We start from the raw sequence: 45,355 nt of genomic DNA, 5'->3' as shown, positions 1-45,355 counted from the left end.
TCTGCCCGCTCTGCCCGCTCTGCCCGCTCTGCCCGGTCTGCCCGGTCTGCCCGGATTGCCCGGTGATCTCGTCCCGGGCTTCAGCGACGTCGGCCGGCACGAGTCCGGCACGCTGAAGGTCGGCCTGGGTGACGATGATCCGCACCGCCGGCTGGCGTCCGCCATACATTTTGGTGGGGTCTGCATCGGTGCCGGTCTTGAGCAGCGCGGTGAAGGAGTCCGCGGCGATCTGGTCCACGGTACGCGGGTCGTTCCGTACCCGGTCCGCCCAGGCCTCCTGCTCCGGATCTACGAAGCGCACGCCTCCGCGCTGGCGCGGGCTGGTGACACAGTCGTAGGCACTGAGCCAGTACTCGCCCTGTTCGGGGGCGAACAGCCCGCTGAGCACGACCATGCCGTCCTGGCGGCGAAACAGCTTGAACTTGGTATCGTCGCGGGCCTGCTTCTCCCGAGCCCGAATGCCAGCCTCGTCGAGCTGGTCCCGCAACCGGCGCGCCCGGCGGAATATCAGCTCAACGTTGAGCCCGATCACCTCCGGCACCAGCTCCGTGAGCGCGGCGCGCAAAATATCGGCGGACACGGCCAGATCGATCTCGCCCAAACCTCGGCGCAGCGCGTCGGCCTGGTCCACCGTGAGGGTGCCGGCGGCAACGGCATGCACGATCGGCGCCTGCCACGGCACTACCGGCCGGCCCGCCAGTCCACCGGCATCGACGTCACCCGTGCCGATGCCATCCGCACCGTCGTCATCGCCTTCCGCGGCCAACTTTTCGGCAGCATCCGTTTCACCGATCAAAATGCCCGAGGCGACCAGCTTCTCCGCCTCCCCACGGCTGGAGCCGTTGATGTGTTGCACCATCGCCACCGGCGTCGCGAACCCCTGCCGCGCAGCCAAACCCTCGCTTCCCAGCTCGGGCCGGGACCGGCGCGCGACCGTACCGGCCATCCACGCCGCAAACACGTCGAGCAATCGCCGGGCCTCAGCCAGTGACCGCTGCCCGGCCAGCACATCGGCCTCACCCAAAGCATCAAACGCTGCGCTGCAATCGCCGAGAGCGGCGACCCGATCGGCCGCCCGGCGAAGCTCATCAGCGAGGTTGTGCATACCCCAATTCTCCCACCGACCCCCCGAAACCTCGAGAAAAGCTCATTATCAGTGGATAACGAATCGAAACTATCTCCTGTGGAGAAGCTCCGGAGAAAGTCAGCGCTCGAGCGCCGGAACGCTGCGCGGGCGCACGATTAGCCAGAGGGAGAGCAGCGACACCACCGCGGCGACTCCCATAACGGATGCCATCGGTATCGACGTTCCCACTCCCAGCAGTCCCACAATCGGCGAGATCAGGCCGGCCACACCGAAGTTCGCCGCGCCAAGCAGCGACGCCGCGGTTCCGGCCTCATGCCCGTGCGCGTTGAGGGCAATGACCTGAACGCTCGGCAAAGTGAAGCCGCAGGCGGCGATGAAGAACCACAGCGGAACCAGAGTGCCCCACAGTCCCATGCCAGCAAAGTCCAGGAGCACGATCGCCCCGGCGGTGAGCAGCAGCACAACGGTAGAGACCGACAAAATCCACTGCGGCCCAATGTTGAATCGGTGCATCAGCCGCGAGCTCAACTGCACACCGGTGACGACACCGAGCGAGTTCACGGCAAAGAGCAGGCCGTATTCCTGCGGACTGAACCGGTAGACATCCTGAAAGAGAAACGGCGACGCCGAGAGGTAGGAGAACAGCCCGGTGAAGGTCATCGCCCCGATGATCGCGACGCCGACGAAGGTGCGGTCGCTCAGCACCGCCTTGTAGCGCTGCGCCAGGGTGTTGTGCCCCTTCACGTTGCGTTCACTCTCGGGCAGCGTCTCCACGATCCAGAACGCGACGGCCAGAATCACGATGACGCCGTAGGCGGCGAGCACCCAAAAGATGCCGCGCCAGTTCATCACGAGCAGAAGCTGCGAACCGATGACCGGCGCAAGCACCGGCGCGAGGCCGCTGACCAGGGCCAGCCGGGAGAGCATACGCACGAGCGGCTTGCCGCCGAACAGGTCGCGCACCATGGCCATCGCCACGACCGCACCGGCCGCAGCGCCAAAGCCCTGCAGCACGCGGAACCCCGCGAGCACAATAATGTCGTTCGACATCGCAGCACCGACGCAGGCGAGGATGTGCACGCCGGTCGCCAGCATGAGCGGCAGCCGGCGGCCCACCTTGTCGCTCCACGGACCCACAACGAGCTGCCCGAACCCGAAACCGATCATGGTTCCGGTCAGGGTGAGCTGAATGACCGACGGCAAGACACCGAATTCGCTCTCGAGAGTCGGGAAGGCCGGCAGATAGAGGTCGATCGTGAACGGGCCCAGGGCGGTGAGGGCTCCCAGAATGAGAATGTAGACGATGCGCTGTCGCCGGCTCAGCTTGTCCCCGAGGTGCACGGCAGTCGAGGAAAGTTGCGCGGCACTGATGACGGGGATGCTGGCGGTAATCACGTAGCGGACGTCCTTGGTTGGTTTAGTGAGGATGGTTGGCGGGCGACACGGCCACCCTTGCGCTAAGCGCGGGGAGCGCGAAAGTATTCCCCCGATCCAGCTGCGGGTCGAGCAGCAGCGCCTCGAAGGCCAGCTCGGCCGCCCCGATCAACAGCAGATTCGAGCCGAGCAGCGCGGGCGCGATCTGCACCCCGTCGAACGCTGTCCCGAGTGACAGAGCGGCGACCGCGCGGCTGAGCCGGTCGGGGTCGGCTGCGTGCAGCGCGGCGAGAAAGCCGCCGAGCACGATCACCTGCGGGTTGAGCACGTTCACCGCGCCAGCCAGGGCTACGGCCAGAAAGTCGAGCTGCCGGGCGACCTCGGCGTGCACCGCCGCGGAATCGGAGGCGAGCAGCGCGCGTTCGAGGGTGTCGGCATCCGTTTCGCTCGCGCGCAGGCCCAGCACCTCGAGCAGAGCGTCGCGGGTCACCTCCGCTTCGAGGGTGCCCGCGATGCCCGCCGAGTCTTTCTGCCCGCTCGCGCTGACCCGGATGTGCCCGAATTCTCCGGCGTAGCCCGCTCGACCGCCGGCCGCGACGCCCCCGACGACGAGGCCGCCACCGATTCCGCTCGATCCGCCGTTGAGGTAGATCAAGTCGGTCATACCCTGCCCGGCACCAAAGTAGCGTTCGGCGGTGACGCCGAGGCTCGCGTCGTTGGCCGCGACGACGGGCAGGCCCGTTGCCGCCGCGAGGAGGTCGCCGAGCGGCTCGTCGACCCAGCCGAGGTGTGGGGCGTGGCGCACCAGCCCGTCGAACGCACGCACCAAACCGGGCACAGCAATGCCTATTCCGATTATGGAATATTCGCTCAGGTCATTTCGCAGATCGTCGATGATGCCGGCGGTGATCGCGACGGCCTCGGCGGCCGTCGGCGACGACGACGTTGCGAAGCGGATGCGGCGGTGCACGACGCCGCTCAGAGCGACCACTCCCACGGTAATCGCGTCGATCTCGGGGTTCACCGCGAGGGCCACCACGCGGTCGCTCGCCGCGACGATCGGACTCGGCCTACCGGCCAGTTTGGTCGGGTCGGGCGTGCGTTCCTCAACCAACCCGCGCTCGACGAGTTCGGCAACCAGGGCGCCGATGGTCGACCGGTTCAGGCCGGTCAGTCGGGTGAGCTGGGCGCGCGATGCTGCCCCGCTCCGGTGCACCAGGCGCAGAATGATCGACAGGTTGCGGCGACGCAGATCGTCATGGTTGGTGCCCTGCATGGCGTCCACTGCTCTCGACTCTCATTTTTCGATCAGAATTCAGGTTACCGCTCCGGATGGACATCGTGGGGTGATACGTTGCCAGAGTCAACAAATCATCGACGGCGCTGACGGACACGGGTGCCAGACAGGGACGTCATGGAGTTTCGTTATCTCGGCAACAGCGGATTAAAAGTTTCAGAAATCACCTACGGCAATTGGCTGACCCACGGTTCTCAGATCGAAAACGACACCGCGACGGCGTGCGTGCGCGCGGCCCTCGACGCGGGAATCAGTTCCTTCGACACCGCAGACGTGTACGCCAACACCATGGCAGAGCAGGTGCTCGGCAACGCGCTCAAGGGCGAACGCCGCCAATCTCTCGAGATTTTCACCAAGGTTTTCGGCCCGACCGGCCCCAAGGGCCACAACGACGTCGGACTCTCCCGCAAGCACATCCTCGAGTCGATCGACGGCTCACTAACCCGGCTGCAGACCGACTACGTCGACCTCTACCAGGCGCATCGCTACGACGTGGAGACCCCGCTCGAAGAGACCATGCAGGCCTTCGCCGACGTCGTGCGCCAGGGCAAGGCCCTCTATATCGGGGTGAGCGAGTGGAACGCCGAGCAGCTACGCGTCGGCCACAAGCTTGCTACCGACCTGAATATTCAGCTCATCTCCAACCAGCCGCAGTATTCGATGCTCTGGCGTGTGATCGAATCCGAGGTGGTTCCGGCCGCCGAGGAACTCGGCGTCTCCCAGATCGTCTGGTCCCCGGTTGCGCAGGGCGTGCTTACCGGCAAGTATCTGCCGGGGCAGGCGCTCCTTGAAGGCAGCCGGGCAACGGATGCCAAGGGTGGCGCCAATATGATCCAGCGCTGGATGAGCACCGAGGTTCTCACGGCCGTGCAGAAGCTGCGCCCGATCGCCGATGACCTCGGGCTCACCATGGCTCAGCTCGCGCTCGCCTGGGTGCTCGCGAATAAGAACGTCGCCTCCGCCATCATGGGCGCTTCCCGCCCCGAGCAGGTCGCCGACAATGTGAAGGCCGCCGGAGTGCAGCTCGACTCTGAGGTGCTCACACAAATCGACGCCGCCGTGCGCGACCTGGCCGAGTTCGACCCGCGCAAGACCGTCTCGCCGGAGCAGCGCGAAGCGTAAGCCAGCGGCATCCGTTATTAAAAAAGGAGTACTTAATGAGAATCGCCGTTACCGGCGGCAGTGGCAAGCTCGGACGCAGCGTCGTCGCGCGCCTGACCAGCGAGGGCCACACCATCACCAACCTCGATCAGTCGGGAGTGCGCGGCGCCGGATTCACCCAGATCGACCTGACCGACTACGGCCAGGTGAGTGACGTGATGTTCGGCATCGACGACCGCACCGACGGGTTCGACGCGCTCGTGCACCTCGGCGCCATTCCGGCCCCGGGCATTTTGCCCGACGTGGCCACCTTCCATAACAATATCCTCGCGACCTACAACGTGTTCCAGGCCGCGCGGCGGGCGGGCATCAAGAGCATCGTGTACGCCTCGAGTGAGACGACCCTGGGTCTGCCCTTCGATATCGACCCGCCGTACATTCCCGTCGATGAGGAGTACCCGGCCCGCCCGGAGAGCACGTATTCGCTGGTCAAGCACCTCGAAGAGCAGATGGCCATTCAGCTCGTGCGTTGGGATCCGCTGCTCAGCATCACGGCGCTGCGCTTGTCCAACGTCATGGACGAAGGCGACTACGCGGCCTTCCCCGGCTACGACGCCGACGCCACCCTGCGCAAGTGGAACCTCTGGGGCTACATCGACGGGCGCGACGGCGCCCAGGCCGTGCTGCGGGCGCTCGAGCAGGCGCAGCCGGGCTTCGAGACGTTCATCATCGCGGCCGCCGACACCGTGATGAGTCGGTCGAGTGCAAGCCTGGCGGCCGCGGTCTTTCCAAACGTTTCCGTCACGAAAGAGGTCGGCGAACACGAGACCTTGCTGTCGATCGACAAGGCGAAGCGGATGCTCGGCTTCGCCCCCGAGCACAGCTGGCGGGATCACGTGTAGCGCGTTGAACCCGTGGACAAGGAACGACGTGTTTACTTTCACATAAAGTGCGTCTATCTGTGAATGATTGGGAAACGGGGGATTCGTCCTTCGTGAGCACACTCCAGGCGACCCCTCGTCGATTTGAAGATCGGAGGAACCAACTCATGATCGTTTGTTGGGAACAAGGACGGAGCGTAGTTGATCGCCTGATTGCGGAGCGCCGACTGGATCGGGTGGCACCAAATCGAGAGCTCTCAGACCTCATGATCGACCAGGCAGAGGCGCACCTGGCCACCGCGGAGTTCGCCATGCACCACGACGCACCCGGCGCTTTCCAGCTCGCTTATGACGCAGCACGCAAGTCGCTCGCTGCGGAACTGGCCAACCAGGGGCTCCGAGCCAAAAGGGCCGGGGCCCACCTCACACTCTACGAATCCACCCGCGCCCAGCCCCATCCGCCGCTTGGACCTGTCCTCGATGAACTCGACTGGATGCGGCAACTTGCGCAACAGCACGGAATACCCGAATCTGAACCGACCCATTGCAGGGTTGACCGATGTCCAGGACTCAATTCCCGCTGCCCCAAAAGATTCTTGAATTGGTGAAAACGCTGCTAGACACCATGCCCGTGTATTGACCGAGACGATCGACAGGGCGAGGATGCTCGGCTACGCAAATTCACGCACGATTGCGCTCGCTTCTGATATATGTTTGAGTAATCAACAAATCATCAATGCAGCTGAAATGGAAGTAGTGACATGACCGTGAGCCTGACCCCCACCCGCGACGACAAGTTCTCCTTCGGCCTGTGGACCGTCGGTTACAACGGCAGCGACCCGTTCGGCGGCCCCACCCGGCCCAAGCTAGACGTCGTCGACGCCGTCACCAACCTGGCCGAGCTCGGCGCCTACGGCCTCACCTTTCACGATGATGACCTGTTCGACTTCGGTTCAACGGATGCCGCCCGCCAGCAGCAGATCGACCGCCTCAAGCAGGCCCTCGCCGACACCGGCCTGGTCGTGCCGATGGTTACCACCAACCTGTTCAGCGCTCCGGTGTTCAAGGACGGCGGGTTCACCTCGAACGACCGGGCCGTGCGCCGGTTCGCGCTCCGCAAGGTTTTGCGCAATATCGACCTCGCCGCCGAGCTCGGCGCCCAGACCTTCGTCATGTGGGGCGGCCGCGAGGGCGCCGAGTATGACGCGGCCAAGGACATCCGTTCGGCGCTCGAGCGTTACCGTGAGGCCGTCAACCTGCTCGGCGACTATGTCACCGACAAGGGCTACGACATCTGCTTTGCCATTGAGCCCAAGCCCAACGAACCCCGCGGCGATATTCTGCTGCCGACCGTCGGCCACGCGATGGCCTTCATCGAAACGCTTGAGCGGCCCGAAATGGTCGGCGTGAACCCCGAAGTCGGGCACGAGCAGATGGCCGGCCTCAACTTCGCTGCCGGCATCGCCCAGGCGCTGTACCAGGGCAAGCTGTTCCACATCGACCTGAACGGTCAACGCGGCATCAAGTACGACCAGGACCTGGTCTTCGGGCACGGCGACCTGCAGAACGCGTTCGCCCTCGTCGACCTGCTCGAAAACGGTGGCCCTAACGGTGGCCAGACCTACACCGGGCCCCGCCACTTCGACTACAAGCCTTCACGCACGGAAGACGTCGCCGGAGTGTGGACCTCGGCCGCCGCCAACATGCGCACCTACCTGCTGCTCAAACAGCGCGCCGCCGCCTTCCGCGCCGACCCCGAGGTGCAGGCGGCCCTCGCCGCGTCGAAGGTGCCTGACCTGTCGAACAACACCCTCGCCGCCGGCGAGAGCTACGACGACCTGCTGGCCGACCGCGGCTCCTACGAAGACTTCGACACCGACGCGTACTTCGGCGGCAAGGGCTTCGGCTTCGTGCACCTGCAGCAGCTCGCCCTCGAACACCTGCTCGGCGCCCGCTAGCCCCTGCCCCTGCCCGGCGGGGGCTAATTCAGGGGGTCGGCCGCCATCGCCACTATGTGCCCCGTAAAATCGGGGTCGGGTGCCAACCAGCACCCCCGGTTTCCTGATTTAGCCACCCACCACCGCGCATAACTCCTGCAAATTATCTGCCGCCCGCACCGACACCCACGTCTTTACGCCAAAGTCACTGGGCGGCCGCACAGATTGCAGGAGTTATGCGCACCTGACCTACGAACGGACATGTCATGACACTGGTTGCCGGAGTCGATTCGTCGACACAGAGTTGCAAGGTCGTCATTCGTGACGCCGATACCGGAGCGCTGGTGCGGTCCGGTCGGGCCAGCCACCCCGAAGGCACCGAGGTCGACCCCGCCGCCTGGTGGGACGCCCTGCAGGAGGCCGTCGCTGACGCCGGCGGGCTCGACGACGTCGCCGCCATCTCGATCGGGGCGCAGCAGCACGGCATGGTCGTGCTCGACGTCGACGGCGAAGTCATTCGCCCGGCGCTGCTCTGGAATGACACCCGCAGCGCCCCGGCCGCCCTCGACCTGCTGCGCGAAGTAGGCGCCGCCGAGTACGCCGCCCGCACCGGAGTCGTTCCGGTCGCGTCCTTCACCGCGACCAAACTCCGCTGGCTGCAGGACGCCGAACCGGCCAACGCGGCCCGGGTCGCCGCCGTAGCCCTGCCGCACGACTGGCTCACCTGGCGTCTGCGCGGCTTCGGCCCGGCCGCGACCTCCGTCGTCGCCGATGGCCCGGCCGCCGAAAATCCCCTCGGCCCCGTGCTGACACAGCTCACCACCGACCGTTCCGACGCGAGCGGCACAGCGTATTGGTCACCGAGCACCGGCGACTACGACCTTGACCTGTTCGAACTCGCCCTCGGCCACGCCGCCGTGCTCCCCCGCGTGCTGGATGCCGCCGACCAGGCCGGCGTTACCGCGCGACTCGTCGACAGCAGCAACCACGCCTGGCTCCCAGCCGGCATCGTGGTTGCCGCAGGTGCCGGCGACAATGCAGGTGCCGCCCTCGGCCTCGGCGCGAGCGCCGGCGACGTCATCGTCTCGATCGGCACGAGCGGCACCGTGTTCGCCGTCACCGATCAGCCCACAACGGATGCCTCCGGCTCCGTCGCCGGGTTCGCCTCGGCTTCCGCAGACTTCCTGCCCCTGGTCGCGACCCTCAATGCCGCCCGGGTGCTCGACTCTATCGCGGCCCTGCTCGGTGTCGACTACGACGAGTTAGGGCGCCTCGCCCTCGAAGCCGAGCCGGGAGCAGGCGGCCTCGTGCTGCAGCCTTACTTCGCCGGGGAACGCACGCCGAACCTGCCGGAGGCGACGGCATCCGTTTTCGGAATGACTCTCGCGTCGACGACCCGGCCGAACCTGGCACGCGCCGCGATCGAGGGCATGTTGTGCGGACTGGCCGACGGCCTCGACGCCGTGCAGGCGCTGGGCGTTGCCGTCGGGCGCATTCTGCTGATCGGCGGGGCGGCGCAGAACCCGGCCGTGCGCGCCATCGCCGCCCAGGTGTTCGCCGCTCCGGTCGTGGTACCGGCGCCGGGCGAGTATGTCGCCGACGGCGGGGCAGTGCAGGCGGCCTGGGCTCTGACCGGCACCCGGCCGACCTGGGCTGCGGCCATTGCGGCCGAGCCGGCGCCCGACTTTCAGACGGTCATTCGCGCGCAGTACGCCGCGCACGCCGCGGCCTCATTCCTCTGAACGCTCCTCAAGCGGGACCGTAGGCGCCGACCACTGAATAGCCGGTGCGCAACGACGACCGTTTCAACTGCTCAATTTCCCCCAGCCAGCGCGCATCCACTCCCCGGCGCACGTATGAGCGGTGCCTCGCCCTGCTCGGATGCCGGTCGCCGATTTCTGGAGGGGATCGAGCCAGCTCGCTCAGGCGCCGGACGATCGCATCAGGTGCGAGTATGTGCTGGATGACCCTCCTGGCGTCCTCGAGCACCCGACCGCGTCCATGTCGCTGGACACCACGATGCGTAGACCTCCTCTGACGTTCAGATCACCGCAGCTCCCGAGCGCTCAAGGCCGATACAGTAACTGAGTGAAAGCGTGGAACGACGCCCCCCAAACCATGCATCTGGACCAGAACCCGCAGATCAAATCCTCGAATCCCTTAAACGACTTCCACAGGGGACTTCCGACACGGGGCACCGGTCCGGGCGGAGCTTGTGCGCACCAGCCGACCGGTTTGCACATCGAGGCCACTCTCTTCTATAACACCTTCGGCCACAACCTCCCATTCGTGGAAGTGAACGGATGTCCGGTGTACGTTATAGGCCTCGGCGTCACGGTAGACCTCGTAGACGCCAAACAGCCGGGTCGCTTGATCGAGTTCGATTACGTCGTACTGCAAACAGCCGGTCTCATCGGCGAGGGACCGCTCGGCAAGCCTTCGAAGATGCGTGAGAAACCGTTCGAGCTTCGCTTCACACACCCGAATTTGAGCAAAAACAACGAACGCCGACTCCGCTGGCGTCGTCATTGGTTTGTGAACGCCGCGTCGAATGAGTCGGTCGGCCGTGTCCACAGCTTAGAACGAACGAACTCGATTGCCTCAGCCGCACCGTGGAGCCGGTCCATTCCTGCATCCTCCCACTCGATCGAGATGGGTCCGCTGTAGCCGATCGCCTCCAGGGCTCGGAATGCGTCTTCCCATGGCACATCGCCGTGTCCTGTCGATACGAAATCCCAGCCGCGTCGTGGGTCGCCCCACGCGAGGTGGGAACCCAGAACGCCGGCACGGCCGTTGGTTGGGCGCAGTCGGGTGTCCTTGCAGTCCACGTGGTAAATCCGGTCTTGAAAGTCCCAGATGAATCCGACAGGATCGATGTTTTGCCACATCATGTGACTCGGATCCCAGTTGAAGCCGAACGCCGGGCGATGGCCGATCGCCTCAAGAGTGCGCACGCTTGTCCAGTAGTCGTAGGCGATCTCACCGGGATGTACTTCGTGCGCGAATCGAACGCCCTCGTCGTCGAAGATGTCGAGGATTGGATTCCATCGTGCGGCGAAGTCATCGTAGCCGGCCTCAATGACCGACGGCGGCACTGGCGGGAACATGGCAACGTACGGCCAGATCGATGAACCAGTAAATCCCACAACCGTGTCTACCCCGAGCTTGCGCGCGACGCGCGCGGCACGTTTCATGTCCTCGGCTGCCCGCTGCCGCACACCTTCAGCCTCTCCGTCTCCCCACACATAGGGGCGCAGGATCGCCTGATGGCGAAAGTCGATGGGAGCGTCGCAGACGGACTGCCCTGCGAGGTGGTTCGAGATGGCAAAGACCTTCAGGCCGTGGCGGTCTAAAATCTCGAGCCGGGATGCGAGGTACGCGGCATCTTCATCGGCTCGTTGTAGGTCGAGGTGGTCGCCCGACGCGGCGATCTCAAGACCGTCATAGCCCCACGAGGCGGCCAGGCGCGCTACCTCTTCGAAGGGGAGGTCTGCCCATTGGCCCGTGAACAAGGTGACGGGGTGCGTCGGCTGGCTCATGCCGCCCTCGAGGTCGACTGACGAGTTGGTACGACCTCAACCCAATTACCCGATTTCGATGACTCGATGACTGCATCCGTCAGCTGGGCGGCACGCACTCCATCGGCAAAGGTGGGAAGTCCATGGACGACTTTGCCCTCGATCACGGAATGCACATCCTTCATGAATAGACCGAAGCAATCTTGATAGCCCTGCGGATGCCCGGAGGGCACTGTGACGTAGGGCGCGGTGGCAGCGTGGTTCACCGTCTCAAGGCCCTTCGGAATGATTGAGATTCCTGAGGTCGACCCGATCCACAGACCGTTTGGATTTTCTTGGTCGAAGGCATAGGAGCGGTGTTCGCCATCGAGCGACATCCACAGCTGATTTTTACGTCCGGGGCTGGCTTGGGAGATTACGACAGAGCCTGTGGCGCCGTGATCTGTATGGAACATCATGGTCACTCCGTCTTCTGTGGCGACGGCGACCTCGCCCGCCTCGGACAGGCGAGTGTCATGTAGCCGCGAGCTCTGCGCGAGCAATTTTTGTATGCGGTGACCGGTAGTGAACTCGAAAAGGTCGCACCAGTGCACACCGATGTCGGCGAAGGCACGGGATCCCGCGTCCATCACCCGCCAGTTGTAGCTCGACTGATCGGAGAGCCAGTCTTGTAGGTAGTGACCGTGCGCGAGCCAGATGCGTTCGCCAGAATCGGCGATTCGGGCCTTTGCTTCGCGAACCGTCGGATAGAAGCGGTAGACGAAGGGCACGGCGTTTACGACTCCGGCATCATCGGCGGCGCGCTGGAGCCGTAGGGCGTCGTCGGCGGTGAGGGCTAGTGGTTTCTCACAGATGACGTGTTTGCCCGAGGCAATTGCGGCCAGGGCTAGTGGAACGTGCTGCGCGTTTGGAGTGCAGATGTGTACCAGATCGACATCCGGATGGGCGATCAACTCTTCTGGTGTGAGAGCCAGCGGCACGTTCTCTTCGTCAGCGGCTCGTCGTGTTCGGTCGGCATCGCGGCCGGCGTAGGCGACGACGACGCCGCCTACTGAACGCACAGCGTGTGTGTGCACCCGTCCCATAAAGCCGGTTCCGATAATGCCGCTCCGGAGCGGTCGGGTCGTCACTTTTTCCTCGATAAGGCGACCGCTGCGATGATGATCGCGCCACGCACGACCGACTGTTGGGCGACGTCGAGCCCGGCGAGGATGAGGCCGTTGTTAATGAGACCCATGAAGAGCGACCCGACGAGCGTACCGATGATCGCCCCCCGGCCTCCGAAAAGGCTTGTACCGCCGAGAATTACTGCGGCGATGACTGTGAGCTCGTCACCTTGGCCCCATTGGAAGCGGCCTGATTCGAGCCGGCCCGCGTAAAGCATCCCTGCGATAGCAGCGGCGATACCTGAAAGAAGCAGTACGGTGAATTTAATCCGTGCGGTGCGGATTCCGGTGTACGCGGCTGCGGTGGGATTACCGCCGGTCGCCAACACACGGCGTCCGAAACTTGTTCGGTTCATTGCAATCCATCCGACCGCCACGGCCACGACCGTCCAGACGAGGAGCCCGGGTACAGGGCCGAAATCACCGCCGCCGAAGATCTGCACATACAAGGTGTCGCTGATGGGCTGGGGTGCCGAGGCGGTGATCCACTGCGCGAGCCCGGCCGCGAGGCCGAGCATCCCAAGCGTAACGAGGAAGGACGGGACCTTCAGCAAGGCAACGAGTCCGCCGTTGATCGCGCCGATAATGGCCCCGGAGAGTAGTCCCGCGACGATGCCGGGAACGAGCCCCCACTGGGTCGTCGCCATGGCGGTGACGACGGAGGCGAGACCGGCGATCGAGCCGACGCTGAGGTCGATTTCGGCAGTGGCGATCACGAAGGTCATTGCGACAGCCATTATCGAAATTGTTGCCGTCTGCCGCACGATGTTCAGCATGTTGTTGGCGGAGAGGAATCCGTCGTTGCTAAGGAAGATGGCGAACAGGATGAACACGACCACGAACGCGATGTAAATAACGTTGCTACGCCAGTCGAACCGACTAACAGCTTGGGAGATGAGGGATGGCCTGGTGGCCGTTGTGGGGCTGCTCATGCTGCCTCTCCTTGGATTATGAGTTGAAGCTGTTCCTCGCTCGCGACGTCGTCGCGGTCGAGTTCGCGGTCGGAGCGTCCTTCGCGGAACACGACGATGCGGTCGGCGACCGCGAGGAGTTCTGGTAATTCGGATGAGATGAACAGCACCGCATTGCCCTGCGATGCAAATTCACGCACGATGTCGAGGATTTCCGTCTTCGTGCCAATGTCGACACCGGAGGTAGGCTCGTCCATCACTAATATGCGAGGGCCTGTGTTGATCCACTTCGCCACGACTACCTTCTGCTGGTTGCCGCCTGACAGCAGACTGACCGGCGCATAGGGGTCGGCGACCTTGACGTCGAAGCGGTTGACGAGCTGATTGGTCAGCTCGCGCAACTTGGTCATGGAAAGGAAGACGCCTGACTTCACGCGGTCAAGCACGGGAAGGGCGAGATTCTCCGAGACGGAGTGCTCAAGCACCAGCCCCTGTTCGCGACGGTCCTCAGGAATGAGCGCGATACCCGCCTGCTGAGCCGCCATCGGGGTACTAAAGCGAACGAGTGTGCCATCGATACTCAGCGTTCCTTGAGTCGGACGGTCCATTCCGGCGACCACGCGAGCGAACTCGGTGCGTCCGCTGCCCATCAGCCCGGCGAGACCGACGATCTCTCCAGCACGGATCGTGAGGCTGACTGATTTGAGTACGCGACTGCTCCCAATGTCGGTGGCTTCGAGCACAATGGGAGCATCGGCCAGCAGGTGTCGGTCGCGATATACCAGGTCAGAGGCGAGCCTCCGGCCGATGATCGCTTCGATGATCTCAGCTGCGGTCAGTTGCGCGACGCCGGCTGCGAGCACGACGCGGCCGTCCCGCAAAACCGTGATGCGGTCGGCGACCCTGCGGATCTCGTCCATCCGATGGGAGATGTAGACGATGGCGATGCCACGGGTCTTGAGCTTGTCGATAAGTTCGAAGAGGTTCTCAACCTCGTGTTTGGCGAGACTGGCCGTGGGTTCGTCCATTACCAGGACGCTGGCATTCTTGGCCAAAGCCTTAGCGATCTCCACCAGCTGCCAGTACGCGGTGCCCAGCGTCTCCACCCGCGCCTTGGGGTCGATCTTTACACCCAAACCGTCAAAGATTTCGCGCGCCGCCTTCTCCGCCATACGGTCATCAACCAGTCCGGCTTTACCGCGGATCTCGCGGTTGAGAAAGATGTTCTGCGCTACCGTCATCGAGGGGATGAGGCTGAATTCCTGAAAGACCATGCCGATGCCGGCCCGCTCGGCATCGACGGTGGTTCGGATGACGACCGGCTGTCCCCCGACCTCGATAGTGCCAGAGGTGATCGGATGAACGCCTTGCAGGACCTTCATTAGGGTGGACTTGCCCGCGCCGTTCTCTCCGGCGAGAGCGTGCACCTCACCGGCCACGATGTCCATGTCAACGGATTTCAGGACTTCGACCGGGCCGAAGCTCTTGACGATGCCTCGCATTCTTACCGCTGGAGGGGCGCCAGCAGTCTCAGACATCGGTGGCGTTCGGGTCGGTCACATCCGGAACCCGCACCCACTCACCGGTTCGGCCGGATTCAAGAATGGCGTCGTCGACGAGCGCGGCTTGGTAGCCGTCGGCGAAGTTGGGTTCGACAGTTCCGCCTTCAGCGACTGCCTTGAGGAAGTCGTGGGCTTCGATGATCTTCGTTTCGCTGTAACCGATACCCAGCGCAGGGATAGGCCAGAGCGACTCACCATATGGCGTGTTCGGGCCGGTATATACCGTGCGAAAGCCTCGACGATCGGCGCGGTCATTCTTGAACGCTACCTGGAGCTCGTCACGGTTCTCGTAATTGAAGAAAATAGAGCCTTCGGTTCCATGAATTTCGAAGGTGATGTAGTTGTTGCGGCCCCAGGCGTTGCGCGTTGCCTCAAGGGAGCCGACCGCGCCATTGCGAAACTTGATCAACGACATTGCCTCGTCGTCGACGTCGACCGCGCCACGCGGGCCGTCAGACGTGGAGGAACCGCCGAGGGCGTCAAAACCACCAGACTGGAGCGGACGGTCGGGGATAAAGTTCGAGACCAGCGAGGTAACTTCGGAAATCTCGCCGACCAGATAGCGGGCCAAGTCAACCACGTGCGAGCCGATGTCACCCACGGCGCCCGAGCCGGCGATGTCTTTCTGGAAACGCCAGCTGAGCGGCGAGTTCGGATCTGCGCTCCAATCCTGCAAATAGGTACCGCGAAAGTTCAGAATGGTGCCAATAGCGCCCTCGTCGATGTACTTCTTAGCGAGCGCTACAGCCGGGGTGCGGCGGTAGTTGAAGGCAACTGCTGTAACAACGCCGGCCTTCTGGGCCGCCTCGTACATGCGGCGGGCTTCGCCGGCCGTCGGGGCCAGAGGCTTTTCACAAATGATGTGTTTGCCGGCCTCGGCAGCGGCGATTGCGATCTCGGCGTGCAGATTATTCGGGGTGGCGATATCGATTACATCGATCCCGGGATCGTTGACGACGTCGCGCCACGATGACGAATAACCGTCCCACGAGTACCGCTCGGCGGCAGTGCGAGCAAGATCGTCGGTCACATCGACGATGATCTTCTTGATTGGGCGCGCCGGAGACGGCCAGAAGAACATGGGCATCGCCGCGTAGGCGAGGGAATGGGCTTTACCCATAAATCCGCCACCAATCATGGCGATATTAATCTCTTGCATGACTACCTTTCCTGAGCCACCGGGGCTCGACAGTTCTGTTGATCATCAATTTTCAAAAGTTCTCGTGGGGCGACCGTTTTCGGCCGCCCCACGAGTCGATCATCGGTTATTAGTCGACGTAGGCATCCTTGATGGCAGCCGGCGGAGCCGAGTGGTAAACGGTCTCCCAAGCCTCAAGAACGTTCTTGTGGTCGACGGGCAGCGAGCTCAGCGCGACGTAGGCCGGAACCTCCAGACCGAGCATACTGAGCGCGGCGAGGTCGGCCTCGGCGATTCCCTGGTCATAGGGAAGCTGGGCTCCGAGGCCAACGATCATCTGATTCTTCGCCAGAGCGATCGCCACGTTCGTGCCGAGGTCTTCGGTGGCGATCTTGATGTCGGTGCGACCGGTCTCTCGGGCAGCGGCCATCACGCCCTCCGCTGGCACGTCCCAAACAGCCCAAATACCGTCGAGGTCGGGGTTTTTGGTGAGCATGGCGTTGGCCACGCCTTGGGCATCGCCGGCGAAGTCAGGCCCGGCGATTCCTTGCTCCTGAATGATTTCAATATCGGGGAACTCGTCGGTGATCGTTTTCGTGAAGCCAGCGTATCGCTGCTGGGTGACGAAGAAGTCGGCCTCGTGATAGATCACGCCGATCGTTCCTTGGCCACCGAGGGAGCGGGCGAGGAGGTATGCCGAGGTGACCCCGTTACCGTAGTTGTCGGCTGACACCATCGAGACATAATCTTCACCGGCGACGAAGCCCTGGGGCACATTGTCCATAAAAACTAGTTTGACGCCCTGTTCACTGGCCTTGCGGTAGGCACTAGCCGTTGCCACAGGATCGGTGGGAATGGACACGATGATATCGGGGTCCTGCGCCAGAACCGTCTCGATGTTGGCGACTTGCGTGGCCGGGTTGAAGTTAGCATCCGTGGTTGCGATGACTTCGATGCCGAGACGGTCGAATTCCGCGTTCAGGCCGGCGATTTGGGCGTTCGCCCAGTCGTTTCCACCGTAGTGCATCACAATCGCGGCGGTGAGGCCCATACCCGCGATCTCGGTTGCCTGCTCGTCGGTTACAGTCGTGGTGTCGACCGAGGCGGGCTCTTCGCCGTTGGGGCCGATGCTGAAAACCTTGCCGGTGATGTCCGCGAGGGCCGCATCAATCTGAGCGGTGACCTCGGGTGCAACCTCGGTTGCGGTGGATTGCGCAGACGGGGTGCACCCCGTCAACGCGAATAGACCCGCGGCCGCAACTGCGGCGACAAGCGTTGTTGAAACTTTCATTCTCCATGCTCCTTTGCTATGAGTAACTACTTGGTCGTGCTTAGGATCGTGCGGGGTCGGTAAGCGTTAGGTTCTGCAGAAATGTAAGACTTTTCCTGGCAGCTTCATCGTTGTCACCCTCGTATCCGTCGAGCTCAACGGTGATCCAGTCTTGATAGCCCGCGTCGATGACCGCAGCAAAGATGGCGGTGAGGTCCAGGTCGCCCGCGCCCAGCGGCAGGAAGGCGTTGGTCTTCTGATCGAGGTCTTTCAGGTGCACGTACGCCAGACGGTCGCTGTACTTCTGGATTACGGCTACGGGATCACCGCCGCCTGCGGCGATGTGCGCAACGTCGGCACAAAGACCGATGGAGGTGGCGGCGAAGAGAGCGTCGATTTGGTCCGGTGCTTGGGCGATGCTTCCGAGGTGAGGGTGATAGCTGGGAATGAGGCCGGCCGCGCGAGCGCGCTCGGCGATAATATCCAGGAAGGCACCAGCTACCTCATAGTCCTGCGCCCTAGGGCCGGTGGACCGCACTGCGCCGCCGCCGACTACATAGTGGCGCGCACCCGCGAACGCGGCTAGTCGAATCGAACGATCGAAGCGGACGAGCTCGTCTTCCTGGGCATCAGGGTAGATAAAGTGTCCACCAGTGTAGACGCCAGCGATTTCAAGGCCATTGGCTTGCACGATAGATACGAAGTCGTCGATCGATTCTTCGAAGGGAAGGAGGTTGCCGTCGAACAACTCGATTCCGGAGTAGCCGGCTGCAGCGATCGCCTGGACGGTTTGATGCACGTCTCCCGGCGTCACATAGAAACCCGATCCCAGATCAGTCACTGCGCCGGGCGTACCGACCACGCCGCCCCACGCGTTGGCCTCGTAGGCGAACTTCATCAATTCTACCTCCTTGTAGTTTGTCCTTGCTGGGTTGAAAGTAGCACTTATGACATTAAAATGTCAATAGACAGTTTTTTTGGGCACTCGTTCGGTCCGGTAGTGTTCTTTTTACTCATTGGTCTTTTCATGATTTGGGATACGAGACTATGTTTTCATCCGGTGCCGGCGACCTCTTTCAGCTGTTCCGCGACGGCCGACCGCGAACGCGATCCGAGCTTGTCGACGAGACCGGGTTGGCGAGAACCAGCGTGGTGAACAGGCTGGCTGGGCTCACGGCGATCGGCTTGGTGACTCCGAAAGGCCTGGCATCATCGTCAGGCGGGCGCCCCGCCGCGCGCTTGATGTTCGACCAGACCTCGAGGGTCTGCATAGGAATCGACCTTGGCGCTACCCGCGGTGCGGTGGGCGTTCTCGACCTTTCCGGCCGCGTGCTTTATCAGGAGAGCCGGGTGCTTGACATCGCCGACGGACCGACCGAGATTCTCACATGGGCCGTCGACACCGCGGAGCGCCTACTCGTCGCTAGTGGTCATCAGCAACGGGATCTGTTGGGGATTGGCGTGGGGGTGCCAGGCCCCGTAGAACATTCGACGGGCCGGCCCATCCGCCCCCCGATCATGCCGGGCTGGGACGGCTTTGACATCCCCGCTTTTGTGCGCCAGCGCCTGATGGCCACGGTCCTGGTCGACAACGACGTGAACCTGCTCGCACTCGGCGAGCAAGCGACCCAGTGGCCCGCGGTCGACGATTTGGTCTTCATTAAGGTGTCCACGGGAATTGGCGCGGGCATCATCCTGGGCGGAGTACTGCAGCGCGGTTCCCGGGGCTCAGCAGGCGACATTGGACATGTACTGGTGCCCGGAACGGCCAACGATCGTGACCTTGAGGCGACGGCCAGCGCCCCGGCAATAGCGGCGTACCTGAGTCGGGATGGGGTCGCGATTATCGGGCCCGGTGACGTCACCGGCCGCATCAGAATGGGCGACCCCACAGCGATTGCCGCTGCGCGCGCGGCGGGGCGAGCGATCGGCGAGGTCACGGCGATGTGCGTCAGCGTCCTGAACCCGTCTGTCGTCGTCATTGGGGGACAGCTGGGTATAAACGTGCAGGAGATCATCGCAGGCGTGCGTGAAGTGGTGTACCGGCGATCGATTCCCCTAGCCAATCAGCACCTCAACATCGTGCCCGCTCGGGGTGGTCCCGATGCGGGCATCCGAGGAGCCGGGCTCATGGTGCTCAGCGAGCGCTTGGGTGCGGCCGCCGTGGATGAGATGATCGCCGAGCTCGACTGAATGCAGTTGCACGAGCATCCACCCATCGGTCGGGTTCGGGTTTTGACGCATGGAAAATCTAAAAATACGGTGTTGATCAAGTAAAACACGACTCATAAAGACTCTCGTTTTACCCATCAGAGATGGCATCTCGTCGCTGCTTGTTTCTCAGAGGTGTCAAGCCGTTTCGACATCGTTGGACGACCCAAATTTCATGTCGGCGGACGCGTTGGTCTTGGCGATGTTTTCGGCGGTGAAAGCCAGGCAAACTGAACTCGTCGATGGATAGGCACTACTCCCCGGATACCTCGGCGCGAACGCGAGTCTGAACGCGACCGCCCGGCGTTCGGCCTGAAAGGGGATCCCAGCCATCTCATGTGGCAGCAGATCGATCCGGTCGCGTTCATCAGCGACTTCCAGGACCGCATCTACCACGTGGATTGCAAGGATACGAAGATGCGGATGGGTGGCGGGCGCAACGGCATCCTCTCGTCTCATCTGCCGTGGGGAGACCCGCGACGCGGCTGGGATTTCGTCTCGACGGGCCGCGGTGATGTGCCGTGGGAGGACAGCTTTTGTGCGCTGACCGCGATCGGCTACGACGGCCCCCTCTCGGTGGAGTACGAAGACGCATGGACCGCCTGCAGGGCGCGCCGGAGGCACTCGCTTTCCTGATGAGCTTCGGTTTTGCGCAGCCGAGCACCTCGTTCGATGCGGCCTTCACCCAGTAGGTGCCCACGCGTTAAGCTCGGCTCTCACAGTCGCCTCACAGGCTCCCGGAACCAGACCGTTAGGCAGGGCCGCTAACGTTTTAGGCAACAGCAGCTACAAACGAATGGTGAACTTCCGCATGAGCACTTCCGGCCAGGCCCGCCCGCCCAAGAAAGACCGCCGCGAAGACGCCCGCGAAACCGCCCGCCTCATGCGCGCCGAGCAGGTCAAGCGGGACCAACGCCGTCGACTCTTTCTGCGCGGAGGCATCGGTATCGGCCTGCTCGCCGTGGTCGCCATCGTCGCCGTGGTCATCGTGAACAACGTCACCGCCCCGGCAGCGGCGAGCCCGGCCAACATGGCCAGCGACGGCATCCTGCTCGGTAGCGACGGAACGACGGTTTCCGCCGCCGCGACAGCAGCTCTAGAAGCGGATGCCGACCCGATCGCCACCGACCAGAGCGCGCTTGTCGAGACGGCCAACATCGTGATGTACATCGACTACCTGTGCCCGATCTGCGGCGATTTCGAGGCCACCAATGGCGAGCAGATTACCGAGTGGGTCACCGCCGGAAATGCCACGGTCGAGGTTCACCCGATCTCAATTCTCGATCGGTTGTCGTCGGGCACCGAGTACGCCACCCGCGCCGCAAACGCGGCTGCCTGCGTGGCCAACTATGCTCCCGACAACTTTCTCGATTTCAACGCGGCCATGTTCGCCGATCAGCCCGCCGAGGACACGACCGGCTTGACCAATGCCGAGCTGACCAGCCTGGTTGAGGGGTCCGGGGTGACCTCCAGCGAGGTCGCCAGCTGCATCGCCGATCAGACCTACTCCGACTGGGTCGACGCCTCGACGCAACGTGCGCTCGAGGGACCGATTCCCAACTCCGACATTGATGCAATCGAGGGAACCCCGACGGTGCTGGTGAATGGCGTGAAGTACTCGGGCTCCAACAGCGATGCCGCCACTTTCGAAGCCTTCGTCACTGAGCAGGCGTCCGCTGATGCCGAGTCGGGCGAATAGCATGTTCGGCCCGATTCATCGACCGGGCCCGGGCCCGGAAAGCGGGCCCACGATCGATCATGGGCCCGGCTCCGCAACCTGGGCCCGACGTTCTCAGCCCAGCGCCAACCCCGCCAACAGGGCGAGCGCAGCTCCACCGCCGGATGCCGGCGTAGCATCCGCGAAAACGGATGCCGCGCCGCCCGTGTTCGGGGCGGTTCTCGATTCGGCGACCCGCTGCATCCACTTTCACTCTGAACTGGACATCGTGGCGATCAGGTTCGCCTGCTGCCGGCGCTACTACCCTTGCTACCAGTGCCACGACGAGGCTGTACGGGGCGAACCCGTTCCGCATGCGGCCCGGCGGTGGCCACAGTCCGAGTGGTCGGAGCTCGCGATTCTGTGCGGGGCCTGCCACCGCGAGCTCAGCATCACCGAGTATCGCCAGGTCGAGCGCTGCCCGCACTGCGCGGCCGAATTCAACCCCGGCTGCCGCCTGCACGCCCACCTCTACTTCGAGGAGTCCGACGGGTGACCCGGCCGCGGGCCGATACCTTCAGCCCCCTGAACGCTGGTCATCTCTGGTGAGGTGCCAAAGTTAGCACCTCGCGGCGGCGCACGCACCCCATTCCGCGGGCTCCCATNAAGTTAGCACCTCGCGGCGGCGCACGCACCCCATTCCGCGGGCTCCCATTTCAGGCCCAATCTTTTCCGGGCCCGGGCCCGGGCCCGGAAAGCGGGACCATGATCGATCGTGGGCCCCCGTTCGCAACATGGGCCCGGCCTCGCGGGCGCCCGAGGCAGAGTCAGAGGCAGAGGCAGAGGCAGAGGCAGAGTCAGAGGCAGAGGCAGAGTCAGAGTCAGAGTCAGAGGCAGAGGCAGAGTCAGAGTCAGAGTCAGCCGAGCGCCAGCCCCGCCCAGAGACCGAGTGCTGCGCCGCCAACGGATGCGACGAGCATGCCGATCCCGTTGGCCAGCGCGGCCAGATACCGCCGTTGCTGGGCCAGTCGCACGGTCTCGAAACTCGCCGTGCTGAACGTCGTGTAGCCTCCGAGCAGACCGACGCCGATCACGAGGCTCCACTCTGGCGCGAGCAGGTGGTTCAGGGCGAGGCCGGTGACGAGGCCGAGCAGCAGCGAGCCGCTCACGTTGATAATGGTCGTGCCGAACGGAAACGCCCCGCCGAGGCGGGAGCGCACGAGGCCGTCGAGGTAGAACCGGGCGGCCGCGCCCACGCCGCCGGCGCAGGCGATCCCCAGGAACAGGAGCGGGGTCATCCGTTCGCCCCCGGATGCCGGTGCAGAGCGGCGCCGAGCACGATGCCGAGCCCGGTGGCCACGCCGCCAAGCAGCACGGTGCCGAGAGCATAGGTGAGCGCGAGGCCGACCTCGCCGCCGTGCAGGAGCAGTGCACTGTCGGTCGCGAGCGCGCTGTAGGTCGTGAAACCGCCGAGCAGACCGGTGCCGAGCAGGAGTCGCAGGCTGCGGCGGCCACCGGCATCGTGTCCGCTGCGCACGAGGGCCTCGAGCAGGAGGCCAAGCAACAGGGCACCGAGTAGGTTAATTCCGAGCGTGGTCAGCGGTAGGCGACCGTCAGGAAGCACGAGCGAGAGCGCTTCGCGCAGGGCGGTGCCCGCCGTTCCGCCGAGAAACACCAGGCCGAGGTAGCGCCAGCGCAGATGCGCGGCGCGCGGCGTGATTTCGTCGATGGTGTCCTGCCCGGTGTGATTCCGTCGCAATGAGTAGGAACCATCAGCGCGGGCAGTTTGAGCGGATGCTCCGGCGGGATCCATCGCCGAGGCCAGAATACACGTCTGCGCCCGGGTAGGCCTCCGGCACGTGGCGACTGCGGCACGTAATCGCTGCGGCGCGAAATACCCGCGCGGCTGGACGGCTACCGCTCCGACTCCCACGGCAGCTCGTCGCGGAAGGCTACCGGGGCGAGCGGAACTACGACGACCGGCCGGTGCTGCCGGTGGGCGAGGTGTACGGCCACGGAGCCGCCGAAGAATTCCTGCACGCTGGCCCGCACGCCGGATTCGCGGGTACCGACCACGATCATCGCGGCGTCGAGCGTGTCGGCGAGGTGGGCGAGGGCACGGGCCGGATCGCCCGCCACCGCCCGGGTAGACCAGACCAGGTTGCTGCCATCGAGCAGAGTCGTCAGGTGAGCGCGGAAGGCCACGCTGAATCCGTCGTCATCGGTGTCGTCAAGGTCGGGGTCGATCGGCAGGGAGATAACGCCTCCATCGGCGAACTCATCCACGAAATATCGGCCGGCATCGACCGTGGCGCAGACCAGCTCGGCCTGAAACCGGGCAGCAAAGGCAGCGGCCTCCAGCACAACGGCGTCGGGCTGGCCCGGAATCACGCCGACGATCACATAGGTGCTCACGGATGGCTCCTCTCCCCTGGCGCCAGCTTGCCAGCAATTGCGCCGAGCGCATAGGGCCAGAACAGACCGAACAATTCGAAAAACGACACGCGACACAAACGGATGCCCCGGCGCCGGCCATCAGCACGAACGGCGGCCTGACAGGACGGCTCAGGTCCCGGACGCGATCAGGCGGCCGACCTCAGACGGCGGCCAGCACGCCCGCGACGGAGTCGAGCGAGCCGGGTACCAGGCTGTAATACGACCAGGTTCCCCGCTTGGCCCGACTGAGAAAACCTGCGTCGACGAGCACCTTCAGGTGGTGCGAGATGGTTGGCTGGCTCAGCGTGAGCTGGTCGGTGAGGTCGCAGACGCAGGCCTCGGCGTCGGCGTGGGCCGCCACGATCGAGATGATGCGCAGGCGGGCGGGGTCGGCGAGGGCCTTGAGCGAGCGGGCCAGGGAGTCTGCGTGGTCCGGGGCGATGGCGGCGCGCGCCAGCGGGGAGGAGCAGGCATCCGCTTGAGAAATGTCGGTCAGGGGCAGGGTCCGGGTAAACGTCATCTGAACAGATCCTCCTTAGATTGACATTGGTCAATGTATTGATCTAGCGTGGACATCGACAACGATCAATGTTACCGCGAATCGCTGTCGTCAAGACTTGGAGATTCGTGAGCATTACGGCACCTGCCCCCACCCGACTCGGCGCGATGGACCGGCTGCTGCCGGTCTGGATCCTCGCCGCCATGGGCCTCGGCCTGCTGCTCGCCGTGTTCGTTCCGGCCGTCGGCGATCTGCTGCACGCGTTCACGATCGGCTCGATCAGCGTGCCGATCGCCATCGGGTTACTGATCATGATGTACCCGGTGCTCGCCAAGGTGCGTTACACGGATGCCCGTTCCGTCGCCTCCGACAAGCGCCTGCTGATCTCTTCTCTGCTGCTGAACTGGCTGGTCGGTCCAGCGCTCATGTTCGCCCTGGCCTGGATCTTTCTGCCCGACCTGCCCGAATATCGCACCGGACTGATCATCGTCGGCCTCGCCCGCTGCATCGCCATGGTGCTGATCTGGAACGACCTCGCCTGCGGCGACCGCGAAGCCGCAGCATTTCTCGTGGCCGTGAACTCGGTGTTCCAGGTCGTCGCGTTCGGTGCCCTCGGCTGGTTTTACCTGCAGGTCCTGCCGGCCTGGCTCGGCCTGCCCACCACGAGCGCCGAGTTCTCGATCTGGGCGATCACCGCGAGCGTGCTGGTGTTCCTTGGAATTCCACTGCTGGCCGGGTATTTGTCTCGCCGCATCGGTGAGGCCCGCCGCGGCCGCGACTGGTACGAGGCTCGCTTTCTACCCCGGGTCGGCCCGTTCGCGCTCTGGGGACTGCTGTTCACGATCGTCATGCTGTTCGCCCTGCAGGGCCAGCAGGTCATCGACCACCCCGGCGACGTGGCCCGCATCGCACTGCCGATGCTGGTCTACTTCGCGATGATGTTCCTCGCCGGTTTCCTCACCGGGCGCCTGCTGCGCCTGAGCTACGAACGCACCACGACGCTGGCTTTCACCGCCGCCGGCAACAACTTCGAGCTTGCGATCGCCGTCGCGATCGGAACCTTCGGCGCCCTCAGCGGCCAGGCCCTCGCCGGCATCGTCGGCCCGCTGATCGAAGTGCCGGCGCTCGTCGCGCTCGTTTACGTCGCGCTCTGGCTGAAACCGCGACTCTTTCCCGAACGGATGCCGGCGGCCGACTCTGCGCCGGTCGCAGCATCCACTCGTACCCTCGTCTAACTGAAGGAACTTAGAAATGAAACCCTCCGTACTGTTTGTCTGCGTACACAACGCCGGACGCTCGCAGATGGCCGCTGGCTTTCTGACCGCACTGTCGCAGGGCCGCGTCGAGGTACTCTCGGCCGGCTCGGAGCCGAAGGATCAGATCAACCCGGTCGCGATCGCCGCGATGGCCGAAGAGGGCATCGACATCGCCGGCAACGTGCCGAAGATCCTCACGACCGAGGCCGTCAAGCAGTCCGACGTCGTCATCACAATGGGCTGCGGCGACGCCTGCCCGATCTTTCCAGGCAAGCGTTACGAGGACTGGAAGCTGGACGATCCGGCCGGCCAGGGCATCGAAAGCGTGCGCCCCATTCGCGATGAGATCAAGGCGCGCATCGAGGCGCTGCTCGCCGAGATTCTGCCGGTCGAGGCTTAGGCATGCTTCCCGGCCTGACCTACCCGGAAGAGTCGCTCAAGCGTCTCGCCGGTGAGCTCGCCGAGCAGTTTCACGGCATCTTCGCCGCCGAGACCGTCGAACGTTACGTGCTCGAGTCCTATACCGGGCTGCTGCGCACGTCGAGCGTGAAGGCTCATTTGACGACCCGCACGGCACGCTTTGCTCGCGAACGCCTGAATGCACTGGGCCAGGCCAAGGGTGCGATCGAGCGCCCGGTGCCCGAAGTTTTGTTCGTCTGCGAGCAGAATGCCGGCCGCTCGCAGATGGCCGCGGTGTTCACCAATTCCCTGTCGGGCGGTGCCGTGCACGTGCGTTCGGCCGGATCGATGCCCCTGCCCGAGCTGAACCCGACCATGGTCGCGGTCATGGCCGAACTCGGCCTGTCGCTCGACGAGTCATTTCCGAAGCCGCTCACCGACGACGTGGTGCAGGCGGCGGACGTCGTGATCACCATGGGCTGCGGCGATGCCTGCCCGATCTACCCTGGCAAACGCTACGTCGATTGGGAGCTCGTCGATCCGGCCGGCCAGCCGATCGAGGAGGTGCGGCGCATCCGCGACCAGATCCGGGCGAACGTCACGGAGATGCTGGCCGGTCTCGGAGTGACCCCCGCCGTCTGAGTGCCGCGCTCTTTGCGGACTTGGCCCGGGCCCTGTCCCCGGGCCAAGTTTATAGACTGGGCCCGGAGTCAGAGGGTGGGCCCGGCGAGCGGATGCCGCGCCCCGCCGCCCGTGCCCCGCCCGCACGCCCTACGCGAGCGTCAGGAACAACTTCTCAAGCTCGGGGACCGTCAGCGAGTTCTCGCTGTCGGGGTTCGCGATGCAGTCGCGCATCGCGGTCGACACGATGACGAAGCCGGCCTTGTCGAGGGCACTCGACACGGCAGCCAGTTGGGTCACGACGTCGCGGCAATTGCCGCCGCCCTCGACCGCGGCGATGACCGCGGTCAGCTGCCCCTGCGCCCGGCGCAACCGGTTCAGGATCTTCTTCTGCTCGGCGGCGCGCACGTCGTCCATCTCAGGCCCCCTGCTCGGTCGCCAGACCGGCCTGCTGCCAGGCGGTGGTGCCGCCGGCAATGTTCACGGCGTCGTGGCCGTGCGCGGCCAGATACTCCGCCACCTGCGCGCTGCGTCCGCCGAGGGCGCAGATGACGTGCACCGGAACATCCGCTGGGATCTCGCCGATTCGCCCGACGACCTCGCCCATCGGAATGTGGATCACGCCGGGAACGTGGGCGGCTTCGTACTCCCACGGTTCGCGCACGTCGATGACAACGGGTTCGGTGAGCGCGGACAGCTCGGTGACGGTGATTTCTTTCATGCGAGGGCTCTTTCCAAAATGGGTGAAGTGACGGTTCCGGCCAGCCAGGTGCGGTAGCCGCCGTCGAGGTTGCGCACGTCGAATCCGTGCTGGGTGAGAATGCGCGCGGCGGTGTGGCCGCGCTGACCGACCTGGCAGTGCACGATCAGCGGCACCGGCGGAAGGTCAGCGAGTCGGGCTCGCAACTCGTCGAGTGACACGTTGAGCGCGCCCGGAATGCTGCCGGCGGCAAATTCGCCCGCCGACCGCACGTCCACGAGCACAGCGCCGGCCGCGCGCGCCGCTTCCAGCTCGTGCCACTGCAGGTTCACGCTCGTTCCCTGCGCGAGGTTGTCGGCGACATACCCAAGCTGGTTGATCGGGTCTTTTGCCGAGGCATACTGCGGCGCGTAGGCGAGTTCCAGACGCGTCAAAGCGGATGCCGTCATCCCGGCCGCCATCGCGACCGCGAGCACGTCGATGCGCTTGTCCACCCCCGCACCGCCCACGATCTGCGCGCCGAGAATTGCATCGGTCGCGGCATCGATGAGCAGTTTGATCGACATCCCTTCCGCGCCCGGGAAGTAGCCGGCGTGGTTGGCGGGGTGCGTGTGTGCGATGCGGTGGGCGCGCCCAGCGGCGATCAGGTGCTTCTCGTTCCAGCCGACGGTGGCCACGGTGAGGCCGAAGATGGCGACGATTCCGGCGCCGACGGCCGGCTCAGCCTGCTCGGGCGTGCCGGCGATGCTGTCGGCGACGGAGCGGCCGTGGCGGTTCGCGAGGCCGGCCATGGTGACGAGCGTGCCTGCGCCGTCGACGGCATCCGTTTTCTCGACGCCGTCGCCGACCGCGAAGATGAGTGGATCGCTGGTGGCCTGGGTGCCGTCGACCCAGACGCCGCCGCTCTCGCCGATGCGCAGACCGGCCTGCTCGGCGAGGGTCACGTCGGGGCGCACGCCGCTCGCGTCGATCACGAGGTCGGCGGGTACGGCGGTGCCGTCACTGAGTGTGACGCTCTGCCCCGACGCTCCAGTGACGACGGTGCCCAGGCGCACGTCGACGCCGCGTTCGCGCAGTCGGTCAAGCACGGGCGCGGCCATTTCGGGGTCGAGGGGGGTGAAGATCTGGCTGCCGCGCTGCACGAGGGTCACCTGCACCCCGCGGTGCACGAGGTTTTCGATGGCTTCGAGGCCGATGAATCCGCCGCCGATGACCACAGCGAATGCCGTTTCGACGCCCGCGAGCACCGCGGTGATGTGGTCGACGTCATCGACCGTGCGCAGCGTATGGGTGGGAATGGTGCTGTCGGTCGCGCCGGAACGCGCCGAGGCGCCGGCGGCGAGCACGAGGCGGTCGTAGCTCTCGAGGCTTTCTTCGCCGGTGAGCAGATTGCGCACCGAAACGGTCTGTTCGACGCGGTCGATCTGCACGACCTCGGTGTCGATGCGCACGTCGAGCGCGAAACGACTTCCGAGAGATTCGGGGGTCTGCAGCAGCAGGTCACTGCGCTTACGGATGATTCCCCCGACGAAATACGGCAGGCCGCAGTTCGCGAACGAGACGTAGTGTCCGCGCTCGAACACGATGATCTCGGCGCTCTCGTCGAGCCGGCGCAATCTGGTAGCCGCCGACATGCCGCCGGCGACGCCGCCCACAATGATGATTTTCACGTTTGCCTCCATTCAAATTAAACCCTAGAGGGTATCGAGGGCACAAGCCTGCGGGCGCGGCGGCGGCATCCGCTCGCCCGGGCCCACCTTGCGGCAGCGGGCCCATGATCCATCATGGGCCCAGCGACCGGGCCCGGGCCCGGAAACAAGAAACCCGAAAGCCCGAACCCGGAAATAAAGGAGATCCGGAAGGAAATACTCAGGCGACCGGGAGCGCGCGGAAGCCGCGCAACCGCAGACTGTTGGTCACCACGAACACCGAGGACAGGGCCATCGCAGCGCCGGCGATCAGCGGATTCAGCAGCCCGGCCATCGCGAGCGGAATCGCCGCGACGTTGTAGGCAAAGGCCCAGAACAGGTTTGCCTTGATCGTCGTGAGGGTGCGCCGAGACAAGCGGATGGCATCCGCTGCGGCGAGCAGATCACTGCGCATGAGCGTGAGGTCACTCGCCTCGATCGCGACATCGGTGCCCGAGCCCATCGCAATGCCGAGGTCAGCGGTCGCCAGGGCGACGGCGTCATTCACGCCGTCACCGACCATCGCCACCACGTGCCCCTCCGCCTGCAACCGCGCAATCACCCGGGCCTTGTCGGCGGGCAGCACCCCGGCGGTCACGTCGGTAATGCCGACCGAGGCGGCGACATTCTGCGCCGCCGCAAGATTGTCGCCGGTGACCAGCATCGGCGTCAGCCCGAGCGCCCGAAAGCGCTCGACCGCCCCAGCGCTCGTCGGCTTCACTGTGTCGGCGACGGTCAGCACGCCGCGCACCTGGCCCTCCCAGGCCACCATGACGGCGGTCTTGCCGAGCCCCTCGGCGGTGCCCAGCACGGCCTGCAGCTCAATCGGCACCCTAAGCCCCCACCGCTCAACCAGCCACGCGGGCCGGCCGACCAGCACCAGGCGGCCGTCTACCTCGGCCTGCACCCCGAGCCCCTGCTCCGACAGAAACGCCGACGACGGCAACAAAGGGCCGAGCTTCGACACCGCGCCCGCCGTGATGGCGCGGGCGATCGGATGCTCCGACCCGCTTTCCGCCGCCCCCGCCAGAGCCAGCAACTCATCGACAGAGCCGCACTCGTGTGGCACAACGCTCGACAGCGTCATACGCCCGGTCGTGATCGTGCCGGTCTTATCGAGAACAATGGTGTCGACCCGGCGGGTGGATTCCAGAACCTGCGGCCCCTTGATCAGAATGCCCAGTTGCGCGCCGCGTCCGGTTCCCACGAGCAGCGCGGTCGGTGTGGCGAGCCCGAGGGCACACGGGCAGGCGATGATGAGCGTCGCGACGGCCGCGGTGAACGCCATCGTCGCGCCGGCGCCGACCAGCAGCCAGCCGGCCAGGGTCGCCAGGGCGAGCCCGATCACGATCGGCACGAACACGGCGGAGACCCGGTCCGCCAGACGCTGCACCTCGGCCTTGCCGGTCTGCGCCTGCTCCACCAGTCGGCCGATATGGGCCAGCTCGGTGTCAGCGCCGACCCGGACGGCCCGTACCACGAGGCGCCCGCCGGAATTCAGGGTTGCCCCCACAACGTTGTCGCCCGGTCCGACTTCGATCGGCACCGATTCGCCGGTGAGCAGGCTCGCGTCAATCGCACTCGAACCGTCCACGATCAGGCCGTCGGTCGCGATCTTCTCCCCCGGCCGCACCACAAACTCGTCGCCGACCACGAGCAGCGCGGTGCTGATCCGGCTCTCGACGCCATCCTTCAGCAGCGTGGTTTCCTTCGCGCCGAGTTCGAGCAGCGCCTGCAGCGCCGCCCCGGAGTTGCGTTTGGCCCGCGCCTCCGCGTAGCGCCCGGCCAGAATGAACACCGTGACAGCGGATGCCACCTCGAGATAGATCTCATCGGCACCACCTCCCGGGGTGGCCGAGAAGGTGAAGCTCATGGTCATGCCGGCCATCCCGGCCATGCCGAAGAACAGGGCATAGAGCGACCAGCCGAGGGCGGCGAGCACGCCGACGCTGACCAGGGTGTCCATGGTCGCGGCGCCATGGCGGGCGTTCACCCAGGCGGCGCGGTGGAACGGCCAGGCTCCCCAGATGGCGACCGGGGCGGCGAGGGTCAGGGCCAGCCATTGCCAGTTCGTGAACTGCAACACCGGAATCATCGACAGGGCGGCAACCGGCACGGTCAGCGCGGCCGAGACGAGCAGGCGCTGGCGCAGGGTGGCCAGCTCGGGGTCGCCGGTGTCCGCCACGGGGGCGGCTGCGGGCCGCACGGCCGTGTAGCCGGTGGCTTCAATCGTCTTGATGGCGTCGTCGACGCTCGTGCCGGCCGGCACGAAAACGCTAGCCTTTTCGGTGGCGTAATTGACCGTGGCGGCGACCCCGGGCATCCGGTTGAGCTTCTTCTCGATGCGGGCAGCGCACGAGGTGCAGGTCATCCCACCGACGAGGAGGTCTACCTGTTGACCATCCAACATCAGGCCGCGGACACCAGCTGGTAGCCCGCCTCCTCAACGGCTGCGGCAACCAGAGCACGGTCGAGCGGGGCGGCGCTCGTGACGGTCACCTGCGAGGTGCCACCCTTAACCAGTTCCACGGTGACGTTCTCAGCCCCTTCGAGAGCTGCAATCTCTTCGGTCACGCTCGCGACGCAGTGACCGCAGGTCATTCCGTCAACGCCGTAGGCGGTGGTCGTGCTGTTCATGGTCAGAACCTTTCTGTTTCCCCGCGAAGAGGTCTCATTCGAGCATACCCCTTGGGGGTACTCAGAGCACTACTATACCCCGAGGGGGTACACTGGGACACTAACGACGACGCAGAGGATATCCGTATGAACGAGTCAGAGTCGACCCACGACGGGCCGCACGGCTACATCTCCAACAAGGATGCCTACCTCAAGCGTCTGCGCCGCATCGAAGGTCAGGCCCGCGGGCTGCAGGGAATGGTCACCGACGACAAGTACTGCATCGATATCCTCACCCAGATCTCCGCCATGACGAGCGCCCTCGAATCGGTCGCACTCGGCTTGCTCGACGATCACCTGAATCACTGCGTGCTGCACGCCGCTGTCGCTGGCGGCGCCGAAGCCGAGGCCAAGCTCCGCGAGGCTTCCGCCGCCATCGCACGTCTGGTCCGTTCCTAAAGGACCGGACCTTTGGCCCTAGTCCCCGGGTGCAGCCCGGCGCGATACTTAACAGTCAGCAATACGCACCGGCCAGCATCCGTGCCGACAGCATCCGTGCCGATTGAAGAGGGACCCCCATGAACAGCAATGCCGCCACGGCCGCTCCCGTACGGGTCTTCATTCTCGACGATCACGAGCTGGTTCGGCGCGGACTGCGCGAGCTGCTCGAGGGCGAAGGATTCGAGGTCGTGGCCGACTGCGGCCTGGCCGCCGAGGCAACCCCGCTCATTCTCGAGCTGCGTCCCGACGTGGCCATTCTCGATGCCCGCCTGCCCGACGGCACCGGCATCGAGGTCTGCCGGGACGTGCGTTCGGTCGACGAAGCCCAGCAGTGCCTCATTCTCACCAGTTACGACGACGAGCAGGCGCTGCGCGGTGCGGTTCTGGCCGGCGCGGCCGGCTATCTGCTCAAGGAGATTCGCAGCACCGACCTGCTCGGCAAGATTCGGCGCGCGGCGGCGGACGAATCCCTCTTCGACCCGGCGATCAAGGCGGGCATCATCGCCGGCCTGGCCGACCCCCAGGATGCCCGGCTCGCCACGCTCACCGCGCAGGAGCGCAAGGTGCTCGACCTCATCGGCGCGGGGCTGACCAATCGCGAAATCGGCCAGACCATGTTTTTGGCGGAGAAGACCGTCAAGAACTACGTGTCGTCGATGCTCGCGAAGCTGGACTTTCAGCGCCGAACCCAGGCTGCCGTGTTCGTTGCGAAACGTGGAGACGAACACCGACTGTAATTTCCGGCACCGGCACAGACCAGCGCAGCCGGGTTCCCTCGCCGAGGGTGCTGCGCACCGAGAATTTACCGTCGAGCAGCGCCGCGCGTTCCTTGAGGTTGTCCAAGCCGCTGCGCCGCGCCGGCTTACTGAAACCGATGCCGTTGTCGGCGATGACGAGCTTGATCCGCTCGTCCTGGGCGTCCACCGAAATGTCAATGCTGGTCGCCTGCGCGTGGCGAGCAGCATTGCTCAGCCCCTCCGAGATCACAGCGAGCAGGCTGCCGCTGAGGTCATCGGCGAGCGGTCCGTCAATCGGCCCGGATAGGCGGATGCGCGGTGCGAACGGCAGACCCTGCGCGCCCTCCTTGATCACGGCGAGAATGCGACTGCTCAGCGTGCCGGTGTCCTGAGCCATTCCGCGCAGGGAATAGATCGTGTCACGCAGTTCACGAATGGTCTCATCGAGTTCGGTCGTCACCGCGTTGATGCGGTCCAGCGCAACCGGATCGTTCGTGAACCGGCGCAGGCTCTGCATGCTCAGCCCGGCGGCGAACAGCCGCTGAATGACGAGGTCGTGCAGGTCGCGCGCGATCCGGTCGCGGTCGCCGAGCACCGCCTGCTCCTCGCGCATCCGGTGCACCGTGGCCAGCTCGAGCGCGAGCGATACCTGGGTGCCGAACACCGCGCTCATCTCCACATCGGTGAGGCTATAGGCAGCGGATGCCGGTGCTCGCGACAGCAGAATCACGCCCTGCCCGTCGCCGGCCGGCCCCAGTGCGGCCACCAGTGTGGGACCCAGGAGCGACCACTGCGCCGCGGAGGCCGGGCACGCTACATCCTGTCTCAGAATAGGCGGATTGCCGAGGGCTGAGGACGCACCGGTGTCGTGCAGTTCGTCGAGCGTGCCGGGGCGCAGCAGTACCGTGCCGCCGACCAGGCGGGCGGCGACTTCGGCCGAGGCGTCCACGCCGGCAGCGGCCGCACAGTACAGGCTGTCGTCGGTGGGAAACCCGATCACGGCCAGCTCGGCACCGGAAGCGACGAGGACGCGCTGCGCCACCAGATCGAGGCCGTTGTTCTCGTCACCGTCGTCCGGGCGCAGCAGGTCGCGGCCCATCGCCGCGACCGCCTCCAACCAGCGGCTGCGGCGGCGGGCCTCGTCGTAGAGACGGGCGTTCTCGATCGTCACGCCGGCGGCCGCGGCGAGCGCGACGGCCAGTTCCTGATCTTCGTCGGTGAAGTCGCCGCCGCCTTCTTTTTCGGTGAGGTAGAGATTGCCGAACACCGTGTCGCGCACCCGAACCGGAACGCCGAGGAACGACTTCATCGGCGGGTGATGGGCCGGAAACCCGAAGGAGTCGGCGTGCTCGTGCAGATCGTGCAGCCGGATCGGGCGCGGTTCGCGAATGAGCGGACCGAGGACGCCGTGGCCGGTCGGCAGCGCCCCGATCCGGTGAACGGTTTCCTCATCGAAACCGACGGTGACGAAGTGGCTCAGGACGGGACCGCTGCCGATCACTCCGAGGGCACCGTACCGGGCCTGCACGAGCTGGCAGGCCGCGGTCACCACACGCTCGAGCACCGCTTCGAGGCTGAGGTCCTCAGCAACCGACACGACGGCGTCGAGCAGGCCACGCATGCGGTCCTGGGTGAGCGCCAATTCGGCGATACTCTGATCCGACACNCCGTGTTCCCCCCCCCCCCCCACCCAGTCAGCGATCTGTGCTCTCACCTTGGCACGGTTTGGTGGGAGGTGACCTTACTTGTGGGTTGTTCTCGTCACAATCGTCGGGCAGCTGATGTGCAGTAGCACCTCGTGGCTGACCGATCCCATCAGCAGACGGGTCAGCGACCCGCGGCCGCGGCTACCTACGACGAGTAATTGGGCGCGCACGGCGGCGGACACCAACGCCCGGGCGGGCGATTCGTCGGTCTCGAGAACCTGGTGAACCACGAGGTCGGGGTATCGAGCGCTGAGGCCGGCGACGGCCTCGGCAAGCACAATGCGTTCCTCTTCCATGCGCTCGGTCACGGCGTCTGCCGGGATGCTGCGCAACACGCGACGGTTCGGCAGGTGCACCGCGTACAGGGCGTAGAGCTCTTGGCCAGTGCGGTCGGCCTCGGCGGCGGCGAACGCGACGGCCGCCACGGAATCGGCTGAGCCATCCACGCCGACGTACACGCCCGAGCGCTCAATTTCGGGCAGCGAGGGGATGACGGCGACGGGGCAGGTGGAGAGCGCGGCAATCTGCAGGCTCACGCTGCCGAACAGTTCGCCCTGGACCCGGCCCTTTCGATCAGTGCCGACCACGATGAGCTCGGCTTCCTTGGACAACTCGCTGAGTACGCGCGGCGCGCTGCCGGTTCGCAACTCGGTGTGGGTGGTGACGGTGGGGGCCAGGGCCGCGGCGCGAGCGCCGGCGTCGGTGAGCAGCTTCTTCTCGGCGTCGAGAATGGAATCGTAGTAGCCGTAGCCATCGGCCAGCCAGGTTTCGTACACGGTGTGCATGAGGGTCACCGGGCTCTTCACGTTCTCGGCTCGCTGCATGGCCCACGCGAGGGCGGTCTCGCCGGCGGCAGAATCATCAATGCCAACCACAATCATCCGGTTCATTGCTCTACCTCTTCTGATAGCTCAGGTCACAGCGATGCAGTGCACCACCTACGCCTCATCCTCCCAGTGCGCGCAGAATAATAGAAGGGCCGGAAGTCCCGATTAGGTGGGTTTTTCCCAAGGGGACTTTCGGCCCTGTTGGGCGCAGGAGCTCCAGAAGTACCGTGGCTCTGACGGGTCGTTTGCCCGCCCACGAACCAAAGGAGATACCCCGTGAAGGCACTCGTCTATGGCGGCCCCGGCCTGAAGAGCTGGACCGACGTTCCGGATCCGACGCTGCACAGCCCGACCGATGCGATCGTGCGCGTGGACACCACCACCATCTGCGGCACCGACCTGCACATTCTCAAGGGAGACGTTCCCGCCGTCACGGTCGGCCGCATCCTCGGCCATGAGGGCGTCGGCACAATCACCGAGGTCGGTTCAGCCGTCAGCAACCTGAAGGTCGGCGACCGGGTCATTATCTCCTGCATCAAGAGCTGCGGCCACTGCAGCAACTGCAGCAACGGGCTCTACTCGCACTGCCTCGGCGATGAGGGTGCCTCCGGTATCGGCTGGGTCTTCGGCCACCTCATCGACGGCACCCAGGCCGAGTTCGTGCGCGTTCCCTACGCCGACAATTCCCTGCACAAGCTGCCGGAAGGCGTCAGCGACGACCAGGGCGTTATGCTCAGCGACATCCTGCCGACCGGTTTCGAGATCGGCGTGCAGTACGGCCGGGTCAAGCCCGGCGATGTCGTCGCCGTGATCGGTGCCGGCCCGGTCGGCCTCGCCGCCATCGCGACCGCGGGCCTGTACGGCGCCGCGACCATCATCGCGATCGACCTCGACGAGAACCGCCTCGAGCGGGCCCGCAACTTCGGCGCGACGGACACGGTCGTTTCCGGTGCCGCCGACTGGAAGGAGCAGGTTCTGGCTCTCACCGACGGCGCCGGCGTCGACGTGGCCATCGAGGCCGTCGGCATTCCGCAGACCTTCACCATGGCCACCGAAATCGTGCGCCCGGGCGGCAACGTCGCCAACGTCGGCGTGCACGGAAAGCCGGTCGACCTGCACCTGGAGAACCTCTGGATTCAGAACATCAACATCAGCATGGGGCTGGTCAACGCCAACACCACGAAGATGCTGCTCAAGCTCGTCGCTAGCAAGAAGCTGCCGGCGGAGAAACTGGCCACGCACCACTTCAACTTCGACCAGTTCCTCGAGGCCTACGACACCTTTGCTCGCGCCGCCGAAACCAAGGCCCTCAAGGTCGTAATCACCCGCTAACAACGTTTCCCCGGGAGGTTTCATGCGCGCCCTGATCGTCTACGAATCGATGTACGGCAACACCCGTCTCGTCGCGGAGGCGATCGGGCGTGGCCTGGCCCCGGCCGAGGTCATTCTCGTTCCGGCCGTCCGGAACACCGTGGTGGACCTCAGCCAGGTCGACCTGCTCCTGGTCGGCGGCCCGACCCACCTACACGGCCTGAGCCGGCCAAGCACCCGACAGGGCGCGATCGATGCCGCCGTCACGCCCCAGCGCACCCTCCATCTTGAAGCGGATGCCGCCGGCAGAGGCGTGCAGGAATGGTTCGACTCCCTGCCCGATCTGACTGCGCCCCAATCGCGGTGTGTCCCGAAATCTACCGGCGTTGCGTACCGTGCTGAGCGGATGTCGTCGCTAATCTCGTGACTTTCGGCCCTACTTGGGGATGATCGCCGTGGCTAACCTGAAAAGTAGAAGTCGGCGACGGTCACCCGAGCATTCACTCGCGGCCCAGCACCGCAGAAAGGGTTGGGCTCATGACTGACACGCTCACTACCGCCAAGATGGTGGTTGCCTGGGACGGAACGGAGCCGGCCCGAGCGGCCCTGAACTGGTCGCTGGCCCGTGCAACCGGCGGGGACCTCACGCTGGTGCAGGTGCTCGATCGCACGGTGTCGTCGGCGGACTATTTCGCGTTGGAGTCCACGACAGCACGCGCCCGCGAGGTACTCTGCGATGATGCGGAGCGGGTCAGCGCGAAGTATCCGGCGCTGACGGTGCACTCCGAATTGCTCTCCGGAGACCCGATCTCCGAACTGCGCGCGCTGAGCGGAACGGACACCCTCGTCGTCGTCGGAACCCACCGTCGCCGCGTGTCGACCCTGCGCTACGAATGGTCGATGGGGGCACGCCTGGCCGGTTCGGCCAACGGCCCCGTCGCGATCATTCCGGAGGGCGACAGCGCTGTGCCGTTCAACACCGGGCACACCGGCATTGTGGTCGGCGTCGACGGTTCGGCTGCTTCCAACGCCGCCATCGAATTCGCGGCGGCCGAAGCCGAGCGTTCCAGCGAAGACCTCATCGCGATCCATGCCTGGCAGGAACCGCTGGTCTGGCGCGACACGACCGAACCTGACGCCCGGTTTCTGGAGACCCTGGAGACCTCGCACCGGCGCATCCTGGACGAGTCGCTGCGTATCGTCGCCGCCCGCTACCCGATGGTGCGCATCCGTCCGTCGCTGGTGCGCGGCCCGGCCCAGTCGGTGCTGCTCGACGCAGCCCGCGGGGCTGCTCTGCTGGTCGTCGGCGACCACGGCTTCACAGGCCTGTCGAAATTGCTGCTCGGCTCCGTGAGTCACTCGATCGTGCTGAACATCCAGTCGCCCATGGTGGTCATCCCGGCCCCGACGGCCTGACCCGCACTGGGCAGCGCCTCGCGGCACTCGTTCGAGACGCTGGCACCCCTGGGAACGAGTGCCCGCTTCCGTCATGAGTGCCTCGAGCTGGCCGCCCGCGGTTAGGGTTTTGGTATGAGCACATTTGCGCTGCCCCCTCGCCGACTGCGCATTTTGGCGACCGGCGTAACTCTGCTGGGGCTGCTGGTGACCCTGGTCACCTCTCCGACGCCACCGGTTACCGCAGCCCCGCTGTCGACCGCGGTGACGGAACCCGCTCCGTTCGACCCCGGCCTCATCATCAGCGACTACAACTTCTTCAACCCGGATGCCCTCACCGAGAGCGAGATCCAGGATTTTCTCGAAGACCGCTCCTGCGCCCCGAGTGACGGCGTGCCGTGCCTCTGGGAGTACCGCGAGACGACGACCAGCCAACCGGCCAAGGGCGCCGGGCACTGCCTGCCCTATACCGGCGGCGCGAACGAGACCGCCGCCCGCATTATCGCGAAGATCGCGGCGGCCTGCACGATCAGCCCCGAGGTGCTGCTGGTGCTGCTGCAAAAAGAGCAGTCCCTGCTGACCCGGCCGAGCGAATCGGGCTACCTGCGCGCCACCGGCTACGGCTGCCCGGACACCGCCGACTGCGACGCCCAGTACTTCGGATTCTTCAACCAGGTCTACAACGCGGCCTGGCAGTTTCGGCAGTACACCCAGGAACCCGACCGGGCCTTCAAGATCGGCACGGTCGACGTGGGTTTCAACCCCAACGCCGAGTGCGGTTCAACCCCAGTCGCCATCGAAAACCAGGCCACGGCTAACCTGTACAACTACACGCCTTACCAGCCCAACCCGGTGGCCGTGCAAAACGCTGGTGAAGAGGGCGATGCCTGCTCGACCTACGGCAACCTCAATTTCTGGCTGTTCTTCAGTGACTGGTTTGGTGAATCCACGTTCGAACCGTTCTCACTCATGTTCGACGAGTGCTTGAACTTCGTCGGCGGCCAGAACTGCCGCGTGCCGTCGCTGATCCCCGTCGGCCCGGCCGCCTGACCCGGGCGCCTTACCCGGGCGTCCGAGCGTTCCGTTCAGCAAGCGCTAAATCGAGCAGCCAGACGAGCGGCTGAGGCGTTACGCCCGATCGCTCGCCGTGTACACCCACGGGACCTGGCCGATCTCCAGCCGATGCCGGCCCCCTTCCTGCTCGATGTGGGCCTGGTCGTCGTAGGCCACATCGCCCGCCCAGAACAGCACTTGCCCACGCTCGCTCGCTCCGAGTCGGGTCTCGTAGTGCGCCAACCCACGCCCGGTGAAATGCGCCACGATCGCGGCCACCGACTCGAACCCCTGCAGCCCGTGCAGCGTCACCCAGGTCGGTGCCACGAGCGTCATCACAGCGGATGCATGCCGCTCCAGCGCGATCGCGGGTCGAAGCCAGGCGTAGTCGATGACCTCATCTTCGGCGAGCACAATGATGCCGGCCGGTGCCTCCGTGAGGTAAAACCAGGTGCGCATGCGCTTCGGCGCGATCGGGGGCGGAATCCACAGCGCGGTCGAGACGAGCGCATCCGGCGACACCTCGAGCCCGGTCTCCTCCCGCACCTCGCGCACGGCGGCCCGGCGGGCGGCGAGCTGTTCGACGGCCTCGGCTGCCGCCGGGGCGATAGGGTCGTCCGAGTCAGCAGAATCACCAGCATCCGCGCCGACGATCATAGCCTCGGTACCCTCGGCGGCGGTCGCTCCGCTGCCACCCGACGCCGCGACATCCGCGGCATCCGTTAGTAATCGGTCCTCCGGATCAACGCCACCACCGGGAAACACCCAGGCACCGGCAAACGACCCGCGATGGCGCGGACGTTCGAGCAGCAACACCTCGGGCCCCTCGGCACCGTCACGCAGCAACACCACCGTCGCGGCCACCCCGAGAGGCGCAGCCGGGCTCGCACCATCCCCGATCGGAACCGGGCCGGTCTGTGCATCTCGCGTCATCGCGTCGTCCTCATCGATCGGGTTCCCCCACCCTAACGCCGACCCCCGACATCGGCACCGACACCGACACCGACACTAAGCTGCGAGCTATGCCCGACCACGACGCACAACCGCAGCGCACGAGCCCAGTCACCCGCAGCCTGCTCGCTCCGAACGCGGGGCCGATGACCCTCGACGGCACCAATTCGTACATCATTGCCGCGCCCGGCACGACCGACATCGTCGTGGTTGACCCCGGTCCCCTCGACGATGGCCACCTCGCTGCCCTCGCCGCGACTGGGCGGGTCACACTCGTGCTCGTGACCCATCGGCACGCCGACCACACGGCCGCGAGCGCACGGTTCGCCGAACTGACCGGAGTCCCGGTGCGGGCGTTCGATCCGGCGTATTGCCTGGGCGGCGACCCCCTCGCCGACGGTGAACTGATCGACGCTGGCGGCACCAGCATCCACATCGTGCACACCCCCGGGCACACCGACGATTCCGTCTGCCTTCACCTGCCGGACGACGGCCCGACCGGCTCGGTGCTCACCGGCGACACCATTCTCGGCCGCGGAACCTCCATCATCGACGGCACCCTCGCCGACTACCTCGCCTCACTCGAACGTCTGCGCGCGCTCGGCCCGGCCATTGTGCTGCCGGCCCACGGCCCGGTGCTGCCCGACCTCGCCGCCAGCTGCGACACCTACCTCGCCCACCGGCGCGAGCGTCTCGACCAGGTGCGTGCCGCCCTGCGAGAGCTTGGCGACGATGCGAGCACGGCTCAGGTCACCGACGTGGTCTACGCCCAAACGGATGCCGCGGTGCGGTTCGCCGCCGAGGCATCCGTTCGCGCGCAGCTGGCCTACCTGCGCGGCAGCAGCTGACCCGCAAAGCTACTTGCCGGGCTTCTTTTTCTCCAGGTGGCTGGCCCTCAGGGCGCGGGCTCTTGCCGCGGCGGTATCCGCTTCAGCGCTGAACCGTGCGTTCCGCATGCCTGAGCTTGCCGCTCGGGCAACCTTGTTGCTCTGTTTGGGATTTTGGGCCATGGTGCTGTTTCCAATCACGTGTAACCGGGAGGCGACTCCTTGCTGCCCACCATATCCGCCCGAAGCATGCCGCGGCTGTGTGGCGCACGCGCCGGGATCGACGAGTCGAGTTTCGGCCCGGCAGCAGAAGAGGCCTGCACGCGCAAAACTGAGGCCATGGCCGCAAACAAGACGCAATCGACCGTATCCTCCGTCGAGGATTTCCTCGACGCGGTAACGCCCGCCCGCCGCCACGACGACGGCAAGACCCTCGACGTGCTGCGCCGGCTCATTGCCATCGCGTGGACCCGCGGCGATGACCCGGCGGCCCCCGCGGGGTAGCTCCCAAACGCTCGAGGTCGGCTGCGCCCGAAAACCCACGTTGCGCAAACGGATGCCGCCGCACCCGCCCGCACCGCAGCATCCGTTCGCCCGCAGCTGGCCCAGCCTGCACTCCGTACGCCGCTCGCCATCCCTTCCCTGACTTTGCGTACAAAACAGACCGAGCGGTATGGTTCTTGTACTGCTGCAAAGCGGCGTTCACCCCCAATCGGCCACAGCAATGCGGTACCTTATGGGGAAACGGGCATCGTCGCCATCGTATTAAAAGGGGAAATTCATGCGCCAACGCTCGCTGCTCACGGCCATCGCCGCTACTACACTGCTCTCATTGACGCTCGCTGGGTGCAGCTCTGACCAGGCGGGAGCCAAGCTCGACCCGGCCGAGAGCCCGCTGACCAAGTACATGTCGGTGATGAACGAGGGCTACGACGAAGACTCCATGTTGGCGCAGCAGAACGAGCAGGAAGAACTGACTGCGACCTGCATGGCTGACGAGGGCTTCGACTACGTTCCGGTCGACAACTCGCAGTACAGCGGCATGATGAGCGCCGACGACGGCGAAGAATATGGCACCGAGAAGTGGGTCGCCGAAAACGGTTACGGCATGAGCCAATCGCCAGAGCAGATCGCCGAGCAGCAGGAGCAGAGCCAAGAGTTCGTCGACCCGAACCAGGACTACGTCACGAGCCTCTCCGAGGGCGAGCAAGCCGCGTACTACGAGGTGCTCTATGGCGTGCCGCCCACCGAGGAAGAGATGGGCGAGGACGGTTCTTACGAGTACAACTGGGAGACGTCGGGCTGCCAAGGTTTCGCCAGTCACGAGATCAACGGCGACCAGCCCTCACAGGACGAACATGCAGCCCTCTATGAAGCGATGAGCGCCATGTACGAAGCAGCCCAGTCCTCCCCCACGCTCGTGAAGCTCGATTCCGAGTGGGCAGCGTGCATGGCCGACGCCGGCTATGCAACCTTCACCAAGAAGGCGGACGCGCAGGAGTCGATTTCGACCGCGCAGAGTGAGCTCTACGAAAACCAAACCGGCGCCGGCGCCGATGAGACGGTGCTCGCCGAGATGCGGGACAAGGAACTCGCCGTCGCCATGGCCGACTTCACCTGCGCCGAAAAGATTGACTACACCGACGCCTCGATGAGTGTGCAGTATGACCTCGAAGAGCAGTTCATCATTGATCACAAGTCCGAGCTGGACGCGCTCATCGCAGACACCGAGCAAGGCAAGTAGGTGTCGCGCCGGTTCGGTCGACGAACGAGTGCGCCCGACGAGTTGGCGCCCGCCGCCGAATCGGTCGCGCCGAAACCCCACTCGCGCAGCCGGGGCTGGCGCCGCCTGTTCGTCGGCAACCGGGTGATCTGGGTCATGGCCACCGTCGCCATCGTCGCTCTCGTGGCCGGCCTCGGACTCGGCCAGCTGATCGTCTCGCCCGGGCAGGCGGCAGCGGATGCCGATGCTCCCGCCGCCGGACTCATCACCGTTCCCATAGAAAACCGCACGCTCGCCAACGACGTCACCATGCGCGGCGACGCGACCTACGCCGACTCAGTCGAAGTGAGCATCGAAACCGGCGAACTCGCCGGGCCGCCCATCGTCACCGGGCAGGTGCCCGAGGTCGCCGCAATCTTCGACACCGCGTCGATCGCGCTCGAGGTCACCGGCCGCCCGGTGATCGTGTTGCCGGGCGACCTGCCGGTCTACCGCACCCTGCGGGTCGGAGTGTCCGGCCCCGACGTGCTGCAGCTCAAGCAGGGTTTGAGCGTGGCCGGAATCGATGCCGGTGCGCTGGACTCCGACGTGTTCGACGCCCAGACCGCGAGCGCGGTCACCGCGCTCTACGCCAAGGTCGGCTACCCGGCCCCCACCGGCGGCTCCGAGGTCGCCAGCGCGGTGAGCGGCGCCGAAGCCGGCGTCTCGAGCGCGCAGGCATCCGTTGACAGCGCCAATAACGCACTCGCCACCGCTCAGGGCGCGGCGTCCAACGTCGACGTGGTCGAGCAGGGCAACCTTGTGCGCAGCGCCGAGCGGGCGCTCGCTTCTGCCCGGGCCGACGGCACCCCTAATGAGATAGCGGATGCCGCCGAGGCCGTCACCCTTGCCGTCGCGCGCCGAGTCCAGGCCCTAGCCCCGCGGGACTCGAGCGCGGAGACGGCCGCCGTTACCGCGGCCAAGGCCGAGCTGACCCGCGCCGGGGAGACCCTGAGCGACGCGCGCGACGGTGCGCTGGCCTACCTGCCCGCCGGCGAAGTGCTCTACCTGCCGGGACTGCCCCGCCGGGTCGACGAGATCAGCGTGAAACGCGGATCGAGCATCACCGGACCGGTCATGCGGGTTTCGGGCGCGACCCTGGTCATCTCCGGATCGGCGACCGCCAGCGACGCCGCCCTGCTTGAAGTCGGGGCCCCGGCCATTCTCGCCATGCCCGACGGCGACCAGGGCGCCACGATCACCTCGATCCTGCCAGCCGAACCGGCCAGCGGTGCAGCAACAAGTAGTGCACCAGCTAGCGGCCGCTTCACCGTATTGTTCGCCCCCGACGCGCTCACCGACGAGCAGATCCAGGCCGTGCAGGGCAGTAACGTGCGCGTGCGCATCCCGGTCAGTTCGACCGAGGGCGAGGTGCTCGCCGTTCCGCTCGCCGCGCTCACCGCCGGTCCCGGCGGCGAATCCCGGGTCGAATTCGACCCCGGCGAGGGCGCGGAAACCGTGCTGGTCGAGGTCACCACCGGGCTCGCCGCCGAAGGATTCGTCGAGATCACCGCCGTCGACGGCTCGCTGGCGGTCGGGGACCTCGTCGTGGTGGGCCGGTGATCGCGGCCCCGGTCGTCGAACTGGTCAACGTCACGAGGTCGTTTCCCGGCCCGCCCGAGGTGCAGGCGCTCAAATCGGTCAACCTGCGGGTTGAACGCGGCGACTACCTGTCGATCGTCGGACCAAGCGGATACGGCAAGTCCACCATGCTCAACCTGCTCGGCCTGCTCGACCGGCCGAGCGTCGGCGAGTACCACCTCGACGGCACCTCTACCAGCCTGCTCGACGAAAAGCAGCGCGCCATCGTGCGCGGCGGCACCATCGGCTTCGTCTTTCAGGCCTTCCACCTGCTGCCACACCGCACCGTGCTCGACAACGTACTGCTCGCCACCCTGTACAGCGGAGTTCCGCGCGGCGAGCGCGAAGACCGGGCCCGAGCAGCCCTCGACCGGGTGGGCCTCAATCATCGCCTCAGCTTTCTGCCCGGCACCCTCTCCGGCGGCGAGCGCCAGCGGGTCGCCGTCGCGCGCGCCGTGGTCGCGTCGCCCGAGCTGCTGCTCGCCGACGAACCCACCGGAAACCTCGACGAAACCACCGGCAGCGAGGTGATGGACCTGTTCGAAGAGCTGCACGCCGACGGCCTCACCCTCATCGTCATCACCCACGACCAAGCTGTCAGCGATCGGGCCGGCCGCCGCGTGCGCATCACCGACGGTCGCTTGAGCGAGCTGTCATGACGTTCTCCTTTAAGCGGATGCTGCGCCGCCGTTCCGCAGGCACCGCCGCGGTCGACGAGGCGGTGCCTGGGCCCCGCGGTGACTCTGACTCGCTGAACGACGATGCCGCTGAGCTGACGGCCTCAGCGCCCAGAGCCGTCGCAATGCCAGCCGGTGCAGAATCGGCCGCCACTGAATCCTCCGCCGCAGCATCCGCTCACCCAGCCACCACCGACAAACAGGTCGCCGCACTCTCCGGCCCACCCAACATCGTGCCGGTCATTCGCCGGACCGACCGGTTCTCGGTGCAGGACCTGCTGGTCGAGGCAAGCTACGGCGTCGGCGCCCGGCCCAGCCGGCTCGTCATGACCACCCTCGGTACCGTGCTCGGCATCGCCTCCCTAGTGGTCACCATCGGATTCGCGCAGACCGCCGCCGGGCAGATCTCCAACCAGTTCGACGCGGTCTCGGCGACCCAGATCATGATCGAGCCGGCCTCGACCCGCAATTCGAGCGGCACCGAACAAGCGACCGGCCGGCTCCCCTGGGATGCCCCGGAGCGGGTCGATCGGCTGGCCGGGGTAGAACGCGCGGGTCTCGTGGCGGATGTCGATGTTGCCGGCCAGGCCGTGACATCCGTTCCGGTCAATGATGGCAAAGTCATATGGTCGTAGCAACGCTCTAGTGATTGGAGCGTTTTATGGTCAAGTTGTTTCCGCCGAATACTCGCACTGAGTTCAT

General features: G+C 65.4%; 45 protein-coding genes, 1 pseudogene and 1 riboswitch. Of the genes and pseudogenes, 23 read left to right on the top strand and 23 right to left on the bottom strand.

What is annotated here, in order from left to right:
• The 3 genes from CXY80_RS03190 to CXY80_RS03180 all read right to left on the bottom strand — a co-directional run.
• Positions 1-1,105, bottom strand: a 1,105-nt coding sequence (locus tag CXY80_RS03190; RefSeq protein WP_146070653.1) for a DUF222 domain-containing protein, incomplete at its 3' end; no start/stop codon positions are given.
• A 99-nt stretch (positions 1,106-1,204) separates the two neighbouring features.
• A complete protein-coding gene (locus CXY80_RS03185) occupies positions 1,205-2,479 on the bottom strand; it encodes a multidrug effflux MFS transporter (RefSeq protein ID WP_369828611.1) in 1,275 nt (424 codons plus the stop codon).
• 25 nt (positions 2,480-2,504) lie between these two features.
• Positions 2,505-3,737, bottom strand: coding sequence for an ROK family transcriptional regulator (locus CXY80_RS03180; protein WP_104131576.1), 1,233 nt, complete (start codon positions 3,735-3,737; stop codon positions 2,505-2,507).
• 138 nt (positions 3,738-3,875) lie between these two features.
• On the opposite strand from CXY80_RS03180, the gene CXY80_RS03175 reads away from it, so the two are divergent.
• The 4 genes from CXY80_RS03175 (at position 3,876) to CXY80_RS03155 (ending at position 9,419) form a co-directional block, all read left to right on the top strand.
• A complete protein-coding gene (locus CXY80_RS03175; RefSeq protein ID WP_104131573.1) occupies positions 3,876-4,880 on the top strand; it encodes an aldo/keto reductase family protein in 1,005 nt (334 codons plus the stop codon).
• 35 nt (positions 4,881-4,915) lie between these two features.
• Entirely contained in the window at positions 4,916-5,761 is an 846-nt protein-coding gene (locus CXY80_RS03170) for an NAD(P)-dependent oxidoreductase (RefSeq protein ID WP_104131572.1), read from the top strand.
• Positions 5,762-6,501: 740 nt separating this feature from the next.
• Positions 6,502-7,698, top strand: a complete 1,197-nt coding sequence (gene xylA, locus CXY80_RS03160; RefSeq protein WP_104131570.1) for a xylose isomerase — start codon at positions 6,502-6,504, stop codon at positions 7,696-7,698.
• A gap of 245 nt (positions 7,699-7,943) precedes the next feature.
• Positions 7,944-9,419 carry a xylulokinase gene (locus tag CXY80_RS03155; protein ID WP_104131569.1) on the top strand — a complete coding sequence of 492 codons (1,476 nt, stop codon included), beginning with the start codon at positions 7,944-7,946 and terminating at the stop codon, positions 9,417-9,419.
• A 418-nt stretch (positions 9,420-9,837) separates the two neighbouring features.
• Here CXY80_RS03155 and CXY80_RS03150 read toward each other — a convergent pair whose 3' ends face one another.
• From CXY80_RS03150 to CXY80_RS03115, 8 genes are all read right to left on the bottom strand, one after another.
• Entirely contained in the window at positions 9,838-10,206 is a 369-nt protein-coding gene (locus tag CXY80_RS03150) for a putative quinol monooxygenase (protein ID WP_104131568.1), read from the bottom strand.
• Positions 10,203-11,216, bottom strand: a complete 1,014-nt coding sequence (locus tag CXY80_RS03145) for a sugar phosphate isomerase/epimerase (RefSeq protein ID WP_104131567.1) — start codon at positions 11,214-11,216, stop codon at positions 10,203-10,205. Before CXY80_RS03145 ends, CXY80_RS03150 begins: the two co-directional genes overlap by 4 nt.
• On the bottom strand, positions 11,213-12,325 hold the full coding sequence (locus CXY80_RS03140; RefSeq protein ID WP_104131566.1) for a Gfo/Idh/MocA family protein: 1,113 nt from the start codon (positions 12,323-12,325) through the stop codon (positions 11,213-11,215). Before CXY80_RS03140 ends, CXY80_RS03145 begins: the two co-directional genes overlap by 4 nt.
• On the bottom strand, positions 12,322-13,293 hold the full coding sequence (locus CXY80_RS03135) for an ABC transporter permease (RefSeq protein ID WP_092448299.1): 972 nt from the start codon (positions 13,291-13,293) through the stop codon (positions 12,322-12,324). The genes CXY80_RS03140 and CXY80_RS03135 overlap by 4 nt, the downstream gene beginning before the upstream one ends.
• On the bottom strand, positions 13,290-14,810 hold the full coding sequence (locus CXY80_RS03130; protein ID WP_199182215.1) for a sugar ABC transporter ATP-binding protein: 1,521 nt from the start codon (positions 14,808-14,810) through the stop codon (positions 13,290-13,292). Before CXY80_RS03130 ends, CXY80_RS03135 begins: the two co-directional genes overlap by 4 nt.
• Entirely contained in the window at positions 14,803-15,993 is a 1,191-nt protein-coding gene (locus tag CXY80_RS03125) for a Gfo/Idh/MocA family protein (RefSeq protein WP_092448301.1), read from the bottom strand. Before CXY80_RS03125 ends, CXY80_RS03130 begins: the two co-directional genes overlap by 8 nt.
• 109 nt (positions 15,994-16,102) lie before the next feature.
• Positions 16,103-17,263 carry a substrate-binding domain-containing protein gene (locus CXY80_RS03120; protein ID WP_092448302.1) on the bottom strand — a complete coding sequence of 387 codons (1,161 nt, stop codon included), beginning with the start codon at positions 17,261-17,263 and terminating at the stop codon, positions 16,103-16,105.
• Between the two features lie 40 nt (positions 17,264-17,303).
• Positions 17,304-18,140 carry a sugar phosphate isomerase/epimerase gene (locus CXY80_RS03115; protein ID WP_092448303.1) on the bottom strand — a complete coding sequence of 279 codons (837 nt, stop codon included), beginning with the start codon at positions 18,138-18,140 and terminating at the stop codon, positions 17,304-17,306.
• 149 nt (positions 18,141-18,289) lie between these two features.
• Here CXY80_RS03115 and CXY80_RS03110 point away from each other — a divergent pair, with 149 nt between their 5' ends.
• The 4 genes and pseudogenes from CXY80_RS03110 to CXY80_RS03090 all read left to right on the top strand — a co-directional run bounded on the left by CXY80_RS03110 (position 18,290) and on the right by CXY80_RS03090 (position 21,666).
• On the top strand, positions 18,290-19,435 hold the full coding sequence (locus tag CXY80_RS03110; protein WP_092448304.1) for an ROK family protein: 1,146 nt from the start codon (positions 18,290-18,292) through the stop codon (positions 19,433-19,435).
• 315 nt (positions 19,436-19,750) lie between these two features.
• Positions 19,751-20,145: pseudogene (locus CXY80_RS03100) on the top strand (sugar phosphate isomerase/epimerase family protein); the annotation flags it as partial.
• Between the two features lie 119 nt (positions 20,146-20,264).
• Complete coding sequence (locus CXY80_RS03095; RefSeq protein ID WP_158251547.1) at positions 20,265-21,152, top strand: thioredoxin domain-containing protein; 888 nt, start codon at positions 20,265-20,267, stop codon at positions 21,150-21,152.
• A 1-nt stretch (position 21,153) separates the two neighbouring features.
• A complete protein-coding gene (locus CXY80_RS03090) occupies positions 21,154-21,666 on the top strand; it encodes a CHY zinc finger protein (RefSeq protein ID WP_104131564.1) in 513 nt (170 codons plus the stop codon).
• 361 nt (positions 21,667-22,027) lie between these two features.
• Here the strand turns inward: CXY80_RS03090 and crcB are convergent, their stop codons facing one another.
• The 4 genes from crcB to CXY80_RS03070 form a co-directional block, all read right to left on the bottom strand.
• Positions 22,028-22,408: a fluoride efflux transporter CrcB gene (gene crcB, locus CXY80_RS03085; RefSeq protein WP_104131563.1), complete on the bottom strand. Its 381-nt coding sequence runs from the start codon at positions 22,406-22,408 to the stop codon at positions 22,028-22,030.
• Complete coding sequence (locus tag CXY80_RS03080) at positions 22,405-22,869, bottom strand: CrcB family protein (protein WP_241991099.1); 465 nt, start codon at positions 22,867-22,869, stop codon at positions 22,405-22,407. Before CXY80_RS03080 ends, crcB begins: the two co-directional genes overlap by 4 nt.
• Positions 22,867-22,936: riboswitch (Fluoride riboswitch) on the bottom strand. (Overlaps the previous gene by 3 nt.)
• A gap of 88 nt (positions 22,937-23,024) precedes the next feature.
• The gene (locus CXY80_RS03075) at positions 23,025-23,525 is read right to left on the bottom strand and encodes a universal stress protein (RefSeq protein WP_092448310.1); all 501 of its coding nucleotides are present in this window, start codon (positions 23,523-23,525) and stop codon (positions 23,025-23,027) included.
• 181 nt (positions 23,526-23,706) lie between these two features.
• Positions 23,707-24,066, bottom strand: coding sequence for a helix-turn-helix transcriptional regulator (locus tag CXY80_RS03070; protein ID WP_092448311.1), 360 nt, complete (start codon positions 24,064-24,066; stop codon positions 23,707-23,709).
• Between the two features lie 146 nt (positions 24,067-24,212).
• On the opposite strand from CXY80_RS03070, the gene arsB reads away from it, so the two are divergent.
• From arsB to CXY80_RS03055, 3 genes are read left to right on the top strand one after another with little or no spacing between them, the layout of a single operon-like run.
• Positions 24,213-25,280: an ACR3 family arsenite efflux transporter gene (arsB, locus tag CXY80_RS03065; RefSeq protein ID WP_198415561.1), complete on the top strand. Its 1,068-nt coding sequence runs from the start codon at positions 24,213-24,215 to the stop codon at positions 25,278-25,280.
• Between the two features lie 16 nt (positions 25,281-25,296).
• Positions 25,297-25,701: an arsenate reductase ArsC gene (locus tag CXY80_RS03060; RefSeq protein ID WP_104131561.1), complete on the top strand. Its 405-nt coding sequence runs from the start codon at positions 25,297-25,299 to the stop codon at positions 25,699-25,701.
• A gap of 2 nt (positions 25,702-25,703) precedes the next feature.
• On the top strand, positions 25,704-26,342 hold the full coding sequence (locus CXY80_RS03055) for an arsenate reductase ArsC (protein ID WP_104131560.1): 639 nt from the start codon (positions 25,704-25,706) through the stop codon (positions 26,340-26,342).
• Positions 26,343-26,471: 129 nt separating this feature from the next.
• On the opposite strand, the gene CXY80_RS03050 is transcribed toward CXY80_RS03055, so the two are convergent.
• The 5 genes from CXY80_RS03050 to CXY80_RS03030 form a co-directional block, all read right to left on the bottom strand.
• A complete protein-coding gene (locus CXY80_RS03050) occupies positions 26,472-26,738 on the bottom strand; it encodes a metal-sensitive transcriptional regulator (protein WP_092448315.1) in 267 nt (88 codons plus the stop codon).
• Position 26,739: 1 nt separating this feature from the next.
• Positions 26,740-27,042: a rhodanese-like domain-containing protein gene (locus CXY80_RS03045; protein ID WP_104131559.1), complete on the bottom strand. Its 303-nt coding sequence runs from the start codon at positions 27,040-27,042 to the stop codon at positions 26,740-26,742.
• Positions 27,039-28,691 (bottom strand): FAD-dependent oxidoreductase, encoded by a 1,653-nt coding sequence (locus CXY80_RS03040; RefSeq protein ID WP_104131575.1) that lies wholly within the window; start codon positions 28,689-28,691, stop codon positions 27,039-27,041. The genes CXY80_RS03045 and CXY80_RS03040 overlap by 4 nt, the downstream gene beginning before the upstream one ends.
• Before the next feature lie 199 nt (positions 28,692-28,890).
• Entirely contained in the window at positions 28,891-31,080 is a 2,190-nt protein-coding gene (locus CXY80_RS03035) for a cation-translocating P-type ATPase (protein WP_233194890.1), read from the bottom strand.
• A 38-nt stretch (positions 31,081-31,118) separates the two neighbouring features.
• Positions 31,119-31,346: a heavy-metal-associated domain-containing protein gene (locus CXY80_RS03030; protein ID WP_092448318.1), complete on the bottom strand. Its 228-nt coding sequence runs from the start codon at positions 31,344-31,346 to the stop codon at positions 31,119-31,121.
• A gap of 126 nt (positions 31,347-31,472) precedes the next feature.
• Between CXY80_RS03030 and CXY80_RS03025 the strand changes: the two genes are divergently transcribed.
• Positions 31,473-31,784 carry a metal-sensitive transcriptional regulator gene (locus CXY80_RS03025; protein ID WP_104131557.1) on the top strand — a complete coding sequence of 104 codons (312 nt, stop codon included), beginning with the start codon at positions 31,473-31,475 and terminating at the stop codon, positions 31,782-31,784.
• 119 nt (positions 31,785-31,903) lie between these two features.
• A complete protein-coding gene (locus CXY80_RS03020) occupies positions 31,904-32,563 on the top strand; it encodes a response regulator transcription factor (protein WP_104131556.1) in 660 nt (219 codons plus the stop codon).
• On the opposite strand, the gene CXY80_RS03015 is transcribed toward CXY80_RS03020, so the two are convergent.
• Both CXY80_RS03015 and CXY80_RS03010 read right to left on the bottom strand, forming a co-directional pair.
• Entirely contained in the window at positions 32,463-34,229 is a 1,767-nt protein-coding gene (locus CXY80_RS03015) for a GAF domain-containing sensor histidine kinase (protein ID WP_233194888.1), read from the bottom strand. The genes CXY80_RS03020 and CXY80_RS03015 overlap by 101 nt on opposite strands.
• Before the next feature lie 75 nt (positions 34,230-34,304).
• On the bottom strand, positions 34,305-35,159 hold the full coding sequence (locus CXY80_RS03010) for a universal stress protein (RefSeq protein ID WP_092448321.1): 855 nt from the start codon (positions 35,157-35,159) through the stop codon (positions 34,305-34,307).
• A gap of 213 nt (positions 35,160-35,372) precedes the next feature.
• On the opposite strand from CXY80_RS03010, the gene CXY80_RS03005 reads away from it, so the two are divergent.
• The 4 genes from CXY80_RS03005 (at position 35,373) to CXY80_RS02990 (ending at position 38,852) form a co-directional block, all read left to right on the top strand.
• The gene (locus tag CXY80_RS03005; RefSeq protein ID WP_092448322.1) at positions 35,373-36,428 is read left to right on the top strand and encodes a zinc-dependent alcohol dehydrogenase family protein; all 1,056 of its coding nucleotides are present in this window, start codon (positions 35,373-35,375) and stop codon (positions 36,426-36,428) included.
• 22 nt (positions 36,429-36,450) lie between these two features.
• The gene (locus tag CXY80_RS03000; protein WP_104131555.1) at positions 36,451-36,834 is read left to right on the top strand and encodes a flavodoxin domain-containing protein; all 384 of its coding nucleotides are present in this window, start codon (positions 36,451-36,453) and stop codon (positions 36,832-36,834) included.
• A gap of 110 nt (positions 36,835-36,944) precedes the next feature.
• Entirely contained in the window at positions 36,945-37,823 is an 879-nt protein-coding gene (locus tag CXY80_RS02995; protein ID WP_104131554.1) for a universal stress protein, read from the top strand.
• Positions 37,824-37,937: 114 nt separating this feature from the next.
• Positions 37,938-38,852, top strand: coding sequence for a hypothetical protein (locus CXY80_RS02990; RefSeq protein WP_104131553.1), 915 nt, complete (start codon positions 37,938-37,940; stop codon positions 38,850-38,852).
• 78 nt (positions 38,853-38,930) lie between these two features.
• Here the strand turns inward: CXY80_RS02990 and CXY80_RS19350 are convergent, their stop codons facing one another.
• Positions 38,931-39,788: an NUDIX domain-containing protein gene (locus tag CXY80_RS19350; RefSeq protein ID WP_158251546.1), complete on the bottom strand. Its 858-nt coding sequence runs from the start codon at positions 39,786-39,788 to the stop codon at positions 38,931-38,933.
• 89 nt (positions 39,789-39,877) lie between these two features.
• Here CXY80_RS19350 and CXY80_RS02980 point away from each other — a divergent pair, with 89 nt between their 5' ends.
• The 6 genes from CXY80_RS02980 (at position 39,878) to CXY80_RS02955 (ending at position 45,288) form a co-directional block, all read left to right on the top strand.
• On the top strand, positions 39,878-40,654 hold the full coding sequence (locus tag CXY80_RS02980) for an MBL fold metallo-hydrolase (RefSeq protein WP_104131552.1): 777 nt from the start codon (positions 39,878-39,880) through the stop codon (positions 40,652-40,654).
• A 201-nt stretch (positions 40,655-40,855) separates the two neighbouring features.
• Positions 40,856-41,137 (top strand): hypothetical protein, encoded by a 282-nt coding sequence (locus tag CXY80_RS02975; protein ID WP_146070652.1) that lies wholly within the window; start codon positions 40,856-40,858, stop codon positions 41,135-41,137.
• Between the two features lie 277 nt (positions 41,138-41,414).
• Entirely contained in the window at positions 41,415-42,377 is a 963-nt protein-coding gene (locus CXY80_RS02970; RefSeq protein WP_104131550.1) for a hypothetical protein, read from the top strand.
• Positions 42,378-43,958, top strand: a complete 1,581-nt coding sequence (locus CXY80_RS02965) for a hypothetical protein (protein ID WP_104131549.1) — start codon at positions 42,378-42,380, stop codon at positions 43,956-43,958. It abuts the gene before it with no gap.
• A complete protein-coding gene (locus tag CXY80_RS02960) occupies positions 43,955-44,635 on the top strand; it encodes an ABC transporter ATP-binding protein (protein ID WP_199182214.1) in 681 nt (226 codons plus the stop codon). Before CXY80_RS02965 ends, CXY80_RS02960 begins: the two co-directional genes overlap by 4 nt.
• Positions 44,632-45,288 (top strand): hypothetical protein, encoded by a 657-nt coding sequence (locus CXY80_RS02955; RefSeq protein ID WP_146070651.1) that lies wholly within the window; start codon positions 44,632-44,634, stop codon positions 45,286-45,288. The genes CXY80_RS02960 and CXY80_RS02955 overlap by 4 nt, the downstream gene beginning before the upstream one ends.
• Positions 45,289-45,355: the final 67 nt, after the last annotated feature.

The sequence above is a fragment of the Cryobacterium sp. M91 genome (assembly GCF_002929615.1).
Lineage (GTDB): Bacteria > Actinomycetota > Actinomycetes > Actinomycetales > Microbacteriaceae > Cryobacterium > Cryobacterium levicorallinum.
This window is presented reverse-complemented; position numbering and strand designations above follow the sequence as displayed.

Excerpts from the sequence above, each read along its gene's own strand:
- CXY80_RS03180 (WP_104131576.1), bottom strand. The coding sequence starts at position 3,737 with ATGCAGGGCACCAACCATGACGATCTGCGTCGCCGCAACCTGTCGATC.
- CXY80_RS03175 (WP_104131573.1), top strand. The coding sequence starts at position 3,876 with ATGGAGTTTCGTTATCTCGGCAACAGCGGATTAAAAGTTTCAGAAATC.
- CXY80_RS03170 (WP_104131572.1), top strand. The coding sequence starts at position 4,916 with ATGAGAATCGCCGTTACCGGCGGCAGTGGCAAGCTCGGACGCAGCGTC.
- xylA (WP_104131570.1), top strand. The coding sequence starts at position 6,502 with ATGACCGTGAGCCTGACCCCCACCCGCGACGACAAGTTCTCCTTCGGC.
- CXY80_RS03155 (WP_104131569.1), top strand. The coding sequence starts at position 7,944 with ATGACACTGGTTGCCGGAGTCGATTCGTCGACACAGAGTTGCAAGGTC.
- CXY80_RS03150 (WP_104131568.1), bottom strand. The coding sequence starts at position 10,206 with ATGACGACGCCAGCGGAGTCGGCGTTCGTTGTTTTTGCTCAAATTCGG.
- CXY80_RS03145 (WP_104131567.1), bottom strand. The coding sequence starts at position 11,216 with ATGAGCCAGCCGACGCACCCCGTCACCTTGTTCACGGGCCAATGGGCA.
- CXY80_RS03135 (WP_092448299.1), bottom strand. The coding sequence starts at position 13,293 with ATGAGCAGCCCCACAACGGCCACCAGGCCATCCCTCATCTCCCAAGCT.
- CXY80_RS03130 (WP_199182215.1), bottom strand. The coding sequence starts at position 14,810 with ATGTCTGAGACTGCTGGCGCCCCTCCAGCGGTAAGAATGCGAGGCATC.
- CXY80_RS03125 (WP_092448301.1), bottom strand. The coding sequence starts at position 15,993 with ATGCAAGAGATTAATATCGCCATGATTGGTGGCGGATTTATGGGTAAA.
- CXY80_RS03120 (WP_092448302.1), bottom strand. The coding sequence starts at position 17,263 with ATGAAAGTTTCAACAACGCTTGTCGCCGCAGTTGCGGCCGCGGGTCTA.
- CXY80_RS03115 (WP_092448303.1), bottom strand. The coding sequence starts at position 18,140 with ATGAAGTTCGCCTACGAGGCCAACGCGTGGGGCGGCGTGGTCGGTACG.
- CXY80_RS03110 (WP_092448304.1), top strand. The coding sequence starts at position 18,290 with ATGTTTTCATCCGGTGCCGGCGACCTCTTTCAGCTGTTCCGCGACGGC.
- CXY80_RS03095 (WP_158251547.1), top strand. The coding sequence starts at position 20,265 with ATGAGCACTTCCGGCCAGGCCCGCCCGCCCAAGAAAGACCGCCGCGAA.
- CXY80_RS03090 (WP_104131564.1), top strand. The coding sequence starts at position 21,154 with ATGTTCGGCCCGATTCATCGACCGGGCCCGGGCCCGGAAAGCGGGCCC.
- crcB (WP_104131563.1), bottom strand. The coding sequence starts at position 22,408 with ATGACCCCGCTCCTGTTCCTGGGGATCGCCTGCGCCGGCGGCGTGGGC.
- CXY80_RS03070 (WP_092448311.1), bottom strand. The coding sequence starts at position 24,066 with ATGACGTTTACCCGGACCCTGCCCCTGACCGACATTTCTCAAGCGGAT.
- arsB (WP_198415561.1), top strand. The coding sequence starts at position 24,213 with ATGGACCGGCTGCTGCCGGTCTGGATCCTCGCCGCCATGGGCCTCGGC.
- CXY80_RS03060 (WP_104131561.1), top strand. The coding sequence starts at position 25,297 with ATGAAACCCTCCGTACTGTTTGTCTGCGTACACAACGCCGGACGCTCG.
- CXY80_RS03055 (WP_104131560.1), top strand. The coding sequence starts at position 25,704 with ATGCTTCCCGGCCTGACCTACCCGGAAGAGTCGCTCAAGCGTCTCGCC.
- CXY80_RS03050 (WP_092448315.1), bottom strand. The coding sequence starts at position 26,738 with ATGGACGACGTGCGCGCCGCCGAGCAGAAGAAGATCCTGAACCGGTTG.
- CXY80_RS03045 (WP_104131559.1), bottom strand. The coding sequence starts at position 27,042 with ATGAAAGAAATCACCGTCACCGAGCTGTCCGCGCTCACCGAACCCGTT.
- CXY80_RS03035 (WP_233194890.1), bottom strand. The coding sequence starts at position 31,080 with ATGACCTGCACCTCGTGCGCTGCCCGCATCGAGAAGAAGCTCAACCGG.
- CXY80_RS03030 (WP_092448318.1), bottom strand. The coding sequence starts at position 31,346 with ATGAACAGCACGACCACCGCCTACGGCGTTGACGGAATGACCTGCGGT.
- CXY80_RS03025 (WP_104131557.1), top strand. The coding sequence starts at position 31,473 with ATGAACGAGTCAGAGTCGACCCACGACGGGCCGCACGGCTACATCTCC.
- CXY80_RS03020 (WP_104131556.1), top strand. The coding sequence starts at position 31,904 with ATGAACAGCAATGCCGCCACGGCCGCTCCCGTACGGGTCTTCATTCTC.
- CXY80_RS03010 (WP_092448321.1), bottom strand. The coding sequence starts at position 35,159 with ATGAACCGGATGATTGTGGTTGGCATTGATGATTCTGCCGCCGGCGAG.
- CXY80_RS03000 (WP_104131555.1), top strand. The coding sequence starts at position 36,451 with ATGCGCGCCCTGATCGTCTACGAATCGATGTACGGCAACACCCGTCTC.
- CXY80_RS02995 (WP_104131554.1), top strand. The coding sequence starts at position 36,945 with ATGACTGACACGCTCACTACCGCCAAGATGGTGGTTGCCTGGGACGGA.
- CXY80_RS02990 (WP_104131553.1), top strand. The coding sequence starts at position 37,938 with ATGAGCACATTTGCGCTGCCCCCTCGCCGACTGCGCATTTTGGCGACC.
- CXY80_RS19350 (WP_158251546.1), bottom strand. The coding sequence starts at position 39,788 with ATGACGCGAGATGCACAGACCGGCCCGGTTCCGATCGGGGATGGTGCG.
- CXY80_RS02980 (WP_104131552.1), top strand. The coding sequence starts at position 39,878 with ATGCCCGACCACGACGCACAACCGCAGCGCACGAGCCCAGTCACCCGC.
- CXY80_RS02970 (WP_104131550.1), top strand. The coding sequence starts at position 41,415 with ATGCGCCAACGCTCGCTGCTCACGGCCATCGCCGCTACTACACTGCTC.
- CXY80_RS02955 (WP_146070651.1), top strand. The coding sequence starts at position 44,632 with ATGACGTTCTCCTTTAAGCGGATGCTGCGCCGCCGTTCCGCAGGCACC.